This is a genomic window from Streptomyces sp. NPDC026673 (assembly GCF_040638135.1).
Classification (GTDB): domain Bacteria; phylum Actinomycetota; class Actinomycetes; order Streptomycetales; family Streptomycetaceae; genus Actinacidiphila.
Map to the genome: position 1 here is coordinate 1 of NZ_JBEZXR010000060.1, position 55865 is coordinate 55865.

At 73.2% G+C, this 55865-nt stretch carries 50 protein-coding genes, 1 tRNA gene and 2 pseudogenes; 34 read left to right on the forward strand and 19 right to left on the reverse strand.

What is annotated here, in order from left to right; translation table 11 throughout:
* Window positions 1–18 precede the first annotated feature (18 nt).
* A tRNA-Met gene (locus AB0F62_RS31160) sits at window positions 19–92 on the reverse strand.
* Window positions 93–762: 670 nt separating this feature from the next.
* On the opposite strand from AB0F62_RS31160, the gene AB0F62_RS31165 reads away from it, so the two are divergent.
* Window positions 763–2376, forward strand: coding sequence for an ABC-F family ATP-binding cassette domain-containing protein (locus AB0F62_RS31165; RefSeq protein ID WP_361806751.1), 1614 nt, complete (start codon window positions 763–765; stop codon window positions 2374–2376).
* Between the two features lie 58 nt (window positions 2377–2434).
* Here AB0F62_RS31165 and AB0F62_RS31170 read toward each other — a convergent pair whose 3' ends face one another.
* The gene (locus AB0F62_RS31170; RefSeq protein WP_361806754.1) at window positions 2435–3061 is read right to left on the reverse strand and encodes a hypothetical protein; all 627 of its coding nucleotides are present in this window, start codon (window positions 3059–3061) and stop codon (window positions 2435–2437) included.
* Between the two features lie 207 nt (window positions 3062–3268).
* Between AB0F62_RS31170 and AB0F62_RS31175 the strand changes: the two genes are divergently transcribed.
* Window positions 3269–4717: a helix-turn-helix domain-containing protein gene (locus AB0F62_RS31175; protein ID WP_361806757.1), complete on the forward strand. Its 1449-nt coding sequence runs from the start codon at window positions 3269–3271 to the stop codon at window positions 4715–4717.
* A gap of 131 nt (window positions 4718–4848) precedes the next feature.
* Here AB0F62_RS31175 and AB0F62_RS31180 read toward each other — a convergent pair whose 3' ends face one another.
* Window positions 4849–5139, reverse strand: coding sequence for a DUF4190 domain-containing protein (locus AB0F62_RS31180; RefSeq protein ID WP_361806760.1), 291 nt, complete (start codon window positions 5137–5139; stop codon window positions 4849–4851).
* Window positions 5140–5167: 28 nt separating this feature from the next.
* On the reverse strand, window positions 5168–5323 hold the full coding sequence (locus tag AB0F62_RS31185; RefSeq protein ID WP_361806764.1) for a hypothetical protein: 156 nt from the start codon (window positions 5321–5323) through the stop codon (window positions 5168–5170).
* Window positions 5324–5466: 143 nt separating this feature from the next.
* On the opposite strand from AB0F62_RS31185, the gene AB0F62_RS31190 reads away from it, so the two are divergent.
* A complete protein-coding gene (locus tag AB0F62_RS31190; protein ID WP_361806767.1) occupies window positions 5467–6096 on the forward strand; it encodes a TetR family transcriptional regulator in 630 nt (209 codons plus the stop codon).
* Between the two features lie 50 nt (window positions 6097–6146).
* Complete coding sequence (locus AB0F62_RS31195) at window positions 6147–7058, forward strand: YceI family protein (RefSeq protein WP_361806770.1); 912 nt, start codon at window positions 6147–6149, stop codon at window positions 7056–7058.
* 15 nt (window positions 7059–7073) lie between these two features.
* On the opposite strand, the gene AB0F62_RS31200 is transcribed toward AB0F62_RS31195, so the two are convergent.
* The 4 genes from AB0F62_RS31200 to AB0F62_RS31215 form a co-directional block, all read right to left on the reverse strand.
* Entirely contained in the window at window positions 7074–7868 is a 795-nt protein-coding gene (locus AB0F62_RS31200) for a VOC family protein (protein ID WP_361806773.1), read from the reverse strand.
* An 81-nt stretch (window positions 7869–7949) separates the two neighbouring features.
* Window positions 7950–8741 carry a VOC family protein gene (locus AB0F62_RS31205; protein ID WP_361806776.1) on the reverse strand — a complete coding sequence of 264 codons (792 nt, stop codon included), beginning with the start codon at window positions 8739–8741 and terminating at the stop codon, window positions 7950–7952.
* Between the two features lie 94 nt (window positions 8742–8835).
* Window positions 8836–9606: an ABC transporter ATP-binding protein gene (locus AB0F62_RS31210; RefSeq protein ID WP_361806779.1), complete on the reverse strand. Its 771-nt coding sequence runs from the start codon at window positions 9604–9606 to the stop codon at window positions 8836–8838.
* Entirely contained in the window at window positions 9599–10516 is a 918-nt protein-coding gene (locus AB0F62_RS31215; RefSeq protein ID WP_361806782.1) for an ABC transporter permease, read from the reverse strand. The genes AB0F62_RS31210 and AB0F62_RS31215 overlap by 8 nt, the downstream gene beginning before the upstream one ends.
* A 147-nt stretch (window positions 10517–10663) precedes the next feature.
* On the opposite strand from AB0F62_RS31215, the gene AB0F62_RS31220 reads away from it, so the two are divergent.
* From AB0F62_RS31220 to AB0F62_RS31230, 3 genes are all read left to right on the forward strand, one after another.
* A complete protein-coding gene (locus AB0F62_RS31220; RefSeq protein ID WP_361806785.1) occupies window positions 10664–11275 on the forward strand; it encodes a TetR/AcrR family transcriptional regulator in 612 nt (203 codons plus the stop codon).
* A 377-nt stretch (window positions 11276–11652) separates the two neighbouring features.
* The gene (locus tag AB0F62_RS31225) at window positions 11653–12447 is read left to right on the forward strand and encodes an oxidoreductase (RefSeq protein WP_361806788.1); all 795 of its coding nucleotides are present in this window, start codon (window positions 11653–11655) and stop codon (window positions 12445–12447) included.
* A 226-nt stretch (window positions 12448–12673) separates the two neighbouring features.
* A complete protein-coding gene (locus AB0F62_RS31230; RefSeq protein WP_361806791.1) occupies window positions 12674–13696 on the forward strand; it encodes a methyltransferase in 1023 nt (340 codons plus the stop codon).
* A gap of 20 nt (window positions 13697–13716) precedes the next feature.
* Here AB0F62_RS31230 and AB0F62_RS31235 read toward each other — a convergent pair whose 3' ends face one another.
* Window positions 13717–14016: a hypothetical protein gene (locus AB0F62_RS31235; RefSeq protein ID WP_361806794.1), complete on the reverse strand. Its 300-nt coding sequence runs from the start codon at window positions 14014–14016 to the stop codon at window positions 13717–13719.
* 130 nt (window positions 14017–14146) lie between these two features.
* Window positions 14147–14334, reverse strand: a pseudogene (locus AB0F62_RS31240) (alcohol dehydrogenase); the annotation flags it as partial.
* Window positions 14335–14405: 71 nt separating this feature from the next.
* Between AB0F62_RS31240 and AB0F62_RS31245 the strand changes: the two are divergent.
* Window positions 14406–14828 carry a helix-turn-helix transcriptional regulator gene (locus tag AB0F62_RS31245; protein WP_361806797.1) on the forward strand — a complete coding sequence of 141 codons (423 nt, stop codon included), beginning with the start codon at window positions 14406–14408 and terminating at the stop codon, window positions 14826–14828.
* Here the strand turns inward: AB0F62_RS31245 and AB0F62_RS31250 are convergent.
* Window positions 14787–16001 (reverse strand): transposase, encoded by a 1215-nt coding sequence (locus AB0F62_RS31250; protein ID WP_361806800.1) that lies wholly within the window; start codon window positions 15999–16001, stop codon window positions 14787–14789. The two genes, AB0F62_RS31245 and AB0F62_RS31250, sit on opposite strands and share 42 nt — an antisense overlap.
* A 51-nt stretch (window positions 16002–16052) precedes the next feature.
* On the opposite strand from AB0F62_RS31250, the gene tnpA reads away from it, so the two are divergent.
* Together tnpA and AB0F62_RS31260 are read left to right on the forward strand one after the other, a co-directional pair.
* Window positions 16053–16481: an IS200/IS605 family transposase gene (gene tnpA / locus AB0F62_RS31255; RefSeq protein WP_361806803.1), complete on the forward strand. Its 429-nt coding sequence runs from the start codon at window positions 16053–16055 to the stop codon at window positions 16479–16481.
* 114 nt (window positions 16482–16595) lie between these two features.
* Entirely contained in the window at window positions 16596–17180 is a 585-nt protein-coding gene (locus AB0F62_RS31260) for a hypothetical protein (RefSeq protein WP_361806806.1), read from the forward strand.
* A 77-nt stretch (window positions 17181–17257) separates the two neighbouring features.
* Here the strand turns inward: AB0F62_RS31260 and AB0F62_RS31265 are convergent, their stop codons facing one another.
* The 3 genes from AB0F62_RS31265 to AB0F62_RS31275 all read right to left on the reverse strand — a co-directional run bounded on the left by AB0F62_RS31265 (window position 17258) and on the right by AB0F62_RS31275 (window position 19994).
* Window positions 17258–17785 carry a histidine phosphatase family protein gene (locus AB0F62_RS31265; protein ID WP_361806809.1) on the reverse strand — a complete coding sequence of 176 codons (528 nt, stop codon included), beginning with the start codon at window positions 17783–17785 and terminating at the stop codon, window positions 17258–17260.
* Entirely contained in the window at window positions 17782–18504 is a 723-nt protein-coding gene (locus tag AB0F62_RS31270; RefSeq protein ID WP_361806812.1) for a hypothetical protein, read from the reverse strand. Before AB0F62_RS31270 ends, AB0F62_RS31265 begins: the two co-directional genes overlap by 4 nt.
* 941 nt (window positions 18505–19445) lie before the next feature.
* The gene (locus AB0F62_RS31275; RefSeq protein ID WP_361806815.1) at window positions 19446–19994 is read right to left on the reverse strand and encodes a hypothetical protein; all 549 of its coding nucleotides are present in this window, start codon (window positions 19992–19994) and stop codon (window positions 19446–19448) included.
* A 147-nt stretch (window positions 19995–20141) separates the two neighbouring features.
* On the opposite strand from AB0F62_RS31275, the gene AB0F62_RS31280 reads away from it, so the two are divergent.
* Genes AB0F62_RS31280 through AB0F62_RS31310 form a run of 7 tightly spaced genes read left to right on the forward strand, consistent with a single transcriptional unit; the run spans window position 20142 to window position 27983 of the window.
* Window positions 20142–20684, forward strand: a complete 543-nt coding sequence (locus AB0F62_RS31280) for a (2Fe-2S)-binding protein (protein WP_361806818.1) — start codon at window positions 20142–20144, stop codon at window positions 20682–20684.
* Entirely contained in the window at window positions 20681–23074 is a 2394-nt protein-coding gene (locus AB0F62_RS31285; protein ID WP_361806821.1) for a molybdopterin cofactor-binding domain-containing protein, read from the forward strand. The genes AB0F62_RS31280 and AB0F62_RS31285 overlap by 4 nt, the downstream gene beginning before the upstream one ends.
* The gene (locus AB0F62_RS31290; protein WP_361806824.1) at window positions 23071–23928 is read left to right on the forward strand and encodes a xanthine dehydrogenase family protein subunit M; all 858 of its coding nucleotides are present in this window, start codon (window positions 23071–23073) and stop codon (window positions 23926–23928) included. The genes AB0F62_RS31285 and AB0F62_RS31290 overlap by 4 nt, the downstream gene beginning before the upstream one ends.
* Window positions 23929–23944: 16 nt before the next feature.
* Entirely contained in the window at window positions 23945–25069 is a 1125-nt protein-coding gene (locus AB0F62_RS31295) for a MoxR family ATPase (protein WP_361806827.1), read from the forward strand.
* Complete coding sequence (locus AB0F62_RS31300) at window positions 25066–26211, forward strand: VWA domain-containing protein (protein ID WP_361806830.1); 1146 nt, start codon at window positions 25066–25068, stop codon at window positions 26209–26211. The genes AB0F62_RS31295 and AB0F62_RS31300 overlap by 4 nt, the downstream gene beginning before the upstream one ends.
* A complete protein-coding gene (locus AB0F62_RS31305; protein WP_361806833.1) occupies window positions 26204–27316 on the forward strand; it encodes an XdhC family protein in 1113 nt (370 codons plus the stop codon). The genes AB0F62_RS31300 and AB0F62_RS31305 overlap by 8 nt, the downstream gene beginning before the upstream one ends.
* Window positions 27317–27326: 10 nt before the next feature.
* Window positions 27327–27983 carry an SRPBCC family protein gene (locus AB0F62_RS31310; RefSeq protein ID WP_361806836.1) on the forward strand — a complete coding sequence of 219 codons (657 nt, stop codon included), beginning with the start codon at window positions 27327–27329 and terminating at the stop codon, window positions 27981–27983.
* Window positions 27984–28746: 763 nt separating this feature from the next.
* On the opposite strand, the gene lpdA is transcribed toward AB0F62_RS31310, so the two are convergent.
* Window positions 28747–30147 carry a dihydrolipoyl dehydrogenase gene (gene lpdA / locus AB0F62_RS31315; protein ID WP_361806839.1) on the reverse strand — a complete coding sequence of 467 codons (1401 nt, stop codon included), beginning with the start codon at window positions 30145–30147 and terminating at the stop codon, window positions 28747–28749.
* Between the two features lie 287 nt (window positions 30148–30434).
* Between lpdA and AB0F62_RS31320 the strand changes: the two genes are divergently transcribed.
* The 3 genes from AB0F62_RS31320 (at window position 30435) to AB0F62_RS31330 (ending at window position 34894) form a co-directional block, all read left to right on the forward strand.
* Window positions 30435–31427 (forward strand): polysaccharide deacetylase family protein, encoded by a 993-nt coding sequence (locus AB0F62_RS31320; RefSeq protein WP_361806842.1) that lies wholly within the window; start codon window positions 30435–30437, stop codon window positions 31425–31427.
* Window positions 31428–31503: 76 nt separating this feature from the next.
* Window positions 31504–32310: a tyrosine-protein phosphatase gene (locus AB0F62_RS31325; protein WP_361806845.1), complete on the forward strand. Its 807-nt coding sequence runs from the start codon at window positions 31504–31506 to the stop codon at window positions 32308–32310.
* Between the two features lie 91 nt (window positions 32311–32401).
* Complete coding sequence (locus AB0F62_RS31330; RefSeq protein WP_361806848.1) at window positions 32402–34894, forward strand: SpoIIE family protein phosphatase; 2493 nt, start codon at window positions 32402–32404, stop codon at window positions 34892–34894.
* A gap of 95 nt (window positions 34895–34989) precedes the next feature.
* On the opposite strand, the gene AB0F62_RS31335 is transcribed toward AB0F62_RS31330, so the two are convergent.
* Window positions 34990–36888: an NAD-binding protein gene (locus AB0F62_RS31335; RefSeq protein ID WP_361806851.1), complete on the reverse strand. Its 1899-nt coding sequence runs from the start codon at window positions 36886–36888 to the stop codon at window positions 34990–34992.
* 457 nt (window positions 36889–37345) lie between these two features.
* On the opposite strand from AB0F62_RS31335, the gene AB0F62_RS31340 reads away from it, so the two are divergent.
* From AB0F62_RS31340 to AB0F62_RS31400, 13 genes are all read left to right on the forward strand, one after another.
* Complete coding sequence (locus AB0F62_RS31340; RefSeq protein WP_361806854.1) at window positions 37346–38158, forward strand: SDR family NAD(P)-dependent oxidoreductase; 813 nt, start codon at window positions 37346–37348, stop codon at window positions 38156–38158.
* 921 nt (window positions 38159–39079) lie between these two features.
* Window positions 39080–39616: a hypothetical protein gene (locus AB0F62_RS31345; protein ID WP_361806857.1), complete on the forward strand. Its 537-nt coding sequence runs from the start codon at window positions 39080–39082 to the stop codon at window positions 39614–39616.
* Window positions 39617–39875: 259 nt separating this feature from the next.
* Complete coding sequence (locus tag AB0F62_RS31350; protein WP_361806860.1) at window positions 39876–40697, forward strand: ABC transporter ATP-binding protein; 822 nt, start codon at window positions 39876–39878, stop codon at window positions 40695–40697.
* Window positions 40690–41406, forward strand: a complete 717-nt coding sequence (locus AB0F62_RS31355) for an ABC transporter ATP-binding protein (protein ID WP_361806863.1) — start codon at window positions 40690–40692, stop codon at window positions 41404–41406. Before AB0F62_RS31350 ends, AB0F62_RS31355 begins: the two co-directional genes overlap by 8 nt.
* Complete coding sequence (locus tag AB0F62_RS31360; RefSeq protein ID WP_361806866.1) at window positions 41407–42282, forward strand: branched-chain amino acid ABC transporter permease; 876 nt, start codon at window positions 41407–41409, stop codon at window positions 42280–42282. It begins immediately after the preceding gene.
* A 10-nt stretch (window positions 42283–42292) separates the two neighbouring features.
* Entirely contained in the window at window positions 42293–43375 is a 1083-nt protein-coding gene (locus tag AB0F62_RS31365) for a branched-chain amino acid ABC transporter permease (protein ID WP_361806870.1), read from the forward strand.
* 89 nt (window positions 43376–43464) lie between these two features.
* Window positions 43465–44778: an ABC transporter substrate-binding protein gene (locus AB0F62_RS31370; RefSeq protein ID WP_361806873.1), complete on the forward strand. Its 1314-nt coding sequence runs from the start codon at window positions 43465–43467 to the stop codon at window positions 44776–44778.
* Window positions 44779–44857: 79 nt separating this feature from the next.
* Entirely contained in the window at window positions 44858–45565 is a 708-nt protein-coding gene (locus AB0F62_RS31375) for a TetR/AcrR family transcriptional regulator (protein ID WP_361806876.1), read from the forward strand.
* Between the two features lie 779 nt (window positions 45566–46344).
* On the forward strand, window positions 46345–46572 hold the full coding sequence (locus tag AB0F62_RS31380) for a type A2 lantipeptide (protein WP_361806880.1): 228 nt from the start codon (window positions 46345–46347) through the stop codon (window positions 46570–46572).
* 104 nt (window positions 46573–46676) lie between these two features.
* Window positions 46677–47483 (forward strand): HlyD family efflux transporter periplasmic adaptor subunit, encoded by an 807-nt coding sequence (locus AB0F62_RS31385; RefSeq protein WP_361806883.1) that lies wholly within the window; start codon window positions 46677–46679, stop codon window positions 47481–47483.
* On the forward strand, window positions 47480–49735 hold the full coding sequence (locus AB0F62_RS31390; RefSeq protein ID WP_361806886.1) for an NHLP family bacteriocin export ABC transporter peptidase/permease/ATPase subunit: 2256 nt from the start codon (window positions 47480–47482) through the stop codon (window positions 49733–49735). The genes AB0F62_RS31385 and AB0F62_RS31390 overlap by 4 nt, the downstream gene beginning before the upstream one ends.
* A gap of 2 nt (window positions 49736–49737) precedes the next feature.
* Window positions 49738–52593 carry an NHLP bacteriocin export ABC transporter permease/ATPase subunit gene (locus tag AB0F62_RS31395; RefSeq protein ID WP_361806889.1) on the forward strand — a complete coding sequence of 952 codons (2856 nt, stop codon included), beginning with the start codon at window positions 49738–49740 and terminating at the stop codon, window positions 52591–52593.
* 87 nt (window positions 52594–52680) lie between these two features.
* On the forward strand, window positions 52681–52896 hold the full coding sequence (locus AB0F62_RS31400) for a hypothetical protein (RefSeq protein ID WP_361806902.1): 216 nt from the start codon (window positions 52681–52683) through the stop codon (window positions 52894–52896).
* Window positions 52897–52910: 14 nt separating this feature from the next.
* Here AB0F62_RS31400 and AB0F62_RS31405 read toward each other — a convergent pair.
* Window positions 52911–53255 (reverse strand): annotated as a pseudogene (locus AB0F62_RS31405) (TetR family transcriptional regulator); the annotation flags it as partial.
* On the opposite strand from AB0F62_RS31405, the gene AB0F62_RS31410 reads away from it, so the two are divergent.
* A complete protein-coding gene (locus AB0F62_RS31410; protein ID WP_361806892.1) occupies window positions 53234–53638 on the forward strand; it encodes a hypothetical protein in 405 nt (134 codons plus the stop codon). The pseudogene AB0F62_RS31405 and the gene AB0F62_RS31410 overlap by 22 nt on opposite strands.
* A gap of 21 nt (window positions 53639–53659) precedes the next feature.
* Here AB0F62_RS31410 and AB0F62_RS31415 read toward each other — a convergent pair whose 3' ends face one another.
* Complete coding sequence (locus AB0F62_RS31415; protein ID WP_361806895.1) at window positions 53660–53989, reverse strand: hypothetical protein; 330 nt, start codon at window positions 53987–53989, stop codon at window positions 53660–53662.
* 306 nt (window positions 53990–54295) lie between these two features.
* Complete coding sequence (locus AB0F62_RS31420) at window positions 54296–55378, reverse strand: mechanosensitive ion channel family protein (protein WP_361806899.1); 1083 nt, start codon at window positions 55376–55378, stop codon at window positions 54296–54298.
* Between the last annotated feature and the right edge of the window lie 487 nt (window positions 55379–55865).

Consider the following 55865-nt stretch of genomic DNA (forward strand, 5'->3'; position numbering starts at 1 on the left):
CGGGCCACTCGGTTTCAGTAGCGGGGACAGGATTTGAACCTGCGACCTCTGGGTTATGAGCCCAGCGAGCTACCGAGCTGCTCCACCCCGCGTCGGTGAACACCACCCTACGGGGTCTCGGCGCCAGGACCAAATCCATTTGCGGACGGCCACCGGCGGCGGGGGATCCCGGTCACGACGGCGGCGGCCGCGAGGACGGTGACCGGGGCGGCACCGGGGGCCGGTCAGGCGGCCCAGGCCGACACGGCGGGAGCCCCGAGCCGCGGCGGCACCGGCGCGCCGGTCGCCGGACCGGGACGGCGACGCTCGCCTGCGCCTTGTCGCCGGGGTGGGGAGCCGTCGGCAGGCCGATGGGGATCACCGCGAAGACCACGGCGAGCAGCCGGGAGGGCCCGGCCTGCGCCCGCGGGTCGCGACCCGGGGCCACGCGTCCGGTGGTGGAGTGGAGGGCGGACGCGGCGCGGCCGTCGGGGCGGCGACCTTAGTTCCCACGGCCGCGGCGATCCCCTGCGCGAGGCGCCGGGTAAATGCGTTGCCGGGGGCTCGCCCCCGGCGTAGCTTCTGCCCCGGCCCTGTCACCGTCCGAATGGAGAAGGCCGTTGCTCTTCTGAGGTCAGGGACACCGTGCCCGCGGCGCCGAACCGGCGTCCGCGCGGGCCCGTGTGCGACCTCGGCCGTGAGCAGCCGCCTCCGTGCAGCGCCCGCCTTCCGGTGTCCCCGTGTGCCGACCCGTCGTCATTCACGAGCGCCCCGGAGGACCACATGGGACATCCCACCCTCTCCATCACCTGCACCGACCTCTCCTTCGCCTGGCCGGACGGCACCCCCGTCCTGGACGGCTTCCAGCTCGCCGTCGGCCCCGGCCGCACCGGCCTGATCGGGCTCAACGGAGCGGGCAAGTCGACCCTGCTGAAGCTGATCGGCGGTGAACTGACCCCCGGCGGCGGCACGGTGCGGGTCGCCGGCGAGATCGGCTACCTGCCGCAGAACGCCGTCCTCGACACCGCGCTGCGGGTGGACGAGGTCCTCGGCATCGCGGAGGCACGGGCCGCGCTGCACGCCATCGAGGCCGGGGACACGGGCGAGGAGCACTTCGCGGCGGTCGGCGACGACTGGGATCTGGAGGAGCGGGCCAGGGCCGGGCTCGACGGCCTCGGGCTGGGCCACGTCGGCCTCGACCAGGTCGTCGGCGAACTGTCCGGCGGCGAGTGCGTACTGCTGCGGCTGGCCGCCCTGCTGCTGCGCCGCCCCGATGTGCTGCTGCTCGACGAGCCGACCAACAACCTGGACCTCCAGGCCAGACGGCGGCTCCAGGCGGCGGTCGCGGCCTGGAACGGCGTCCTGGTGGTCGTCTCCCACGACCGCGAACTGCTGCGACACGTCGACAAGATCGCCGAGCTGCGCGACGGCGGGGTCCGCTGGTACGGCGGCGACATCGCCGCGTACGAGGAGGCCCTGGCGGTCGAGCAGGAGGCGGCCGAACGCACGCTGCGCGCCGCGGAGTCCGATGTGCGGCGGCAGAAGCGTGAGTTGGCGGACGCCCACGTCAAACTGGCGCGGAGGGTGCGGTACGGGCAGAAGATGTACGACTCCAAGCGCGAGCCGCGCGCCGTGATGAAGCAGCGCAAACGCCAGGCCCAGGAGTCGGCGGGAAAGCACCGCATCCTGCACACCGAGCGGCTGGCGGAGGCGAGGGAGCGGCTGGACGAGGCCGTCGAGGCCGTGCGGGACGACGACGAGATCCGCGTCGACCTGCCGCACACCGTCGTCCCCGCCGGCCGGACGGTGCTGACGCTGTGCTCCCTGCGCACGGCGTACGGGGCCCCGGCCGGGAATCTGGAGGTACGAGGCCCGGAGCGGATCGCGCTGGTCGGCCGCAACGGCGCCGGGAAGACGACGCTGCTGCGGACGATCAGCGGGGAACTGCCCGCGGCGGCGGGCGAGGTAGAGGCACATGTGCCGCTGCGCTTCCTGCCGCAGCGGCTGGACATCCTCGACGACGAGCTGTCGGTCGCGGCCAATGTGGCGCGGTTCGCACCACAGGCGACGGCCAACCGCATCCGGGCGTCGCTGGCCCGCTTCCTGTTCCGCGGCGGGCGGGCCGACCGACAGGCCGGGGCGTTGTCGGGCGGCGAGCGCTTCCGGGCGTCGCTCGCGGCGCTGATGCTCGCGCAGCCCGCGCCGCAGCTCCTCCTGCTGGACGAGCCGACGAACAGCCTGGACCTGGCGAGCGTGCGGCAGTTGACGACGGCGCTGGCGTCCTACGAGGGTGCCCTGATCGTGGCGAGCCATGATCTGCCGTTCCTGCGCGGCATCGGGATCACCCGCTGGCTGCGGCTCGACGCCGGCGGACTGGCCGGCGTCGAGCCGATGTGACCGGTCGCGGCGTCACGCCCGCGGCGGGGCTCCCCCCGGTGCCCCGCCGCGCGGCGCGTCAGCGGTACAGCTTGTTCACCGCCGTCCGCGTGGTCTTCTTGAAGGCCTTCAGCGGGATCCGGTCGAGGGTCCCCATCTGGCCCCACTCGACGACCGTGACGGTGCGGCCGTCGCGGCCGATGCCGTAGAGCCGGACATTGTGCTCGGACTCGGGGGGCGCGACGTGCACGCCGTAGACGTGCGCGCCCTCCTCGACCTTGATGGTGCCGAAGTCCTTCCAGTCGGCCTCGGACCCCGGGTACTGGTCGAGGAAGCGGGCGACGCAGCCCCGCACGGACTTGCGGAGCTTGGCGGCGAGGTCGCGCGCCGCCTTGCTGTTCTTGGTCGTGAAGGTGACCTGCTGGGCGTTGGTGTCCAGTTCGGTCCAGAACGACCGGTGGGAGACGCCCTTGCGGGGCAGGCCGCGCAGGGCGCAGGCGGTGCCGCCCTCGGGCAGGCCGCTCCTGACCTTGTCGGCGTACCAGGGCGAGTGGGGGTACGGCGGCAGCTCCTTCGGCGCGAGGAACCTCGGCGCCTTCGTGGGCGCGGCGGCCCCGGCCTCGGCGGAGCCGGCGGCGAGCAGCGCGGTGGCGGCGACCGCGGACAGCGCGGTCAGGGCGGAGCGGCGGGCGAGTGTGCGGTTCAAGGTGTTTCCCCCGTGGTTCGGATCGTCGACGAGGACCGTCGCCGAAGGGCGGTGGTCATGCCCTTCAGCGTGCGCGGCGCCGTCACGGCCCGGCAACAGCCGCGCCGGCTTCCGGGACACCGGAACGGTTGCGCGTACCCTGGCCTGGGGAGACGTGAGCGCCCTGGAACGGGCGGCCGGGACACGGGAAGACGTCGGGGGCGCGGGATGGGTGGGACGGCAGCGGGCAGCGAGCACTTCGCCGCGTACTTAAGGGAGCTGAAGGACCGTTCGGGACTGAGTTACGGGCAGCTGGCGACCCGGCTCCACGTGGGCACGTCCACGCTCCACCGCTATTGCAACGGCGACGCCGTCCCCACGGACTACGCGGTCGTGGAACGCCTGGCACGGCTGTGCGGCGCGGGGCCGGAGGAACTGGTCGAACTGCACCGCCGGTGGGTGCTCGCGGACGCGGCGCGGCGCGCGGGCAACCGCGGCAGCGGCGCGGGGGCGGCGCGGAAGGACAGCGCGGACGAGGAGCGGGCCCGGGCCGGCGACGGAATCAAGAACGGTGACGGGAACGGAGAAGGGAACGGAGACCGCGGCGATGCCGGTGCCCCGGCCGGGAACGCGGGGTCGGGGCCGCCGGCTCCGGCGGCCGGGCCCGAGTCCGTGGACGATGCCGCGGCCGCACCGGACGGGGTGGCGGAACTCGAGCCGATCGGCCCCTTCCCGGGCGCGCCGCGTCCGTCGCGTCCCTGGCGGCGCCGGATGTCCCGGCCCGCGGTCGCCGGATCGGTCGCCGCGCTCGTGCTCACCGGCGCCGCGCTCGCCATGACCAACGGCACCGGAGCCGGGCGCCCGCCGGCTCATGCGGCGGCATCGCCCTCCGCCCGGCCCGGCTCCGCCGGAGGCACATCGCCCTCGCCGGAGGGTACGGGCCCGGGCTCGCCGACGCCTTCCGCGTCCGGCTCGGCCTCGCCGGCGACGCCGTCGGCGACGGGAACGAAGGGGACACCGCGCTCCCCCGGCGCGGGTGCCACGGCCTCCCGCTCTCCGGTGCCCTCCCCGCCCCTGGCACTGAGCGTGCGCTCACACGTCTGGCAGAGCGGCTGCAGTCACCGCTACCTGGTCAACCGGCCCCCCGAGGACGTGCCTCCGCCCCCGGTCTCCCAGGACGCACAGAGGTGGGCCACCGCCCTGGGCGCCGTGCACGGCGGGACCACGATCGTCGAGGCCACCATCAGGGGACGCGGATCCACCCCGGTGGTGCTTCAGGAGCTGCACGTCCGCGTCGCGGATCACCGCACGCCGCTGCGCTGGTCGTCGTACTCCATGGACAACGGCTGCGGCGGCGCGCTCACCCCGGCCGAGTACACGGTGGACCTCGACGTCAAGCGGCCCGTACCGCATCCGCGGGACGGCTTCGACAGCGTGAACACGCTCCCCGTGCCCCGTCTCCCCTACCAGGTCACCGAACGGGAGCCGCTGGTGCTCAGAGTGCACGCCCGTACGGTGCGGTGCGACTGCGACTGGTACCTGGAACTGGAGTGGTCCGCCGGCGGCCGGACGGAACTGATGCGCATCGACGACGGCGGCCGCCCCTTCCGCACGAGCAGCGTCAAGGGCCGTCCCGAGTACGGCTACTGGTCCTCCGACGGCTGGACCCGCAACTAGGAGCGCGTCGCCGGCGTGCCGCCGGCCCCCGCTGTCCGGGCCTCCGGCGCCGGACGTACGGGACGGTCCCCACCCCCCCGTGCGGGTGGGGACCGTCTCCCCCCGTTTCCCTTCGGCCTCGTTCCTCGCGGTCAGAGGCCGAGTGGCCAGATGAAGCCCTTGTTCATCGTGACGAGCACGACCAGCACCATCAGGTCGGCCGCGCCCAGCACCAGCCCGAGGATCGCCCGGACCGGGCGCCGGGTGCCCCGGACCAGCGACACGCCGCCGAGGATCAGGGCGAACGGGCCGAGCACGATGTTGAAGGCCAGCAGACCGACCAGGCCGAGCGCGAACGCGGCGACGGCCATGCCGTCGGAACCTTCCGAGCCGGAACGGTACGTGGAGCGCAGGTCGCGCTCACGAGCGGGGACGTAGGACATGGGTCGTTTCCCCCCTGGGAGACGTGGGTCAGCGGTTGCGGTGGTGGCCGAGGCGCTCGCGGAGGCAGAAGGCGAGGAGCCAGGCACCGACCACGGCCGCGGCGACGAGGAAGACGGGAAATGGGGTGTAGGAGACGGCGCCCAGCAGGATGCCCATGGCGACCAGGACGAGGAGGAGGGTCACGGTTCTCTGCCTTTCCCGGTTGCCGGACGACCCCGGCGGGTTGAGGAAGCACGAACTGAGTGAACAGTTGGAAAAACAACTGTTCACCGACTCGGGAAGTCTACTGTTCGCACGACTCGGCGAACGGTTGTTTACTGGATGACATGAGTCACACCCTGGGGGTCCGCGAGGCCCAGAAGCGGCAGACCCGGCAGGCCCTGCTCGACGCGGGGCTGCGCCTGCTGGAGAACCAGAGCCTGAGCAGCCTGGGTCTGCGCGAGGTGACGCGCGAGGTCGGCGTCGCTCCCGCCGGCTTCTACCGGCACTTCCGGGACATGGGCGACCTCGGGGTCGCGCTGGTCGCCGAGTCCCTGGGCAGCCTGCACGGGATGATCCGGGCGACCCTGGCCCAGCAGGACGACGCGGAGGAGGTCATCGCCCGCTCCGTCGGGGTCATCACCGCCCATGTGCGCGAGCACCGGCCGCACATCCGCTTCATCGCCCGGGAGCGCCACGGCGGGGTCCAGGCCGTCCGCGAGGCCATCGCATCCGAACTGTCCCAGTTCGCCGACGAATTGGCGACCGCCCTGGGTGCGCAGCGCGTTTCGCGGGGCTGGCCGCCGGAAGACCTGCGGATGCTGGCCGAACTCTACGTCGACCGGCTGCTGAGGACGGCGATCGCCTTCATGGAGGCGCCGGACGGTGACGCCGAGGCCGAGGAGCGCATCGAACTCACCGCCCGCAAGGAGCTCTACCTCATCCACCTGGGACGACGGCACTGGCTCGACGCCTGAACCAGGGGGGTGCCGGGCACCGGCGGAGCGTGACCATCTAAGGTGATCACATGGCTTTCGCACTCTTTCGGCGTAATCGGGCGGTCAACGGGACGGGGGATCCGGGACTGTTGCCCCCGATCGCCGAGGGCGCGGGGTTGATCAGCTGTCAGGTGCTCGACCCCATGGGCCGGCCGATGGGCGGCGCCGAGATCACCGTGTCCGACGCCCTGACGCACCACACCCAGGTGAAGGCCACCAGCGACCCCTACGGAACGTTCCTCGCGACCCTGCCCCCGGGGCAGTACACGGTGATGATCGCGGCGGACGGACTGCAGCCCTACCGAGGGACCGTGGAGATCGCGGAGGGACTCCAGTCCCCCATCGGCAAGGTGCGGTTGGCACGCTCACCCGAGCCGGCGCTGCCGCCCCCCGGGACCTGGCTCTTCGACCCGCCGCACACGGCCATCCGCTTCATCGCCAAGCACGTCGGGATGGCACATGTGCACGGCCGCTTCGACCGCTTCGAGGGCGGCATACACATCGCGGAGCGCATGGCCGACTCCCGCGTCGAGATCGCGATCGACGCCACGAGCATCAACACCGGCAACAGGACCCGGGACAACCACCTGCGCTCGGGGGACTTCCTGGACGTGGCCGCCTACCCCTGGATCCACTTCGCGAGCGACCGCTTCGTGCACGAGGGCGGCACCCGGTGGAGCGTCCAGGGCCACCTCACCATGCACGGCACCAGCCGCTCGGTGAGCCTGGACACCGACTACCTGGGCCTGGCGACCGGCGGTTACGGCGACGAGCTGCGCTGCGCCGCCCTCGCCACCGCCGAACTGCACCGCGACGACTACACCCTCAACTGGCAGAGCATGCTGGCGCGGGGCATCGCGGTGGTCGGCCCGACCATCAAGCTGGAGCTCGACATCCAGGCCATGTTCTCCAGCCACGACACCCCGACACCGCCGGAGTAGCCGCCGGGAACGCCCTCAGACCGCGGGGGACGGAGGCGTGATGACGGCGAAGACCCCGCCCTGCGGGTCGACGACCTGACCGAAGCGGCCGACCTCCGGGACGTCCGTCGCCGGGACGCGCACGATGCCGCCGGCCTGTTCGGCCCGGGCCAGCGCGGCGTCGCAGTCGGTCACCGTGAAGTACGGCAGCCAGTGCGCGCCGGCGCCCGCGGCGAGCATCTCCTCGTCCAGTTGCATGACGCCGCCGTGGGCGTCGCTCTCACCGCCGCCCGCCGGGGAGACGAGGGTGTAGACCTCGCCGGGCATCTGGGAGTCCTCGGTCCGCCAGTCGAAGACCGAGCGGTAGAAGGCCAGCGCGGCGGGGGCGTCGGCGGTGTAGAGCTCGGTCCAGTAGAGGGAACCGGGCTCGTTGACGACGTCCAGGCCCTTGTTGGCTCCGGGCTGCCACACGCAGAAGTCCGCCCCGGTCGGGTCGGCGTAGACCGCCATCCGGCCGAGGTCGAAGACGTCCATGGGGGCGAACCTCACCCGGCCGCCGGCCTGCTCGACGGCCTTGGTCGTGGCGTCGGCGTCGGCCGTCTGGAAGAACGGCTCCCAGGCCGCGGCGGTGACGCCCGGCTCGTTCTGCGGGCCGACACCGGCGACGGTGCGGTCGCCGACCCGGAACATGCCGTAGCCGCCCGCCTCCGGTCCGGCCGACTGGAAGTCCCAGCCGAAGACCTCGCGGTAGTAGGCCACCGAGGCCTCGACGTCGGGAGTGCCCAGGTCGAGCCAGTTGGGGGCGCCGGGAACGTAGTGGGTGCTGAGCATGGGTGTGCTCCTTCGACGGGGTGCGTGCCCTGGTCGTGGCCAGTCTTGCACCGGCCACTGACAATGCCCCGTGGCGCCGCGTCAGCTCCCCTGCGGCTGGCTGGTGATGACCGCGAACAGGGCGCCGAAGGGATCCGCCAGATGCGCGAAGCGGCCGACGCCCTCGGCGTGCTGGGGCGCCATGACGACGCTCCCGCCGAGCTGCCCGGCCTTGGCCACCACCGCGTCGGCGTCCTCGACCTCGAAGTAGGGCAGCCATCGCGGGACGACGCCCGCGTCCCTCATCCCGGCGGTGATCTCCACGATCCCGCCCAGCGACGCCTCGTGTCCGCCGTCCGAGGTGGACAGCACGATGTAGCTGGTGGTGCCCAGGGGCACGTCCTGCGCCTGCCACTCGAAGACCGAGCCGTAGAAGACACGGGCCGCGGCGGCGTCGGGCGCGTACAGCTCCGCCCACCCCAGGCTGCCCGGCTCGGTGACCACGTCGAGGCCCCTGGTGTCGCGCGGCTGCCACACGGCGAAGTCCGCTCCCCCGGGGTCCGTGAAGCCGGCCATGCGGCCGTTGGTGAAGACGTCGAACGGCGCGAAGCGGACCGTGCCGCCGGCCTGCTCCACCGCCTTGGCGGTGGCGTCGGCGTCGGCCGTCTGGAAGTACAGCGTCCAGGACGACCGCGCGCCCTCCTCGGTGAGCGGCCCGAAGGCGGCCACGGTCTTCCCGCCGAGGCGGAAGAAGCCGTAGCCGCCGGCCTCGGGCCCCAGCGACCTGGCGTCCCAGCCGAAGAGCCCGCTGTAGAAGGAGACCGCCGCCCCGGGGTCGGCGCTGCCGAGGTCGATCCAGTTCGGGGCGCCATTGACGTACTGGGTGGTGAGCATGGCGGCCTCCTTCGCCTGGCTGCTGCCCGGTGCCGCCGTGGTCCCGGCGTCCGTCCTCAGTGTGGCACCGGTGCCGGGCTCCCGCCGGGCGGTGTCACTTCCCCCGGGTGAACGCGTCGTACGCCTTGAGCACCTCGTCCGTCGGGCCGTCCATGCGCAGCGTGCCGTGCTCGAGCCAGATGGCGCGGTCGCAGGTGTCGCGGATGGACTTGTTGTTGTGGCTGACCAGGAAGACGGTGCCGGCCTCCTGGCGCAGCTCGCGGATACGTGCCTCGGAGCGCTTCTGGAACGAGCGGTCACCGGTGGCGAGCGCCTCGTCGATCATCAGCACGTCGTGGCTCTTGGCCGCGGCGATCGAGAAGCGCAGCCGGGCCGCCATGCCGGAGGAGTAGGTGCGCATCGGAAGGGAGATGAAATCGCCCTTCTCGTTGATCCCGGAGAAGTCCACGATGGACTCGTAGCGCTCCCTGACCTGGTCCTGCGACATGCCCATCGCGAGGCCGCCGAGCATCACGTTGCGCTCGCCGGTCAGGTCGTTCATCAGGGCGGCGTTCACGCCGAGCAGCGAGGGCTGGCCCTTGGTGTACACCTTGCCGCTCTCCGCCGGCAGCAGTCCGGCGACGGCCTTGAGCAGGGTCGACTTGCCCGAGCCGTTGGAGCCGATCAGACCGATGGACTCGCCCCGGTGGGCGGTGAAGCTGACGCCGCGCACGGCGTGCACCGTGCGGACGTTGGGGTTGCCGCCCTTGCGGCGCACCAGCCGGGACAGGGCGTTGACCGCGGTGCCGCGGCCCGAGCCCGCGCCGTGCACCCGGTACACGATGTGCAGGTCGTCGACGATCACGGTGGGAATGCGCTCAGCCACGGCCGTACCTCTCCTCAGCCTTCCAGAAGTACACGAAGCCCCCGACGCCCATGACCAGGGCCCAGCCCAGGGCGACCGCCCACACGTGCGGCGGCAGCTGCGCGGAGGTGAAACTGTCGATCAGCGCGAAGCGCATCAGGTCGATGTAGACCGCCGCCGGGTTCAGACCGAGCAGGATCTTCACGGCGTGCGGCGCGTGCGCCGCGAAGTGGCTGATGCTGTACATGACACCCGAGGCGTACATCCAGGTCCGCAGGATGAACGGCATCAGCTGCGCCAGGTCCGTCATCTTGCTGCCCAGCCGCGCCATCACCAGCGCCAGCCCCGCGTTGAACACCGACTGCAGCACCAGCGCCGGCACCGCCAGCAGCCACGACGGACCCGGAACCTCCCCGGTCATCAGCACGATCGACAGCAGCACCAGCATCGACATCAGCAACTGCTGGAGCTGCACCAGCGTGAACGCTATCGGCAGACTCGCCCGCGGGAAGTGCAGCGCCCGCACCAGCCCGAGGTTGCCCGAGATGGCGCGCACGCCCGCCATCACCGAGGACTGGGTGAAGGTGTAGACGAAGATGCCGGTGACCAGGAACGCGATGTAGTTGTCCACACCGCGGTCGGTGCCCAGCAGCAGACCGAAGATCAGGTAGTAGACGGCCGCGTTGAGCAGCGGCGTCAGCACCTGCCACAGCTGGCCCAGCCGCGCCTGGGTGTACTGTGCCGACGCGCGGGCGGTCGCGTACGAGGTGATGAAGTGCCGGCGTCCCCACAGCTGCCGCACGTAGGCGCCCAGGCTGGGCCGGGCTCCGCTGACCGAGAGGCCATACACGGCCGCCAGCTCTGCGGAAGTCGGCGCCGGCGCGCCGGGCGGCGCGGGCGCCGCTGAGGAGGACTCGATGTCAAGGCTCACGAGGGGGGCGCTTCCGTTCGGGGGGTGAGGCGCGAGGGGGTGGTTGTGCGCCGACGGAACGAGACCGTATCGTCGTTACCAGGACGTTAGACCACACGAGCGCTGGAACGCAACCGTTCCGTCCCGTCGTCGCGTAGGCTGCCGGACATGGCACCGGACACCGCACCCCCACGACGAGCCCCCGCCGGGGCCGCAGTGCTCCGAGACGATGTCACGGAGGCGATCCGAGCGGCCGTCTTCGAGGAACTCGCGGCGGTCGGCTACGGCCGCATGTCCATCGAGGGCATCGCGCGGCGGGCGGGTGTCGGCAAGGCCGCGGTCTACCGACGCTGGCGCTCCAAGCTGCCGCTCGTCCTCGACGTGGTCTCCGCCGTCGCGGCCCTCGGCGTGCCCGCGCCCGCCACGGGCAGCCTCCGGGGAGACATCCGGATGCTGCTGGAACTGACGGCACGGGCCCTGCGGCACCCCGTCGCCTCGCAGATCATCCCCGACCTCCTGGCGGAGGCGTCCCGCAACCCGGAGATCGCCGAGGCCCTGCAGACCGCGCTGCGCGACACCCAGCGCGGCATCGCCAGCACCATCGTCGACTCCGCGGTGGAACGCGGTGAGCTGCCCGCCGACACGGACCGCGAGCTCGCCCTCGACCTCATCGCCGGCCCCCTCTACTGGCGCCTGGCGGTCCTCCGCGCCCCACTCCCGCCCCGCTACCTCGACCGCCTCGCCGCCGCCACGGCGGCGGCCCTGGCCGCGTCGGCCTAGTCCGACCGGCCGCGGGGACCACCCGAGCACGGGACCGTTTACTTTATCGGTCAATCCACAATCGTGTTACGCTTCCGGCGTGGTTCGGCTCGAAGAGGCGACCTCACCTTCACGCCCTCGAGCGCGCGACCGAGATCCGGTTCGCGGCACGACGGGCCCCCGCCGCCACGACCGCGGCGGACCCGCCGGGCCCGGCAAGGCCCCGGCCGGGACCTTCGCATCATCGACCGGGCCCGCCCCGGGCGAGCCTCCGCGAGGACGCCCCCGTGGAGGCGACGCGCGCCCCGGACCGACCCCGGACAGGCTCCGGCTCACCTCGCGCGAGCCGGGTTTCCGTCTGCCGCGATTCTGTATTGATTAATCCAGAAAGGGTATTCATGGAACTGCACCTCAAGGACAAGGTCGCCGTCGTCACCGGAGCCAGCAAGGGCATCGGCCTGGCGGTAGTGGAGGCGATGGCCCGCGAAGGCGTCCGCGTCGTCGCCGGCAGCCGCAACTCCACGCCCGAACTCGACGCGCTGGCCGACGCCTACGACGTCACGGTCGTACCCGTCGACCTGGCGACCCTGGAGGGGGCCGAGACCCTGGCCCGCCGCGCCGTGGAGCGCCACGACCGGATCGACATCCTCGTCAACAACGTCGGCGCCGCCGAGCCCCGCACCGGGTTCCTGGAGGTCGGCGACGCCGACTGGCAGCGCATCTTCGACCTCACCTTCTTCAGCGCCGTCCGTGTCAGCCGCGCCGTACTTCCCCACCTGGTCGACGCCGGAGGCGCGGCGATCGTCAACATCGGTTCCATCAACGCCCGGACGCCCTTCCCGATGGTGGTGGACTACTCGGCGGCCAAGGCCGCGATGACCAACCTGAGCAAGTCGCTGTCCGAGGAGTTCGCCCCGAAGGGCGTCCGCGTCAACGCGATCTCCCCCGGCCCGGTCCGCACCCCGTTCTGGACGGCCCCGGGCGCCTTCGCGGACGCCACCGCCGCAGCCGCCGGCACCACGGCCCAGGAGGCGCTGGACGTCGTGGTGCCGCAGAGCATGGGCATCACCTCGGGCCGGATCACCGAGCCGCAGGAGGTCGCCGACCTCGTCCTCTTCCTGGCCTCGCCGGTGGCGGGCAACATCAACGGAGCCGAGGTGCTCATCGACGGCGGTCAGATCAAGACCCTCTGAACGCCCCGGCCGGCCCGGCCCCGGGACAGCGGCCGAGTCCACCCTCCGGATCGGCGTCGCGGGGCCCACCGCGACCCCCGAGCCGACCCCCGAGCCGACCCGGTCGACGACACCGCCGACCGCCCCCGCGCGCACGCGCGCGGGCGGCGCACGCGGCGCGCCGCGATACGGGACCGCGGCACATGACCAACCCCGAGAATCCGTTGTGAAGCGAGTGGAGACACGCATGACCGCCGACGAACCGATCACCCCTGAGCCGATCCTCCAGCTGGGCCTGGGGTTCATGGCCTCGAAGACCCTGCTGAGCGCGGTGGAGTTGGGGATATTCACCGTGTTGGCGCGCGGCGGCCGGGATCGCGCGTCCCTTGCGGGCGAAGTGGGCCTCCATCCGAGGTCGTCCGCGGATTTCCTGGACGGCCTCGTGTCACTGGGCCTGCTGAACCGTGACGACGACGGCGTCTACCACAACGGCCCCGCGGCAGACGTCTTCCTGGACCGGGCCAAGCCCTCCTACGTCGGCGGAATCCTGGACATGGCCAACGCCCGCCTCTTCGGCTTCTGGGACAACCTCACCGATGCCCTGCGCACCGGCGTCCAGCAGAACGAGGTCACGCACAGCGGGGCCCCCTTCTTCGCGACGCTGAGCCAAGACCCCGTCGCGTGGCGGAACTTCCTCAACGGCATGAACGGCGTCAGCACGCCCCTCGCCGGCGCGCTCGCCGCCGACTTCGACTGGACCGGCCGCCGGCACGTGGCCGATCTCGGCGGCGCGCTGGGCGCCGTACCCGCCGCGGTGCTGCGATCCCACCCCGAGATGACCGGCACCGTCTTCGAACTGCCGCCGGTGCGACCCGTGTTCGAGGAGTTCGCCGCCGCCCACGGCCTGGCGGACCGCCTGTCCTTCCACGGCGGCGACTTCTTCTCCGACCCCCTTCCGCCGGCCGACGTCTACGTCATGGGGCAGATCCTCCACGACTGGAATCTCGAGCAGCGCCGGTTCCTGCTCCGCAAGGCCCATGACGCCCTCCCCGAGGGCGGAACGCTGATCGTGTACGACGCCATGATCGACGACGACCGGCGCCACAACACCTACGGCTTCATGGTCTCGCTGAACATGCTCATCGACACCGAGGGCGGTTCCGAGTACACCGTCGCGGACGCGACCCGGTGGCTGAGGGAGGCCGGCTTCTCCGAGACGAACGCCCGTCCCCTCATCGGCGGCTACACGGCCGTCTACGCCACCAAGTGATCCGGCTGCGAAACCGCCGTTCAGCGCGCTCTCGGCGGTGAGGGCGGCCGGGTGCCGGGCTCCAGGTAGACCTGGCCCAGGGGACTGCGGCGCAGTCGCCGGACGTCGAGGTCCGTGATCGGCGGGGCCGGGTCCGCGGCGGCCCGATCGCGGGCCGCGGCGCGCCTGATCGCCGCGGCCGCGGCGTCGGCTGCTTCCGCGGTGTCGTCGATGACGAAGTAGTGCCATGTCTCGCCGGTCCGGGTCGCCCGGAAGCGCAGGCCCACGAGCCACTGGTCCGCGGGGACCGGCGTGGACAGCCGGTCGGTGGTGACGCGCATGCGTGCTCCTGTCGTCACATCGGCCACTCGGCCACTCGGCCGCCGAGGCCGGGTGGCACCCGGCCGGGACCGCCCGCCGGCTCTGTGCGGCCGGCGGGCGGCGGGCGGCGGGCGGCGGGCGGCGACCCGGTCAGATCGTGGACGCGTCGATCACGAAGCGGTAGCGCACGTCCCCGGTGAGGATCCTCCGGAAGGCCTCGTTGATCTCGTCGGCCCGGATCAGCTCGATCTCCGCGCCGAAGCCGTGCCCGCGATGCCGCCGATCAGCGAACCGGCGATGGTCCTGCGGCCGGTGATCACGGAGAAGAGGTCCAGGGAATCCGCTGCGTAGGACCGGGCGACCCCCTTTCCCGCGTCGGCCGCGCGACCGCGCGAGCGAGAATGGACGCATGGCCCGCAACGTCGACCTCAGCGAGTTCCTGCGCCGGTCCCGCGCCCGGATCACCCCCGAGTCGGCCCGACTGCCCGAACGGGGCGCCTACCGGCGGGTGCCGGGGCTGCGCCGGGAGGAGGTCACCCAACTGGCCGGAGTGAGCACCGACTACTACACGCGGCTGGAGCAGGGGCGGCAGATCAGTCCCTCGGCCGGGGTGCTGGAAGCGGTGGCGGCCGCGCTGCGGCTCGACACCGCGGAACGTGCCCATCTGTTCGACCTCGCCGGGCCCAGGCCCGGCACCGCCCGCCGCCGCTCGGCGCCCACCGTTCAGCGCGTCCGGCCCGGGATGCGGCGGTTCGTGACTCCTCCACTCCGTAAACGGGGTGGCTTCTCGTTACGCCGGGTTGGCGTAGCGACGGACCAGCCCGGCCCGTAGGACGTTGGTGGCTGCCACCGTGTCGGCGTGTGCGTGGTGGCCGCACGAGACGCAGTGGAACTTTTCCTGTGTGGGCCGGTTCTCCTTGGCGGTGTGCCCGCATTCGGGGCACCGTCGGGAGGTGTTGCGGGGGTCCACGGCGATGACTTCCCGTCCGGCGCTTTCAGCCTTGGCGTGCAGGATCGTCAGGAACACCCCCCATCCGGCATCAGCGATCGAGCGGTTGAGTCCGGCTTTGGCGGCGGCCCCGTTGGACAGGAAGGTGCCCGGCTGGTCGGGGTCGGGCTTCGGGGCGGGGGCCTTGCTCATGTTGCGGATCTTGAGGTCTTCGTGCGCGATGACGTCATGTGCACGGACCAGGGCGAGAGCGGTCTTGTGGGCGTGGTCGATCCGCCGGCGGCGTACCTTGCCGTGCAGTTTGGCAACCTTCTCCACGGCCCGCTGGTGGTTGGCGGTACGGTCCTTGGCCTTGCGGCGCGGGAATCGGGACAGAGCTTGTTGCGCGGCTTCGAGTTTCGCGGATGCCTGTCGCCCGTGACGCGGGCTGGGAACGAAGTCGCCGTTGGAGTCGGCGAGGAAGTTGGCTACGCCCAGGTCGATACCGACCACGCTGCCGGTAGGCGGCAGCGGGTCGGGCTGGTCCTGTTCGGCGGTGAGCACGACGAACCACTTGCGGCCCTCGCGCTTGACGCTGATCGTCTTGACCTTGCCGAGCACGGGCCGGTGCTGGTGCACCTTGACGCATCCCACACCCTGAAACCGGACGCGGGTGACCGGGTCGTGCGGGGTGGCGTCCCAGCGGCAGCCGTCCCCGTCCTTGGGGAAGTCCACCGTGTCGAACCAGTTCACGCCCCGATACCGCGGGTATCCGGGCGTCTCGCCGGACTTGACGCGGCGGAAGAACGCGGCAAACGCCTTGTCGAGCCGTCGCAGCGTCGCCTGCTGGCTGGAGAAGGACCAGCGGCCCTGACGCTCCGGGTCGAATGCCCGGATGTCCTTGAGCTGCGCGGACTGCACCCCGTACGTGATGTTCGTCTTCGACACGTGCCGGTAGGCGTCACGGCGTTCCTGCAAGGCTCCGTTGTAGAGGGAGCAGTGATCTCGCAGCATCTCACCAAGTGCGGCGGCCTGGCCCACGGTGGGCCGCATGAGGAACTTGTACGCACGGATCATCCGGCCCACCCCCTTCCCGGTCAGCTCACATCGGCACACTACGCTTGGTTCATGTCACCACGCTGGGAACCAAACTCCGATGTGCGGCGCGGCCGGCACGTAGTTTACGACCTACACGTACACTTGGTGTTCGTTACCAAATATCGGCGTAACGTCTTCGACGACGCGATGCTGACGCGCTGCGAAGAGATCATGCGCAACATCTGCACCGACTTCGACGCGGACCTGATCGAGTTCAACGGCGGAGAGGATCACGTGCACCTGCTGGTGCACTACCCGCCGAAGGTCGCCCTGTCCAGCCTCGTGAACAGCCTCAAGGGCGTCAGCTCGCGCTACCTGCGCGCCGAGTTCACCGACCGCGTGAACCGGGCCACCATGCACGGACGCTTCTGGTCCGGCTCCTACTTCGCCGGGTCATGCGGCGGTGCACCGCTCCAAGTGGTCAAGGACTACATCGAGAACCAGAAGCGGCCGAACTGAACGCGGCTATCGTCGTAGAGCGTTCCGGAGCGATTCTCCGGCGCTCCGCGCCGCAGGACTCAGGATCGGATTCCCTCCCCGCCTGAAGGCGGGGATTCCCTCCGAAGAAAAGGGATGGACTCCTTCGTCGACCAGGCCGCCTTCATCCTCGGGCGCCGCACCGACGTCCTGGCCACCAACCACCTGGCCCGGGCCCTGCTGGCCGATTTCGACGCCATGCCCGCACGCGAGCGGAACCTCACCCGCTGGATCCTGCTGGACGAGGCCGCCCACGCGCTGTACCCGGACTGGGAGCAGGTCGCGGAGGAGATGACCGCCACCTTGCGGCTCGATGCCGGCCGTCACCCCGAGGACACCCGCACCGCCGAACTGGTCGGCGAACTCGCGATGAAGAGCGACCACTTCCGCCGCTGGTGGGCCGACCACAAGGTGTTCGACCGCACCCACGGGACCAAGCGTCACCACCACCCCGTCGTCGGCGATCTGAGCGTCGACTACCAGGCGTTCACGATGCCGGGCGAGCCCGACCAGACCCTTTTCGTGTACCTGCCGGCACAGGACCAGGTCTCGCGGGACGCCTGGAAGCTGCTCGCCAGCTGGAGTGCCGGGGAGCCGGCGGGACGACGGGACACGGGCGGCCGCGACGGCGCTCCCGCGCCTGCCGGGAACACCCCCGGGTTCGACCGGCGTTCGGCCTGAGACCGGGGCCGGTTCGCGTCGACGGCTTCACCGGCACCCGCATCCGCGTCCGCGTCCGGCGGCCGTGCGGGGCGGGATCAGCCGCGGGGGACGGCGAAGTCGTCGAGGCGGGCGCGTTCCGGGGCCAGCGAGGACCAGGGGCCGGGCCAGTCGAGGACGGCGACGGCGGAGGTCGGGAACTTGTCCGCCGCGCGGCGCAGGGCATCGGCACGGGCCTCGCCCGTCAGCCGGAGGACGAGGTCCTGGACGCCCGGGTTGTGGGCGACGACCAGGAGAACCCCGGCGTCGTCCGGGGCTTCGCGTACGACGTCGAGCAGGGCGCGGGCGGTCGCCGCGTAGACCCGCTCGTCGAGGCGCACCGGCGGCGGTTGTCCGCCCAGCCCGCCGACGGCGAGTTCCCACGTCTCCCGGGCGCGCCGGGCGGTCGAGCAGATCACCAGGTCGGGCCGGTGCCCGCCCTCGCGCAGCCAGCGGCCGACGGCGGGGGCGTCGCGCCGTCCCCGCGGGCCGAGCGGGCGGTCGTGGTCGGGGACGTCCGGCGGCCACGCCGACTTGGCGTGCCTGAGCACGATCAGCCGTCGGCGCGCCTCCGCGCGGCGCCTCACGGCCTCACCCCGCCGACCTCGCGCGTCAGTTCCAGCGCGAGCACGCGGTCCGCGTGGGCGAACGTCTCGAAGCGGGATCCGTCCGGCAGGGCGGTCTCCGCCGCCAGCCGGTCGAGGGCGGCCAGGTATGCCGCGGTGTCCAGATCCGCGGCCAGCGCCGCCTGGAGGCGTTCGACGTATTCCGCGCACATCGGCTTGGACGGCGACTCGGCCCAGCGGGCCACGGCCCGGCGCCACTGCCCGAGCCGCGCGTCCGCCGCCTCCAGGGCCCTGGGGCTCAGTTCCGCCGGGGCCCGGCGGTCCAGGCCGAGCAGCGCGAGCCGTACGGCGGGCCCGGCGGGCGCCTCGTCCGGGTGGGCCGTCCCGACGTCGAGGCGGGGGCCGCCGGTCTCGGTGCCCGTCGCCGCGACATGGACCCGGGCCCGGCCGGCCAGCGCCTCCTCGGCCTCGCCTGCGCTGTCGCCGCGCGCCGCCGCGGGCCCGATGCCCAGCGCGGAGGCGGCCGCGTCCAGCGCGGGGTCTGCCGGGCCCACCACCGCGACCAGCACCTGCCCGCCGTAGCTCTCGGCCGTGCGGGCCAGCACGTCCGCCACCAGGAGCACCCGCAGCGCCGTCGTCCCGCCCACGGCACCGGTGTGGGCCAGCACCCGCAGCGGAGCGCGCCGCCCCGGGTCCAGTTCCACGGGTTCGCCGCTCCTGCCGTCCACGATGCGCAACACGCCTCCGAATCTAACCCGTACGGCTCACCGGCGCAGGTGCCCGCACCGGGTGACGGGGTCTCGCGCGGCACTCGGGCGCAAGGGGTACGACGCGCCGCCCGGTGGGCCCGGCAGGACCGCCGGCCGCCCGACGGGGGCACCCCCGCGCGCCCGAGTACCTCCGTCGCGGCGGAGGATGGGCCGCCGGGCAGGCCCGGACGGCGTCGGAGGCCGTGCCGTCCCGGAACCAGCCGGTGCGGGTCGTTTGCGCCGGGGGGACCCCCACCAACGCTCGCGGTTTACGTCAACGTCGTTCGGCGCCAGGTCCGCCGCTCGTCTCCCCCAGCCTTCGGCCAGGGGGAGCACCCCGCCACACCCCCTCCCTCCCCCAGCTACCGCTGGGAGGTGCCCCCATGGGGCGCATGACGGTCCGGTGGGGGGTGAGTGAGGCACTTGGGGCGGCCCCGGACCGCTTTCTGACCCCCGCCGGCCGTTGGTCGCCGCACGATACGGAGGGGCGGGGGAGTTGGGGGCACCCCCGGCCGAAGGCTGGGGGAGGGTGGGCGTTCCGGACGCTGACGTGTATGTGTTGTGCGGCATCCGGGGTCCGACTTGGCCCCCCGACATGCACATGAATATGCGGTCCAGGATGCCCAGCCCCGGAGGCCCCGCCCCCGGCCCACCACACACGCGCGCAGGCCCGCACCAACCGCGCCGGGCAATAGGGAGGGCGGGCGGGGGACAGCCCGCCGCAGGCGCGGAGGCTGGGGGAGTGCGCCGGCGCGCCACCGACCCCACACGTACGCGGCGAGGCGGTCACTGACCGCGCCGGATGGGGGTCCCCCCGGCCGAAGGCCGGGGGGAGGGCGGGCGGCGGGGAAACCGCCCGCCGCGGGCGCGAACAACCCGCACACGACAACGAACCGCACGCGGCGACACGGGCAGCCCGGCGCAGCCGCCGGTCAGTCGTCCTCGGCGGACGCCGAGGTGTCGCGGTCGGGGCCCTGCGCGCGGACGCGCTGGACGTGTTCCAGCGATTCCCGCAGGTCGCCGAGCCAGGCATCGGTGTTGCGCTGGACGAGGCGGACGCACCAGGCGAGGGCGTCGCTGCGGCTGCGGGCGACGCCGCCCGCGACGAGGGTGTCGAGCACCTGTCGCTCGGGCTGGCGGAGCCGGGTCATGACGGGGGCGGAGACGGTGGTGTACATGGCCCGGCGGCCGCCGCACTCCACGCCCCAGGAGACCTTGCGGCCGAAGCGGCCCTCGGCCTCGCGGGCCACGGCGACGCGGTCCTCGCGGGTGCGTTCCCGGAACTCGGCGATCCGCCCGTCCAGCGCGGCCTCGCGTTCGACCCGGGACGCGTCCGCGCCGACGGCGGGCTCCGGGATGCGGCCGACAACGGTGATCTCCTCCCGGTCGACGACCACGTCCACGAGCGCCTCGAACAACCCTTCGGGGAGCCGCCCGGCCAGCCAGCCGCGCAGCGCCTCCTTCTGCTCGCCTGTAATCATGTAATCAACATTACGCCTCGAATTTCCGAGGGCAAAGGGCCCGTGAAACCCGCGTCCGAGCCGTCGCGCTGTCCCCTGCCGCGTCCTACAGTTGCGCGTATCAGAGCAGAACGGGGGATTCGCCACACGGCGCCTCTGGGAGGGCATATGACCCGCATCTCGGTGAAGGTGGACGGCACGGCCTACGAGGACGAGGTGGAGCCCCGCCTCCTGCTCGTCCATTACCTGCGGGACCGGCTCGGTCTGACCGGTACCCCCGTCGGGTGCGACACCACGAACTGCGGTGCCTGCACGGTGGACCTCGACGGGAAGAGCGTGAAGAGCTGCTCCGTGCTCGCCGTGCAGGCCGACGGCGGCGAGGTGACGACGATCCAGGGCCTCGCCTCCGCCGACGGCACGTGGCACCCGCTGCAGAAGGCGTTCCACGAGCAGCACGCCCTGCAGTGCGGGTTCTGCACCCCGGGCATGATCATGGCCGCCCGCGACCTGCTGCGGGAGAACCCCGACCCCACGCCGGAGGAGGTTCGCGAGGGCCTGGAGGGCAACCTGTGCCGCTGCACGGGCTATATGAACATCGTGCGCGCCGTGCTCGCGGCCGCCGCCGAGGAACGCAGGCACCACGCCCCCGAACCCGGCGCCCTGGCCGAGCACGCCGAGCCGAGCACGGCCGGAAGCGGGGCACCGGTATGACCGACCAGCTCACCGGACGCGAGCCCGAGGTCGGCCGCGCCCGGGTCCGCAAGGAGGACGCCCGGCTGGTGACCGGCCGGACCAACTGGACCGACAACATCACCGTCCCGGGCCTGCTGCACCTCGCGATCCTGCGCAGCCCCATGGCGCACGCCCGCATCGAGCGGATCGACGTCACGCCCGCCCTGGAGCGGCCCGGGGTCGTCGCCGCCTACACCGGCCGCGACCTGGCCGAGGGGCTCGGCTCACTGCCCTGCGCCTGGCCCGTCACCGAGGACATCGTGCTCCCCGAGCACCCGCCGGTCGCCGTGGACGAGGTCCGCCACACCGGCGACCCGGTCGCCGTCGTCGTCGCCCGCGACCGCTACGCGGCCGCCGACGCTCTGGAGGCGATCGACGTCGACTACGAGCCGCTGCCCCCGGTCCTCGACATGGAGGCGGCGCTCGCCGAGGGCGCCCCGCTGGTCCACGCCGACAAGGGCACCAACCGCTGCTACACCTGGCCGCTGGCCACCGGCGAGGACTACGCGACCGTGCGCGAGCGTGCCGACGTGGTGCTGCGCCGGCGCTTCGTGCAGCAGCGGCTCATCCCCAACGCCATGGAACCGCGGGCCGTCGTGGCGGTCCCGCCGGACACCTCGGACCAGTACACCCTGTACTCCGCCACGCAGATCCCGCACATCGTGCGTGTGATGATGGCCGTCGTCACCGGCATCCCCGAGCACCGGCTCCGGGTCGTCGCGCCGGACGTGGGCGGCGGCTTCGGCTCCAAGCTCCAGGTGTACGGCGAGGAGGCGATCGGCCTGGCCGTCGCCCGCAAGCTCGGCCGCCCCGTGAAGTGGACGGAGTCCCGGTCCGAGGGGTACCTGGCCACCCACCACGGCCGCGACCAGATCCAGGACCTCGAACTCGCCGCGACGCGCGAGGGGAAGCTGCTCGGCCTGAAGGTGGACCTGCTCGCCGACATGGGCGCGTATCTGATGATCGTGACGCCGGGCGTCCCGCTGCTCGGGGCGTTCATGTTCCCCGGCATCTACAAGATGGACGCCTACGACTTCACCTGCACGGGCGTGTTCACCACCAAGACCCCCACCGACGCCTACCGCGGGGCGGGCCGCCCAGAGGCCACCTTCGCGATCGAGCGCATGATGGACGAGCTCGCCGCCGAACTGGACATGGACCCGGTGGAGCTGCGCCGCCGCAACTGGATCGGCCACGACGAGTTCCCGTACACCACCATCGGCGGACTGACCTACGACAGTGGGAACTACGAGTCGGCGACGGACAAGGCGCTCGCCCTCTTCGGCTACGACGACCTCCGCTCCGAGCAGCGCAAGCGCGAGGAGCGCGGCGACCAGGTGCGGCTCGGCATCGGCGTGTCGACGTACACGGAGATGTGCGGGCTCGCGCCCAGCCGGATCCTGCGCGACCTGCGGTACGGGGCCGGCGGCTGGGAAGCGGCGTCCATCCGCATGCTCCCCACCGGCAAGGTCGAGGTGCTGACCGGCACCAGCCCGCACGGGCAGGGCCATGTGACGAGTTGGAGCCAGATCGCGTCCGACGTGCTGGGCGTGCCCTTCGAGGACGTCGAGGTGCTGCACGGCGACACGCGCACGGTGCCGCAGGGCATGGACACCTACGGCTCCCGCTCGCTGGTGGTCGGCGGGGTGGCCGTGCACCGGGCCGCGCGGAAGGTGGTGGACAAGGCCCGCAAGGTCGCCGCGCACCTGCTGGAGGCGAGCGAGGACGACCTGGACTTCGCGAACGGCGTCTTCTCCGTGAAGGGCTCGCCGGAGGCGCGCAAGACCATCCAGGAGGTGGCGTTCGCGACGTTCACCTCGCACGACCTGCCCGACGGACTGGAACCGACGATCAACGCCGAGCATGTGGAGGACCCGGAGGCCTTCTCCTATCCGCACGGCACGCATCTGTGCGCGGTGGAGGTGGACACCGAGACCGGCCGGGTGCGGATCCGCAGCTACGTGTGCGTGGACGACGTCGGAAAGGTCGTCAACCCGATGATCGTGGAGGGCCAGGTGCACGGCGGACTCGCGCAGGGCATCGCCCAGGCGCTGTTCGAGGAGGCGGTGTACGACGAGGAGGGCAACCTGGTCTCCGGCACCATGGCCGACTACCTGGTGCCCAGCGCGGCCGACCTGCCCGACTTCCTCACCGACCGCACCGAGACGCCGGCGACCACCAACCCGCTGGGCGTCAAGGGCGTCGGCGAGGCCGGGACGATCGCCTCGACCCCCGCGGTGGTCAACGCCGTGGTCGACGCCCTGCGGCCGCTGGGCGTCGCGGACGTGCCGATGCCGTGCACGCCGGAACGGATCTGGCGGGCCCTGCGCGAGGCGCGGTCCGCCCGGCCGGAGGAGGGCAGCTCATGATTCCCGCGTCGTTCGACTACGCCAGGCCCCGCAGCGTGGAGGAGGCCGTGGGGCAGCTCGCGCTCGCCGGGGACGAGGCGAAGGTGCTCGCCGGCGGCCAGAGCCTGCTGCCGATCCTGCGGCTGCGGCTCGCCTTCCCCGAACTCGTCGTGGACGTCGGCCGGATCCCCGCTCTGCGCGGGGTCCGGGTCGACGGGGACGCCCTCGTCATCGGCGCCCTGACCTCGCACCACGACGTCGTGCACGACCCGCTGGTGCGGCGGCACGCCGGGCTGCTGGCCGCCGCCACGGCCACGGTGGCGGATCCGGCGGTGCGTCACCGCGGCACGATCGGCGGCGCCCTCGCCCACGCGGACCCTGCCGGGGACGTGCCCGCGGCGGTCCTCGCCTTGGACGCCGAACTGGTCGCCCAGGGCCCGGACGGGCGGCGCGTGATCCCGGCCCGGGAGTTCTTCACCGACTATCTGGAAACCGCGCTGCGGCCCGACGAACTGCTGGTGGAAGTGCGCGTGCCCAAGAGCGATGCCTGGGGCTTCCACTACGAGAAGTTCCAGCTCAGCGCCCAGGCCTGGGCGGTGGTGGGAGTGGCCGCGCTGGTGCGGCGCGACGACGGCCGCATTGTCGAGTCACGCATCGGCCTGTCGAACATGGGGCCCACCCCGGTGCGGGCCACCGCCTGCGAGGCGGCCCTCGCGGGGGCCGACGCCGTAACGGAGGCGGTTGCCGCGGCCGCGGACGGCGCGGCGGAGGGCACCCGTCCCGCCTCCGACCTGTCGGCCTCCGCCGAGTACCGGGAGCACCTGGCGAGGGTGCTCACCCGCAGGGCGGTCCTGGCCGCGGCGGATCTGTCATGAGGAGCGGACGCAGCACATGACCGGGTCGGCGCGCGGGATCCCGCCGGGGTGGTCCGCCCCGGCGGGCCCCGCCTGCGGGCCGCTTCCCGTGACGACGGCACGCGCCGGGGCGGTGGGACCCCACGGCCCCGGCGCCCCGGCGCCCGGCGCCCCGCCCCGCGATGCCGCCCTGCCCGGCATTGCCGCCCCGGCCCGCGATGCCGCCCCGGCCACCGCCGCCGGGCTCCCGGGACAGACCGAGGGGCCGCTCCCGGGGATCGCGGGCCCGGAGCAGCTGCGGACGCGTCTGGAGGAGACCGGATACCTGGTCGACGACGGCCTCGCCGTCGCCTGCTACCTGGCGCTGACGCTGCACCGCCCGATCTTCTGCGAGGGCGACGCGGGCGTCGGCAAGACCGCGCTGGCGCACGCCCTCGCGGAGGCGCTCGGCGCCCCGCTGATCCGGCTCCAGTGCTACGAGGGCATCGACGCGTCGCAGGCGCTGTACGACTGGGACTTCCCACGGCAGTTGCTGCACCTGCGGGCGGCCGAGGCGGCGGGCGTCAGCGACCCGGAGGCCCTGGAGGGCGAGCTGTACAGCCGGCGGTTCCTGCTGGCGCGGCCGCTGCTGCGGGCCCTGGAGACCAGTCCCTCGGTACTGCTCGTCGACGAGATCGACCGCGCGGACGACGAGTTCGAGGCCTTCCTGCTGGAGCTGCTGTCGGAGTACTCGGTCACCGTCCCCGAACTGGGCACCCTGCGGGCGCAGTCGCCGCCCGTGGTGGTGCTGACGTCCAACCGGACCCGCGAGGTGCACGACGCGCTGAAGCGGCGCTGCCTCTACCACTGGTTCGAGCACCCCGCCTTCGAGCGGGAACTGGCGATCGTACGGCGCAGGCAGCCGCAGGTGGCGGCCCGGCTCGCGGCGCAGGTGACGGCGGTGGTGCAACTGCTGCGGGAACAGGACCTGGTGCGGCCGCCCGGGGTGGCGGAGACCATCGACTGGGCGGAGGCGCTGGCCGCGCTGGGGGCCACGGAGCTCGACGCGGACCTCGCGATGACCACCCTCGGCTCGGTGCTGAAGTACCGCGAGGACGCGGAGCGGGCGCGCTCGCTGGATCTGTCGGAGATCCTCGCCGCGCGGGCGGGCGGATCCCGGTGAGCACGGTGGACACGGTCACGGCGGACGGTACGGCGGGGGTGGTGGGCTTCGCCCGCGCCCTGCGGGCCGCCGGGGTGCCGGCCGGTCCCGACCGGGTGGCGGCGTTCCTGGCAGCGCTCGGCCGGCTCGATCCGGCGCTGCGCCGCGATGTGTACTGGGCGGGGCGGCTGACGCTGTGCGGCGGCCCCGACGACCTGGAGCGCTACGACCGGGTCTTCGCCGCCTTCTTCGGCGGTGACCGGCCGCCGCCCCGCCGGGTGCGGCCGGCCGTCCGCCCGCTGCGCCCGCCCGCGGTGCCGCGGGCCGTGCCGGGAGAGCGTGCGGCCGACGGGGAGGAGGGCGCCGGGCCCACCGCGACCGCGCTCGCCAGTGCGACGGAGGTGCTGCGGCACCGCGACATGGCCGCCCTGACCCCGGCCGAGCGCGCCCAACTCCACCGGTTGCTGGCGGTGTTCGCCCTGGATGGCGAGCCGCGCCGCACTTCCCGGCGGCGTCCGGCGCGCCACGGCGACGTGGATCCGCGGCGCACCGTACGGGAGTTGTTGCGCCGTGGCGGAGAACCGGCCGTACTGCTGCGGCGGGCTCCGGCCCGCAAGCCGCGCCGGGTGGTGCTGCTGCTGGACGTCAGCGGGTCGATGGCCCCGTACGCGGAAGCGCTGCTGCGGTTCGCGCACGCCGCCGCGCACGGTTCGCGCGGCCGCACCCCCACCGAGGTGTTCACCCTGGGCACCCGGCTGACCCGGGTCACCCGGGAGATGGCGCGCCGGGACCCCGACGCGGCGATGGCCGCGGTCGGGGCGGCGGTGCCCGACTGGAGCGGCGGAACCCGGCTCGGCGAGACGCTGCGGGCGTTCCTGGACCGCTGGGGGGCGCGGGGGACGGCACGCGGCGCGGTGGTCGTCCTGCTGTCGGACGGCTGGGAGCGCGGCGACCCCGCCCTGCTCGCCGCGCAGATGCGGCGGCTGTCCCGGCTGGCGCACCGCGTGGTGTGGGCCAATCCGCGCAAGGCCAGGCCGGGTTACGCCCCGCTGGCGGCGGGGATGGCGGCCGCGCTGCCGAGCGTGGACGCCTTCGTGGAGGGGCACAGTCTGGGCGCGCTGGAACGTCTGGCCGCCGTGGTGAGAGGAGCCGACGGTGCGTGAGATCCTTCCGGCGCTGAGCCGCTGGTACGCCTCGGGAACCCCCTTCGGACTGGCCACGGTCGTGGCGGTCAGCCGCAGCGCACCGCGCGGGCCGGGCGCGGCGATGGCGGTGGGGCCGGACGACGAAGTCGTCGGCAGTGTCTCCGGGGGCTGCGTGGAGGGCGCGGTCTTCGAACTGGCCAAGGAGGTCGTCGAGTCGGGCGAGTCCCGGCTGCACACCTTCGGCTACAGCGACGCCGACGCCTTCGAGGTCGGCCTGACCTGCGGCGGGGAGATCACCCTGTTGGTCCGGCCGGTGTCGCCCGCCACCGACGCGGGCTTCGGCGAGGTCGCGGCCTCCGTGGCGGAGCACCGTCCGGTGGTCTCCGCGACCGTGCTGGACGGACCGGCGCCGCGCGGCGCCGCGCTCGCGGTCTGGCCGGACCGGGTCGCGGGCACGCTCGGCTCCGAGGGCCTGGACGCGGCGGTCACCGACGACGCGCGCGGTGAACTCGCCCAGGGCGCGACCGGGCAGCGCCACTACGGCGCGCACGGCGAGCGGCGCGAGGACGACGTGACCGTGTTCCTGCAGTCCTTCGCCCCACCGCCGCGGATGCTGGTGTTCGGCGCGATCGACTTCGCGGCGGCGGTGGCGCGGATCGGGCTCTTCCTCGGCTACCGGGTGACCGTCTGCGACGCGCGTCCGGTGTTCGCGACCCCGAAGCGCTTCCCCGAGGGCGTGGAGGTCGTCGTCGACTGGCCGCACCGCTATCTGAGCGGCACGGAGACCGACGACCGCACGGTGGTGTGCGTCCTCACCCACGACCCCAAGTTCGACGTTCCGCTGCTGGAGGTCGCGCTGCGCCGCCCCGCCGCGTACATCGGCGTCATGGGCAGCCGGCGGACCCACGACGACCGGTTGAAGCGGCTGCGCGACACGACGCTGGGTCCGGCCGAACTGACCCGGCTGCGCTCGCCGATCGGGCTGGACCTGGGCGCGCGCACCCCCGAGGAGGTCGCGGTGTCGATCGCCGCCGAGATCATCGCGCTGCGCTGGGGCGGCAGCGGCACCCCGCTGTCGGGCACGGCCGGCGCGATCCACCCTCCGGTCCTCAGGCCGGTGTGAGGAGGAGATCATGGAGCTGCACCACGAGTTCGGCGTCCCCGTCCCGGTGGAGGACGCCTGGCGGGCGCTGCTGGACATCGAGCGCGTCGCACCGTGCATGCCGGGTGCGACCGTGGAGGAGTACGACGGTGAGACCGTGACCGGCGCGGTGAAGGTGAAGGTCGGCCCGGTGACCGTGACGTACCACGGCACGGCGGTCTTCGAGGAGCGGGACGGTACCGCGCACCGCGTCGTACTGGCGGCCCGCGGCAAGGAGCTCCGGGGGCAGGGCACGGCGCGGGCCACGGTGACCGGCACCCTGACGGAGAAGGACGGCGCCACGGTGGTGTCGGTGACGACCGACCTCTCGGTGACCGGACGGCCCGCCCAGTTCGGGCGGGGTGTGATGGCGGAGGTCGGCGACCGCATCATCGGGCAGTTCGCCGAGTGCCTGGCCGGGCGGCTGGCCGCGCCGCAGCGCCCTGCCGGGAGCGAGGAAGCCGCCGAGGACGCCTCCGAGCACGCAGCCGAGGACGCGCCTCCCGTGCCGCCGGGTCATGCGGACGAGCCGATCGACCTGCTCAGGGTCGCCGGCGCCCCGGTCGCGAAACGCGCCGCGGTGGCGGGGCTGCTGGCCGCCGCCGTCGGCGCGGCGGTCGTCGTCATCCTGCAGCGCCGCCGCCGCTGACGGACGGGCAGGGGGCCGCGGGGCCGCGCGATTCGGTCGAGCGTGTGGGGTGGTGTGGGTGGTGCTGCCGGTGCCGCCGGTGTTCGGCTGTCCCGGCGTCTCGCTCCCTTCGGTCGCACAGCGGCTGGCTGCGGAGGGGAGGGTGGGGCGGGCCCTCGTCGGGCGTGTGCGGGCGGGTGAGTGGCCGGGGTTCAGGCGCCGGAGCGGGGTGCCTTTCCGCCGGTTGAGGTCTCGTCGCCGTCCGCGGGTATAGATGACCGCTTCCACGCCTACTGCCGGTGGTGGGCGCGCCCGCCGTAACCGGCGTCTGCGGCTGATTCGAGGTGCTGTCGAGGGGTCTGCGGGAGATCGGGCTCTGTTTCGCCGACATATTCGGCGAAACAGAGCCCGATCTCGTAAATCGACCTGCCGAACCCATGTCCTGTCGGGGAATTACCCGCAGACGCCGGTGACGGCGGGCGCGCCACCCACGGACGGTGGGCGTCGCAACCAGCCATCTATACCCGCGGACGGAAACGAGACAGCCAGCACGGGAGAGGAATCCCGCTCCGGCGCCTGAACCCCGACCACGAACCCACCCGCACACCGCCACGAGGGCCCCGCCCCCCACCCTCCCCTCCGCAGCCCGCCGCCTTGCGACCGAAGGGAGCGAGACGAACCCGCACCCACCCACCGGCGTCTAGCCCCGGGGCTGCAGAACCGTGCGACGGGCTGCGGTCCGGGGATGCATCATGCGGCGTCACCTCTGGCGCCGGGGCGGGGTTCAGAAGTTGATCATGTGCCCTGCCAGGCCGTGGATCGCCTCCTGCACCGCTTCGCTGAGCGTGGGGTGACCGTGGACGTTCCGGGCCAGTTCGGCGGCCGTCAGGTCCCACTTCTGGGCGAGCGTCAGCTCCGGCAGCAGCTCGGTGACCTCGGGGCCGATCAGGTGGCCGCCCAGGAGCTCGCCGTACTTGCCGTCGCTGATGAGCTTCACGAAGCCGCTCGCGTCGCCCAGACCGTGCGCCTTGCCGTTGGCGGTGAAGGGGAACTTGGCCACCCGCACGTCGAAGCCGCGCTCGCGCGCCTGGGCCTCCGTCCATCCGAAGCTGGCGATCTGCGGCTGGCAGAAGGTGACCCGCGGGATCATCACGTAGTCCAGCGACATCGTCTCGGCGCTCGCGATGGTCTCCGCCGCGACCACGCCCATGGCCTCGGCGGCGTGCGCGAGCATCAGCTTCGCGGTGACGTCGCCGATGGCGTAGATGTGCGGGACGCTGGTGCGGCAGTACTCGTCGATGTCGATGGCACCGCGCTCGGTGAGCCGGACCCCGGTCTGCTCCAGGCCGTAGCCGGAGATCCGCGGCTGGAAGCCGATCGCCTGGAGCACCTTGTCGGCCTGGAGGGTCTGCCGCTGGCCGCCGGTGGTCACCATGACCTTGACCGAGTCGCCGGAGTCGTTGATCGCCTCGACCCGGGTCGAGGTGAGCACGTCGATGCCCAGTTTGCGGTACTGGCGGGAGAGTTCGGCCGACACCTCCTCGTCCTCCAGCGGGACGAGCCGGTCGAGGAACTCGACGAGGGTCACCTTCACCCCGTAGTTGTGCAGGACGTAGGCGAACTCGACGCCGATCGCCCCGGCCCCCGCGATGAGCATGCTCCGCGGGAGCGTGTCCGTCATGATCTGCTCCTCGTACGTCACAACCCGCTCGCTGAGCGAGGTGCCGGGGAGGAGCCTGGTGGTGGCGCCGGTGGCGATGATGCAGTGGTCGAAGGTGACGGTCTCGCTGCCGCCCGAACCGTGGGCGACGTGCAGGGTGCGGTCGTCGGTGAAGGTGCCGTGGCCCTCGAACTTCGTGATGTCGTTCTTCTTCATCAGGAAGTGGACGCCCTTGACCCGGCCGTCGGCGACCTTGCGGCTGCGCGCGAACGCCTCGCGGTAGTCGAAGGCGACCTCGCCGTTCACCCGGATGCCGAAGGTCTTGGCCTCCTTGGTGAAGATGTGGGCCAGTTCGGCGTTGCGCAGCAGGGCCTTGGACGGGATGCAGCCGACGTTGAGGCAGACCCCGCCCCAGTAGCGTTCCTCGACGATCGCCGTGCGCAGGCCCAGCTGGGCGGCCCTGATGGCGGCGACATACCCCCCGGGCCCCGCGCCCAGGACGACGACGTCAAAGTGTGTGCTCATGCGGCGACCCCTGTGTGGACCACGGTGCGGAAGCTCGAGCGGGCCGGACTGTCCCGCCGCCCACGATCACGCGCCCGGGGCGGCCGCGCAACACGGAGGCGGCCCTCGCGCGGCCGCGGACCCGGCTTCCCGGCATCGTGTCGCAGCTGCCGCAAGAGGACCAAGGTCCCGTACGCGAAGGACCGGACAACGGCCGAAAGACCGAGGTCAGGCCGCAGTGCGCCGCCTACGGTGGGGGCTGATCCGCATGCCCGGCATGCGGCGGCCGGCCCCAGGAGGTATGCACCGTGGCACCGACGATCCGCCCGACCCGCGCCCTCGGAGCCCTCGCGGCGGTGACCCTCGCCGGAGCCACGCTGGCCGCCTGTGGCACGCAGCACGTGATGCAGAGCACCGGTGCCGCGGCCTCGGGGCCGTCCGCCCGGGCCACCGTGTCCCCCGGACCCGTGCCCGCGCCCGCCGCGACGCCCTCGAGGACGGCCGCCGCGCCGTCGGCCGCCCCGTCGTCCGGCACCCCGGGCGCGACCGCAGCCTCCCCGCCCGCGGCGCACCACGGCGGTGGCGTGACGCATCCCGCACACACGCCGGCCCCCTCCCACACCGCGCGGCCGCCCCACGGCACGGCGGCCCACGGTTCGCCGGCCCGCGTCCCGGTCCGCGGGGCGGCCGTGACGGCCCGCTCGATCCAACATGGCGTCGAGGCTCCGGGCCGGGCCGTGGCCCTGACCTTCGACGACGGCCCGGACCCGGTGTGGACCCCGAAGATCCTCGAGGTCCTCGCCCGCCACCACGCCAAGGCCACGTTCTGCGAGATAGGCCCGAACGCCCGGGCCCATCCCGGCCTGGTGCGCGAGATCGCCGCGGCCGGCCACCGTCTGTGCGACCACTCCGTCCACCACGACGAGGCGCAGAGCCACAAGTCCGAGGAGTACAACCGCCACGAGATACTCGACGCCCGGAACGAGATCTCCCGCGCCGCGGGCACCGGCGACACGCCGCTGTGGTACTACCGTGCGCCCGGCGGCGACTTCTCCCCCGCGATCCGCGCCATCGCCGCCGACCACGGCCTGCGCCCGCTCGGCTGGACCGTCGACTCCGAGGACTGGCGGCGCCCCGGCGCCGACGCCATCGTCTCGACCGTGAACTCCGAGCTCAGGCCCGGCGCCATCGTGCTCATGCACGACGGGGGCGGCGACCGGGCCCAGACCGTACAGGCGTTGGAGACGCTGCTCGACCGGCTCGACGCGGCCGGCTACACCTACACCTTCCCCGCGCGCTGAGGCCACGCCCCGGCGGCGCCGCGGCCCCGCGGCGGGCCGGATCGCGCCGCTCGCGCGCCCGTCGCACCATGAGCACATGGCAACCGGCACCGCCATCGCCGCCGGGACCGTGGTGAACCTGCGGGACCTGGGCGGCATCCCGCTGGCCCGCGCCGGTCCGGGGCGCGCCGTCCGGGCAGGGGCGGTGCTGCGATCCGGCCGGCTCGACCGGTACGACCCCGCGACCGATCCCGGCGTGGCGGACCTGGGCATCCGGACCGTGGTCGACCTGCGCACCGCCGAGGAGCGTGCCGCGGCTCCCGACGTGCTGCCCGCGGGCGCCCGGCTCTTCGTCGCCGACGTCTTCGGCGACACCCCGCGGATGGCACCGGCCCGGCTGAAGGAGCTGCTCGCCGACCCCGCGGGGGCCCACCGGGAGCTGGACTCGGGGCGGGCCGAGGACGTGATGGCCGAGGCGTACCGCCGCATGGTGCGCTCCCCGCACGCGTGTTCGGCGTACTGCGCGCTGCTGGAGACCGCGGCCGACCCCGTGGCCCGGCCGGTGCTCTTCCACTGCACGGCGGGCAAGGACCGTACGGGCTGGGCGAGCGCCCTGCTGCTGATGCTGCTGGGGGCCGGCCCGGCCGAGGTCCGCGAGGAGTTCCTGTCGGTGAACGCGGCGGTGCAGGCCGCCTACAGCCCCCACCTGCGGCGCTTCGTGGAGTCCGGGGGCGATCCGGAGGTCGCCGCCGCGATCCTCGAGGTACGGCCGCGCTACCTCGAGGCGGCGCTCGCAGCGGTCGCGGAAGGCTGGGGCGACGTCGACGGGTACGTCCGGCACGGGCTGCGGCTGCCCGATTCCGCGGTGGCCCGGCTGCGCGAGGGCCTGGTCGAGGAGGTCTGAGCGGAGCGCGTGACACGCCTTCTTCTCACACCGCGTGACGATTCCCTGCACACGGGCTGCGCCGGGGCCCCGGAGGCGGTGTAATGACCACGTGGTCAGCGACGGCGCGAAAGGACGCAGAGTTCGGGCGCTGTCCGCCGAGCTCGCGCTCAAAACGCTCCGATCCGACCTCGGCCACTCCGCGCGCCTGCGGTCGGTCATCGAACAGGCGCTGGTCTTCACCGGTGCGACCCACGTCGCCGTGTACGCGCCCGCGGAGACCGGTGGGCGGTTGTGCCTGGTCGCCTCGGCCGGGGTGCCGCGCGCCCTGCACGGGCTGCGCCAGAGCTATCCGACGGACGGCGACTCCCCCATGGCCGTCGCCGTCCGCCAGGACCGGCCGGTCCGCGCGGGGCTCGCGGAGGTCGCCCAGCCTGCCGGGAACGGCGGCTCGGCGCCGCTGGAGGGCTCGCTCGTCGCCCTGCCGCTGCGGGCGGACCACGTGTGCGTCGGCTGCCTGGTGGCGGTCACGGACGACCCCGACGGCTTTGAGCCCGAGGAGCGGCAGACCCTGGAGCTGTTCGCCGCGGCGATCGGCCACCCCGGTCCCGCTCCCGGCGACGAGTGCGGCGAGACCGATCCGGTGGCCGGGGCGGAGTCCCGGGGCAGCGGGTTCACCCTCGACATGGACACCGGCTGGATCAGCGTGGGCGACGACGTGCTCGAGCTGTTCGGCATGGAGCCGGCGCGGTTCGACGGCCGGGTGGAGACCCTGCTCGCGCTCACCGTTCCCGAGGACCTGCCCGCGCTGATGTCGGTGGTCGAGGCGGGGCACATGGCGACCGGCGACCGGGAGCTGGAGTTCCGCATCCGAAGACCGTCCGGTGAGCTCCGCTGGCTGCGGCTGCGCGGCCGGGTGCTGTTCGCCCCGGACGGCCGCCCGGTACGGCTGCTGGGCACGGTCGGGGACGCCTCGCGGATGCGGGCCGGGGTCAACGACGTGGGACGGGTGCAGCAGCTGGCCGCCGACCTGGCCAACGCCTCGACCGTACGGGAGGTCAGCACGGTCGTGGTGGGGGCGCTGCGCGGACCGCTGAACGCCGATCGGATCGCGCTCGCCGAACTGGAGAACGACCGGCTCGTGGTCACCGTCCTCGACCCTGCGGCGCCCTCCGCGTGGCCCGAGGTGTGGCGCACCGAATGGCGTTCGGAATGGCCGGACGCGCCGATCCGCGCCATGCCCACCCTGGCGGCCGCGCTGCGCGAGGGCCGGATCGGTTTCTGGCCGGCCGGGGCGCCGCTGGAGTCCACGCTGGCCGGTGTGGGTCCCGGAGGGCTCGCGGTGCTGCCGCTGCCCGCGGCCGGACGGGTCGTCGGATGCTGTCTGATCGGCTGGGACCGGCCGCACGAGTTCGGCGCGGACGAGCGGGCGGTGCTGACCGCCGCGGCCGGCCTGATAGGCCAGGCGCTGGTCCGCGTACGGGCCTTCGACGCCGAGCACGAGCTGGTCGGCACCCTCCAGCGCACCCTGCTGCCGCGCCGGCTCCCGGTGCTCCCGGGCGGGGTCGCGGTCGCCCGGTATCTGCCGACGACCGGCGGCCTCGAGGTCGGCGGCGACTGGTACGACGTCATACCCCTGCACGACCACCACGTGGCGCTGGTCATCGGCGACGTCCAGGGGCACAACGCCGGGGCCGCCACGCTCATGGGCCAGATGCGCACCGCGATCCGCGCCTACGCCGTCGAGGGCCACTCCCCCGATGTCGTCGTCTCCCACGCCAACCGCCTGCTCATGGGCATGGAGACGGATCTCTTCGCGACCTGCTGCTACGTCAGCATCGACATGGAGGAGGGCAGTGCCTGGTGCGTCCGCGCCGGGCATCTGCCCCCGGTGCTGCGGCTGCCCGACGGCACCACGCGGACGGTGGAGGGGGACGGCGGACCGCCGCTGGGGGTGATCGACGACGCGGACTTCCCGTTGATCCCGCTGCGGCTGCAGAACGGGACGGTCCTGGCGTTGACCACGGACGGCCTGGTGGAGTCCGCCGAACTCCCCCTGGACGAGGGCATCGGGCGGTTGTCGCGCGACCTAGCCGACGCCGACCCCTCCCACCTGGGGCGGATGGCCGACGCCCTGCTCGGCGCGGCGACCCGCAACGACGACGTGGCGCTGCTGCTCATGCGCTACGACGGCATGGCGATCAAGCCCGTGCGCGAGAGCTGGACGGTGTGGCGGCTGCCGGACGCCGCCTCGCACGCCCGCCGCTTCACCTCCCGGACGTTGCGGTCGTGGGGGCTGAGCGCGGACGCCGACACCGTGCTGCTGGTCGTCTCGGAGCTGGTCACCAACGCCCTGGTGCACACCGACGGCCAGGTGCGGATGGACCTCACGCTCACCGGGGACCGGTTGCGGATCGCCGTCGGCGACGCCTCGCCGCGGACGCCGGTCAAGCCGGCCATCGTCAACTGGCACGACACGGGCGGCCGCGGCATCCTCCTCGTCGAGGCGATGTCGGCGGCCTGGGGGACGATGCCGCTGAGCGGCGGCAAGCAGGTGTGGTGCGAGGTCCCGGTCCACCCGCCGCACGTCCCGCCGTCCTCGTGACGGCGGTGTGACGGCGGTGAACCGGCGGTGGGCGCCCACCACGACGCGGTGACGGAGCCGTTCTCGTCCCGGACGGGAGCGCCGCGGCCGCGGCGTCAGCGGTCCGTGCGCTCGCCCCGGCGTTCCGCCGGGTGCGGCTGCACGCCGGTCATCAGGATGTCCATGCCGCGCCTTGTCGTGGCCAGGACGACACGGTCGCCCGCGCGCAGGACCCGGCCGGGGGCGGGACGCCAGTCGAGACCGGGCGGCCGGTCCAGCCGGATGCCGGCCAGGGTGTCCGCGGAGGAGGACACCCGAGCCGCGCCGGCCGACCCGACGGCCAGCAGCCGCCACTCGTTCGCCCGGAACGCCTCGTACACCGAACGCCCCTCCAGTTCCGGGTGCCCGGCGACGTCGACGACGGTGAACAGCAGCGAGCCCCGCTCGACCGGCATGATGCCCAGTACGTGACGGCCCATCATCGCGGCGGCGAAGGACGGGGCGGCAAGCGCCGAGACGCTGCGGCTGCGCGTGAGAGCGTCAGGGTAGGACGCCCGCAGGGTGCGCTGGACGGTGGCGGCGAAGTCGTCGTTGTACAGGCGCATGACCACGCGGACATCGGGATTGGCCTCGCGGGCCGCCATCGCGATGTCGAGGTTCTCTCCGTCGTCCCGGGTGAGCACGAGCAGCGATCTGCTCTGTCCGATGCGCGCCCGGTCGAGGACTCCCGGTACTCCGGCGTCCTCCAGCAGCAGCGGGACTCCGAGCTCGCGGGCGAGAGCCACACCCCGCGCGTGGGGATTCCGTTCCACCGCGACGACCTCGTGGTCGGTCGTGTGCAGCTGGGCCAGCACCCGGGTGCCGATCTTGCCGAGACCGACCAGGACGATGTGGCCGGCCAGTTCGTCGTGGGGTGGGTGGCCGACGGAGGCCCTGCGGAAGGCCTCGGTGGCATTGAGAGTGGCGGCGACGACGAGGGGCAGCACGGCCAGGCCCACGAATCCGGCGATGAGCTGGAGGACGCGGCGGGCCACCGAATCGCCCGTGGCGGGGTCGCCCATGGTGAAGATGTCCAGCAGGGGCAGATACACGTTCTTCCACCACGGGTGTTCGTCCGCGAACAGCGCCGTGGCGGCCGAGAGGCCGAGCACCACCGCGGCCAGGACCCGGAAGACGGCGCTCACCTCACGGGAGAGGAAGACCCTCCACGGCAGGTGTGCCAGGTGGGACCCCAGCCAGCTCCCGACGCGGCTGCGGCGCTCGCGTGCGGCCGGTTCCGGCGCGTGGTGGTGCGTCACCTCCTCGAGCATCAGCCGGCCGTGGGTGAACTGCCGGTGGTAGGCCGTGTAGGTGTCCGGCAGCAGTTGCGTGCCGCCCTCGCCCGGGGTCTCCGGGCTGTCCTCGCTGCCCGGGTCGTCCTGGTCCGCGCCGGACAGCACGGCGAGTGTGGCCAGGTCCCTCGTATGGCCCGGTGTGCCCGCGGACCGGACGACGCCGCGGAAGACCTTCCCCTCGACCTGCAGGGTGTGTCCATGGCCGACGGCGGCGGCCGCCACCAGTTCCGGTACGGCGGTGTCGGCGTCCGAGAGCACCGTGGTGGACGCGGCCAGGTCCGGATCGTCGCCGCCGTCCCGGCCGGCCAGAACGGCGGCCGCCCGGTCCAGCAGGTGCTCCAGGTGGCGTCCCCGCTCCCGGTTGAACATGCGGATGACCAGGCGTATCGAGGGGTTGAGGCTGCGTGCCAGCAGCGCGGCGGTCACGTTGACCTGGTCGTCGCCGTAGGCGAGGGCGAGGGCCGCGGCACGATCGACGCCCGCCGCCAGGAGGGTCTGCTCGTCCGGGCGCGCCGCCACGAGCAGTTCGATCGGCGACCGCGGATCGCGGTGCAACGAGGCGATCTCCGCGCCGTACTCGTCGCGCTGGGACGGCAGGACGACGGTCACCGCCTCACCGCACACCCCGTCCAGTTCCACGGCGAGCCGATGGGTGAGACTGTCGTCGCCGCAGATCACCATATGCTGGGGTCGCTGCCCAACTTGCCTTGAATCAGAGCTGGTTGACCTCACACCACTGAAGCATGGCGATTCGGGGAGGGCTGGTTCCCCGTCGTTGCGGGATGAGGCGACAAAATCCCGTCAATGTCCGGCCCGGCGCCTCGGAGCGTGTCAGAGATGCGTCAGGGTACGCGCGGCGACCTTGCCCCCGTCCCTGGAGACGGCTTCCATGGGGTCCGTGAACAGCGCCTGGCTCCTCCTCGACCGGCCGCCCCATCCCGATGGGCTGCCGTGTCGTTCGCCGCGCTGTCCGGAACCGCTCGCGTCCGCCTGTCGCTGACGCCGGCGCGTCACCCCTTGCCGTCAGGGCGCCGGGAACCCGTTCCCGGCGCCTGTCGGCTTGTCACCTCTTCTCCTCCCCCGCATGCCGCGCGCCCCTTGATCGTGGGCGCGGCGTGCCCCGAACCCGGATGGGACCATGCCTGACTCCGCCCCCTCCTCCCGTACGGTCCTCGTGACCGGAGCCATCTCCGGTATCGGCTACGAGACGGCCCGCCAACTCGCTGAAGGGGGTGCCACCGTGCTGATGCACGGCCGCACCACCGAAGAGGCCCTGGCGGCGGCCGACCGCCTCATCGCCACGGTCGGCGTCGATGCCCGCCGCCTCCACCCCTACGGTGCCGACTTCACCCACCTCGACGAGGTCGAGGCCCTGGCCCGTGAAGTGGGCGAGCGGCATCCGCACCTGGACGTCCTCGTCAACAACGCCGGAATCGCCGCACCGGAACGGCACACCATCACCGACGACGGGAACGAGATCGCATTCCAGGTCAACTTCCTCGCCCACTATCTGCTGACCTGCCTGCTGGAGCCGGCGCTCACCAGCGAACCGGGGGGCCGGGTCGTGAACGTGTCCTCGTCCCTGCACCGCACGGCTTCGATCCAGTGGGGGGATCCCCACCGCGCTCGCCGCTACTCCAGGGTCGCCGCCTACGCCCAGTCCCAGCTCGCCCTCACCGTCTTCGCCGCCGACCCGCGCGTCACCGCGGTCTCCGTTCACCCCGGGGTATGTGACACGGCCCTGCTGCCGTTGTACGCCCACGAGGGAGTCACCGCCGCCGAGGGCGCCACCTACGTGGCCCGCCTGTGCGACCCGACGGTCGAGATCGTCAACGGCGCCTATTACGACCGTGCCGAACGCGTCGACCCCGCGCCCGCGGCCACGGAGGACCGTACCGTCCGGCGACTCAACAAGCTGGCGGATCTGCTGGTCGGCAACCGCGCCGCTTGAACGCTGTGCCATCAGGGGCGCCGGTGCCGCCTTCGGCGCAGGCACTCCCGGTCCTGTCCGTGCCGCCCGGATCGCGGCGGCACGGACAGGACGGTGGCACGGACGGGTGGCACGGCGGGCGTTTCCGTGCCCATGCCCTGCCTTGACGGCGGCACCGTGCGGGCCCGCCGCCGGGCCGCCGCGGAGCCGACGTCCCCGGCACGATCGTGAAGCCGCATGCCCACGGTGTCATCCGCCCTGCGGACGCGCGCTCGCGCGTCACGGGCGGAGCCCGAGGGCCACGGGCGACCCCACCCGAACACGTCCCGCCCAATGCGATGACCGGCCAGCGCCGCACGCCACCGGACGCGCACCGTCTCCGACCCCGCGGTCCCCCACGCGAAGAGCGGCACCGCTCTCCCGTCACGCCCCTGCCCGGGGCGGATGACCGTGTCCTGCCGGCGGCCCCCACCCCCACGGTCGCGCGGCGCCTCGTCCCGCGCGAGCGGTGCCGGCTGGGACATCGTCCCGGTCCGATCGGCGCCATCCGAGAGCTTCTCCGGTGGCGATCCGGAAGCTCCGCGCCTGCTGTCCGACGAGGGATCCGGGCCGGTGCTCCAACCGTGACCTGCAGCACCTCTTCCCGACATGCCGACCAGTCGGTATCGTGCGGCCACCCCGGGGCACGCGACGCCCCGGCGTACACCGGTCGAACCTGCCCGTCCCTCCACCGCGCCCGCACACCCCCCGCCACGCAATCCGCTTGGAGCCGCGCGATGACGTACCACGGCGACACCTGGCACCACCGGCAGCCGCCGCCAGCGGCACCACCACCGCGACCACCCGCGCGGCCCACCGGGCCGCCCCACGCACCGCGCGGCGCTCGGTGGACCCGGCGGCACTGCGCGTGCGGCAGCGGGCGGCCCTGGACGGAGCGGCCCGGTGAACCAGTTGGCGGCCGACTGCGGCTCGGGGGCGCACGACCTGTTCGGGCCCGCGACGCGCGGCGGACGGGCCGCACCGCGGACGGAGTTGGCGGTGGCCCGGTGGGCGGCGGCGGGAGTCGGCGCGGAAGCGGCGACGTCGGCCGCCCCGGTGCGGGACCGGAACGTGGCGGTCATGACCACGACGGCGCCGGCGATCGGGGCCTCCGCGGTCGCGCCCGCCCTCACGTACGCGCTGTTCCGGCGGGGCTTCGGCCGCACCGGACTGCTCGCCACTCTGTACGGCGGAACGGCCTGCGCCCCGCTGCCGACGGTGTTCTCCACGGCGGGGTCGGGCGGTCCCACCGCGCTCTTCCCGGGCCGCGACTTCCACTGGTTCCCCTTGCGGACCGCCGGGTTGGCGTCCATCCCCTTCGGCTTCCTCGCCGGCCGGCCGGGCAGCCGCTACGACCGGAGGCGCCGGGACGGGACGGCCGCCGAGAGCAGGCGCCGCCACGAGGCGGGCGAGGCGCGGCTGCCCGCGGGCGCCGGCTGACCCAACTCCCCGCCACCGGGGGCTTGTCAGGGCTTCGGGCAGGGGTCACCCTCAGTCGGAACCGAATCCGATTCGGATTCGGTCCGGCTGCGGAAGACCTCTCCGACCGGCAGGCCACCGCGCGCGAGCGGCCCGGCGGCGTCCCGACCCGACCACCTCGCCGGCGTGTCACCTCGACGCCTCGCCGCCGCCCCGCGCATCCGACCCCCGCCCCCTCGTCCCGTACCACCCCGCCGAACTCCCCAAGGAAGGGTGACTGGTGGAAAGCCTCCTGCGCATCGACGGACTCGGGGTCTCCTTCGGAGGCCTGTCCGCACTCGATGCCGTGTCCCTGTCGGTCCGGCCGGGCGAAGTGCTCGGCGTCATCGGGCCCAACGGGGCCGGAAAGACGACCCTGTTCAACGCGGTGTGCGGCTTCGTCCGCCCGGCCGCCGGGACACTGCACTGGCAGGACCGGGCCCTGCCCTGGCCCCGCCCGCACCAACTGGCCCGGCTGGGCATCGCCAGGACCCTCCAGGGCCTGGGCCTGTTCCCCCGGCTGACCGTGCTGGAGAACGTCATGGTCGGGGCGACCCGGCACGCGCGGGCCGGTTTCACCTCCGCGCTGCTCGGCCTGCCCCGCTCGGACCGGGACGAGCGGCTGCTGCGGCACCGGTCGCTGGCCGTGCTCCGCGACCTCGGGGTGGAGGACGCCGCCGGCCGGCTCCCGGGCGAGCTCCCCTACGGGGTGCAGAAGCAGGTCGCGCTCGCCCGGGCGCTGGTCGGCGAGCCGCGGCTGCTGCTGCTCGACGAACCGGCCTCGGGACTGTCCGAGGACGGCATGGGCGAACTGGGCGAGGTCATCGCCGGGCTGCGCGAACGGATGGCGGTGATCCTCGTGGAACACCACATGGATCTCGTCATGCGGGTCTGCGACCGGGTCCTCGTCCTCGACTTCGGCAGGGCCATCGCCTACGGCACACCGGACGAGGTGCGCGACGACCCGCTGGTGACGGAGGCGTACCTCGGCGACGAGGTCACCGGCGGGACCGAGGCGGACGCGGCGGCGTCCGGGCCCCGAGAGGAGTCCTCCCATGCTTGAGGTCCGTGAACTCGTCGTCTCCTACGGCATGGTGAAGGCCCTGGACGAGGTCTCCCTCACCGTCGGCCAGGGCAGCATCACCGCCGTGCTCGGTGCCAACGGCGCCGGCAAGACCACGCTCCTGCGCACCGTCAACGGACTCGTCCGGCCCTGCTCCGGGAGCGTCCTGCTCGACGGCACCGACATCACGCGGCTGCCCGTGGAGGAGGTCGTGCGGCTGGGTCTGGCCCATGTGCCCGAGGGGCGCGGGGTCATCACCGAACTGACCGTCCAGGACAATCTCCGGCTGGGCGGGCTGTGGCGGGACCGCCGGGAGCGTCGGCAGCGCCTGTCCGCGGGACTGGAGGAGGTGTACGCCCTCTTCCCCGCCCTGGCCGAGCGGCGGAGCAGGCTCGCGGAGACGCTCTCCGGCGGCGAGCGGCAGATGCTCGCCATCGGCCGGGCCCTGATGACCGGGCCGCGGCTGCTGCTGCTCGACGAGCCCTCGCTCGGGCTCGCTCCCCGGGTCACGGCCCAGATCCTGGCCGTCCTGCGGGAGTTGCGGGAGCGGCAGGGGCTCACCGTGCTCCTGGTGGAGCAGAACGCGCGCAGCGCCCTGTCCGTCGCGGACCACGGCGTCGTGCTGAACCTGGGGCGGGTGGTCGCGGCCGACGCGGCCGCGCGCCTCGCCACCGCGGACGACCTCCGCCACGCCTATCTGGGGTTCTGAATGTATTTCATCAATCTGACACTGGGCGGGGTGAGCAGCGGCATCGTCTACGCGGCGGTCGCGCTGGCCCTGGTGCTCATCTGGCGGGCGACCCGGATCGTCAACTTCGCCCAGGGCGGCATGCTGATGATCACCACCTTCGTCGCCCTCGGCGTGATCCACGCGACCGGCTCGTACTGGCTCGGCCTGCTGGCCGCGCTCGCCTCCGGTTTCGTCCTGGGGGCGGTGGTGGAGCGGCTGCTGGTCCGCCCGGTGGAGAACGGGCCGCCGATGAACGCGGTCATCGTCACCCTCGGGCTGCTGCTGTTCCTGCAGGCCGTGGCGGGCATGGTCTGGGGCGGCTCGCCGCGCTCCTTCCCGCCGCTGCTGGGCATCGAGGGCTTCACGGTGGGCGGCGCCAGGCTGCTGCTGTCGCCCGCGGACCTGTTCGTCATCGGCGCCGTGCTGGTGGTGATGGCCCTGCTGGTGGTGCTCTTCCGGGTCACCCCGGTCGGGCTGCGCATGCGTGCCGCGGCGTTCTCCCCCGAGGTGGCCCGCATGTTCGGGGTGCGCGTCGGGCGGGTGCTCACGCTGGGCTGGGCGCTGGCCGGGGCGGTGGGGGCGCTGGCCGGGGTCCTCGTGGCGCCGGCGACCTTCGTCGGGCCCAACCAGTTCGACGCGGTGCTGGTGTTCGGCTTCGCCGCCGCGGTCGTCGGCGGGCTGGACAGCCCGCCGGGGGCGGTGGTCGGCGGGCTCGTGGTCGGGCTGACGCTCAGCTACGTCTCCGGCTACCTGGGGTCCGAGGTCGCGCTGCTGGGCGCGCTGGCGGTGCTGATGACGGTGCTCATGATCAGGCCCAACGGCCTGTTCTCGCGTACCTCCGTGCGACGGGTGTGAGGGGTTGTTGATGACCGACACGACCGACACGACGACCCCGCTCACCGGGTCCGCCCCGGCCCGCCTCGGGGCGCGACTGCGCGGGCCGATGGACCGCACCGCGGTGCGGCACCTGGTGCCCGCGCTGGCCGGGCTGCTGGTGGTCTGCGCCGTCAGCGCCCTGCTCTCGCCGTACCAGAACCTGGAGGTCGCCACCGTCGCCACCTATGTGTGCGCGGTCGCCGGGCTGACCGTCCTGACCGGGACCAACGGCCAGATCTCGCTGGGCCACGGCGCCTTGATGGCGGTCGGCGCCTACGGGACCGGGCTCTTCCTCACCGAGCTGGGCTGGTCGCTGACCGTCTCGCTGCTGGCGGGCACGGCGGTCACGGCCGCCGTCGGCGCGCTGGTGGGCGCCGCGGCGGCGCGCCTGCAGGGCCCGTATCTCGCGGGGGCGACCCTGACCCTGGCCGTCGGGCTGCCGGCGCTGGCGAACTACCGGCACCTGACCGATCTGCTGGGCGGCGAGAACGGGCTCGTGGTGGCCTCGCCCCCGCCGCCCGAGGCGCTGGGCCCGTACTTCCCGCTGGAGCGCTGGCAGGCGTGGGTCTGCGTGCTGTGCGCCGTGGTGGTGCTGGTGTTCCTCGCCGATCTGGGGCGCAGCCGCGTCGGCCGGTCGTGGCGGGCGATCCGGGACGACGAGGTCTCCGCGGCGCTGGCCGGGATCCATGTGGCGCGGCTGCGCGTGCTCGCGTTCGTGGTCAGCGCGGCCTGCGCGGGGCTGGGCGGCGGACTGCTCGCGGTGGTCAGCTCGCTGGCCGCGCCGGGGGCGTTCCCGCTGGCGCTGTCGCTGTCCCTGCTCACCGCCGCCGTGCTCGGCGGACTGGGCAGCCTGGCCGGCGCCGTGTACGGCTCGGTGCTCCTCGTCCTGCTGCCCAACTGGACCGGGGACGTGGCGGACGCCCTGCACCTGTCCCGGGGCTTCTACGCCAACCTGCCGCTCGCCCTGTACGGCCTCGCCCTCGTCCTGTCGATGCTCCTGTTCCCGCAGGGGATCCACGGGGCCCTCACCCGTCTGGTCCGGCGGTTCCGCACCCGGGGCCCCCGTACCTGACCGCCCGTATCCCGTTCCGTGCTCCACCGACACCGCACCCGACATCCGTCCACACACCCACCGAATCCCGTTCGGTTCCAGGAGGGGTCATGAGAAGAAGTCACCGATACGGCCTGCGTCTGCGCGGAGGTGCCGCGCTGGCGGTGCTGACACTGGTGCTCAGCGCCTGTTCGGGTGGTTCCGGCAGCGGTTCGGCCGCGCCGGGCGTCACCAAGGACAGCATCGTCATCGGCAGCCACCAGCCGCTCACCGGGCCCGCGGCACCCGGCTACAGCAATGTCTCCGCGGGCGCGAAGGCGTACTTCGACCACGTCAACGCGAACGGCGGGGTCAACGGCCGGAAGATCGACTTCCGCTACAAGGACGACGGGTACAACCCGACCCAGACGGTGAAGGTCACCAAGGAACTCGTCCTCGAGGACAAGATCTTCGCCATGCTGGGCGGCCTCGGCACGCCGACCCACACCAAGGTGGTCGACTTCCTCAACAGCCGCCGCGTGCCGGACCTGTTCGTGTCCTCCGGCTGCCGCTGCTGGGACCAGCCCGACAAGCACCCGCAGACCTTCGGCTGGCAGCCCGACTACGTCGTCGAGGGCAAGATCCTCGGCCAGTACATCAAGGAGAACTTCGCGGGCAAGAAGGTGGCCTACTTCTACCAGGGCGACGACTTCGGCAAGGACGGCGTCGAGGGCCTGGACCAGTACATCCCCAAGGAGTCGGTGGTCAGCCGGCAGAGCTACCAGCCCGGCGGCACCGACATCGCCCCGCAGGTCTCGGCCATAGCCCAGTCCAAGGCGGACGTGGTGGTGCTCTTCACCATCCCGACGTACACCGCGCTGTTCAAGCTCACCTCGCTCAAGCTCCGGTACAACCCGCAGATGGTGGTGACCAACGTCGGTTCCGACCCGACCACCCTGGCGGGCCTGCTGGAGTCGTTCGCGAAGCAGGCGGGCGGCAAGGCCGACCCGGCGGCGCTCATGAACGGCATCATCACCGACACCTACATGCCGCCCACCACCGACGCCTCCAACAGCTGGATCAAGCTCTACCGCGAGATCCACGACAAGTACATCCCGAAGCTGCCCTTCGACGGCAACGTCGAGTTCGGGATGTCCATGGCCTACACCTTCGTCCAGGCACTGAAGGGCGCGGGCGAGAACCCCACGCGCGAGTCGCTGGTCAAGGCCGTGGAGAAGGGCGGCTTCACCGGGCCGGGTCTGGTGCCGTTCCGGTACAGCGCGGACTCGCACGCCGGGTACACCGGTGTCCAGATCGGCATCCTGAAGGGCACCGAGGTCGCGCTGCAGGGCACCCCGCTGGTCACGGACAACGAGAAGGGCGCCATCACCCCGTACACCACGGCGCAGCCGCAGGCCCCGGCCGACGGCATCCCGGCGTCGTAGGACACGAGGGGTAGTGTGCTGCCCCTCCAGGCAGTGGGTTCACGGCCCGACGCGACCGTGACGGACGGAAGGTCCCGGGATGGGCGACACACGCGGTGACGAGCTGCTCATCGGCGATCCCGTGGACCTCCCCACCGCCGGGAGGGCGTCCGGGCCGGCCCCGGCCCGGACGCCCTCGCGGGCGGCGACCACCCGGCAGGCGCTGCTCACGGCGGCCCGGGAGGTCTTCGGGGAGTCGGGGTACGCGGCGGCCGGCATCGCCGAGGTGGTGCGCCGCGCGGACGCCAGTGTCGGCGGCCTCTACCACCACTTCGACGGCAAGGTGGATCTCTTCCTGGCCCTGTGGGAGGAGTTCCGCACCGCGCAGGTCCACACGACGGCCCGTGCGGTGGCGCGGCTCCGCGAGAGCGGGGAGGACCGCCCCCGCGCGCTCTTCCTCACCGGCACCCGCGCCTACCTGGAGCACACCTGGGCCCGCCGGGAGATGGCCAGGCTCTTCTACACCGGCGACACCCCTCCGGGCTTCGATCTGCTGGGCCGGCAGAACCTGCGGACCTGGATCAGCCACAACGCGACGCTGCTCGGCATCACCCAGGAACGGCCGGGCGACCGCGCCCTGCTCATCGCCCTCACGACGACGATCGCCGAGATCGGGCGGGAGCTCGTCGCCTGCGGCGACGGGCGCGAGGCCGCGGACCTCACGGACACGGCGCTGGAACTGATCGGCAGGCTCTGCGACTTCGGCCTGTCGGCGGACGGGGCCGACGGCGCCGCCGACGCCGGCTGAGACCCGTGCAGCGCGCCCCGCGCCGCATCCGGTCCCGCGGGGCGGTCGCCGCGGGCTTCCCGGAGCGGGAGACCCTGCGCGTGGCGACCGGCCACGGGGCACCGCCCGCATGGCCGGCCCCGCTGTTCGCCGCGGCGGGCGCGGGCCAGGGCGTGCCCGGTTCCCCCGGCCGCCTCGTCGCCGCACGGCCGACCGCGAGCGGCCGGCCCCACGCCGCCCCTCTGCGGGCGGGCCTCGGTCGCCGGCCCGCGTGGGCGACCGGCCGACGGCGCCGGTGGCGGCCCGCCTCCTCGGGGCCGCTCCGGACGGGGAGTTCGGGGTGACCCCGGGCGCCGCCATCCCGGCGCCCCCCGTGACGGCGGTACCGGCCGTACGGCGTGGAACGGGCGCGGCGCACCGCCTCTCCCGGCTGCCCGCGGGCGGGCGACCCCCCGTCTCGGCGTTGGGCTGAACATTACCTCCGGTAAATCTGCACACCGCACACGTGGGCGACATACGTCCGCACGTCCGCACGGAGCACCCTCCCCCGCGGCGCGGGGTTTGATCCGGAGTGCCCGGTTCCGCCGCGCCCCGGGAACTCCCGGATGTGAAGGATTCGCCTCCGGGGCGTGCGAATTCCGGCACACCGGTGAAGCCTTGAATCCGAACCCAATTCGAACGCACCGGTCGGGAATTGGCCGTCCCGCCTGCTCCCATGCTTGTATCCCGTGCCGTGGCGAAGAGGTTGCCCCCCTGATGATTCGCCACACGAAATGTGTTCACACGAAGGGAAACCCCCCATGGACTTCACCTCCCAGGTTGAGACCCGCGAGATCTCCGACGCCGACCTGGACAACGTCTCCGGCGGTCTCGTGGGCGGCCTCGTGGCCAACGCCACCGGCACCGTCGAGTCGATCGCCCCGGTCGCCGGCACCGTGTCCGGTGTCGTCGGCACCGTCGAGGGCCTCTCGGGCGTCAACACCGGCGCCGTGACCGGCCTGGCCACCGGCCTGATCGCGGGTCTCTGAGACACGTGGCCCCGCGGGTCCCGGTTGCCTCCCTTCCGGGGCCCGCGGCGGCCATTGCGACATCCCGTCCCCATGGCGAGGGACACGGCTGAGGGAAGAGTTCCGTGCAGTTCCGCCAAAAGGCCCTTGCCAAGCTCCAATCACCGGAAGAACTCGATCTCCCGGTGCGTTTCGCGCGCCCGCAGGGCCGCCTCGTACTGTCCGTCGCCATTCTCGTGATGGCCGCCGCGAGTTTCTGGGCGGTCACCGGTTCCGTGGCATCGAAATTGAGCGCGCCCGGAATTATCGGCTACGGGCAGGGAAGTTACGTCCTGCAGAGCCCGGTCGCCGGACAGGTCACCCGGGTCCTCGCGGACGAAGGGGACCGACTGCCCGCCGGCGCCCCCCTGCTGAACGTCCGCACGGAGCGCGGCGACACCGTCGTCCGCACGGTGGCCGCGGGCCGGGTCGGCACGCTGGTGGCCGCCATCGGCACCGTCGTCACCGTCGGAGCGGACGTGGCGACCGTCGAACGCGTCGCCCACACCGGCGACCCTCTGACCGCGACCCTCTACATCCCGGCGTCCGGCGCGCCCTCGGTGGCGGTGGGCGCCGCGGTGGATCTCGCGGTCGAGTCCGCGCCCCAGGCACGGTACGGCGTGCTGCGCGGCCATGTGCGGGCCGTCGGCCGCACCTCCCGCACCGCCCGGCAGATCGCCGCCGACCTCGGCGACCCGGAGCTCGCCGGGCAACTCACCCGCGCGGGCCGGCCCGTGGCCGTCGTCGTGACGCTCGACACCTCGTCCCGCACCCCGAGCGGCTACCGCTGGTCCAAAGGCGAGGGACCCTCGTACGAACTGGACTCCATGACCCTGGCCACCGGCGCCGTCCACCTGGCCGCACAGCGCCCGATCGATTGGCTGCTCCCTTGACCGCGCCCGCCCGGCCCGAGCAGCGGCCGCTGCCGCCCGCCGGCCGCCGCAGACACCGCCCCGAGGCCGCCCGCCCCCGCCGGCAGCGACCGGGCCGCAGGCCGCGCGCCGTCCGCACCCCCACCGTGCTGCAGATGGAGGCGGTCGAATGCGGCGCGGCCTCGCTGGCCATGGTGCTCGGCCACCACGGCAGGCACGTCCCGCTGGAGGAGCTGCGCATCGCCTGCGGCGTGTCCCGCGACGGCTCCCGCGCCAGCAACCTGCTGAAGGCGGCCCGCGGCTACGGCCTGCGGGCCAAGGGCATGCAGATGGAGACGGCGGCCCTCGCCGAGGTGCGCGCCCCGGCCATCCTCTTCTGGGAGTTCAACCACTACGTCGTCTACGACGGTATGGGCCGCCGCCTCGGCCGCCGCGGCGTGCACGTCAACGACCCCGACAAGGGCCGCCGTTTCGTGCCCCTGGAGGACTTCGACACCAGTTTCACCGGTGTCGTGCTGACCTTCGAGCCCGGTCCGGACTTCCATCGCGGCGGCCGCAGGCCCGGCGTCCTCGGGGCGCTGCCGGCCCGGCTGCGCGGGACCAGCGGCACCATGATCGCCGCGCTGGCCGCCAGCCTCCTGCTCGTCGCGGTCGGGGCGGCGCTGCCCGCGCTCAGCCGGACGTACATCGACCTGTTCCTGATCGGCGACCAGACCTCGATGCTGGGCGTGCTGTTCGCGTCCATGGCCGTCCTGGTGGCGCTCACCGCGGCGCTCACCGCCGTCCAGCAGTCCAACCTGCTGCGCGGCCGCATCATCTCCTCCACCCTCGGCAGCGCCCGCTTCCTGCGCCACCTGCTGCGGCTGCCGGTCACCTTCTTCACCCAGCGCAACCCCGCCGACCTCGTGCAGCGCCTGCAGTCCAACGACGCGGTCGCCGAGACCCTCGCCCGCGACCTGGCCGCCGCGGCCGTGGACGGCGTCGTCGTCGTGCTCTACGCGCTGCTGATGTGGACGTACGACCCCCAGCTCACCGTCCTCGGCGTCGGGATCGCCCTGCTCAACGCCGTCGCCATGCGTGTGGTGACACGGCTGCGATCCACCCGGACGCAGAAGCTGCGCGCCGACAGCGCGCGGCTCACCAACACCTCGTACACCGGCCTGCAGCTGATCGAGACGATGAAGGCCACCGGCGGCGAGAACGGCTACTTCCGCCGCTGGGCCGGGCAGCACGCCACCACCCTGGAGGAGCAGCAGCGGCTGGGTGTACCCAGCGCCTGGCTGTCGGTCGTCGCCCCGACGCTCGCGACGCTCAACAGCGCGCTGATCCTGTGGATCGGCGGGCTGCGGGCGGTGGAGGGGCACATCTCGATCGGCCTGCTCGTCGCCTTCCAGGCCCTGGTCACCCGGTTCACCGCGCCCATCACCCGGCTCAACGGGGTCGCCGGGCGCATCCAGGACTTCGCCGCCGACGTGGTCCGGCTCAAGGACGTCGAGAACTTCCCCGTCGACTCGCTCTACGCCCGGCCCGAACCCGCGGCGAGCACCCGCCGTCTGAAGGGCCACGTCACGCTGGAGGACGTCACCTTCGGCTACAGCCCGCTCGACAAGCCGCTGCTGTCCGGCTTCTCGCTCTCCGTCGCGCCCGGCCGCCAGGTGGCGCTCGTCGGCGGCTCGGGCAGCGGGAAGTCCACCGTCTCCCGGCTCATCGCGGGTCTCTACAGCCCCTGGGAGGGCACCATCCGCATCGACGGGCAGCGCCTGGAGGACATCCCGCGCAGCGCCCTGGCCGCATCGGTCTCCTTCGTCGACCAGGACGTCTTCCTCTTCGAGGGCACCGTGCGCGACAACGTGGCGCTCTGGGACCCCTCCATCCCCGACGCGGACGTCGAGACCGCGCTGCGCGACGCCTGCCTGTACGAGGTCGTCGCCCGCCGCCCCGGCGGCGTCCACAGCCGCGTCGAACAGGACGGCCGCAACTTCTCCGGCGGGCAGCGGCAGCGACTGGAGATCGCCCGGGCCCTGGTCCGGCGGCCCAGCGTGCTGGTGCTCGACGAGGTGACCAGCGCCCTGGACGCGGAGACCGAACAGGTCATCATCGACAACCTGCGGCGCCGCGGCTGCGCCTGCGTGGTGATCGCGCACCGGCTCAGCACGGTCCGCGACAGCGACGAGATCGTGGTCCTCGACCACGGCACGGTCGTCGAGCGCGGACGGCACGAGCAGCTGATCGCGGCGGGCGGCGCCTACGCCGCACTGGTCAAGGAGCACTGAGGGTGATCCCCGTACAGCCCGGCACGTCCACCGACGATCCGGTCCTGACCGCGCTCGGCGGACTCGGCACCCCCGTGGACTGCACCGGCCTGCGCAGCCTGCCGCTGGAGGGGCCGCACGTGCTGTGGCTCGTGGTGGCCGGCGCCCTCGACCTGTTCGCGGTCGACGCGGCCCAGCAGGGCCACTGGCACTACCTCGGCCGCCTGGAACCCGGCACCCTCCTGCTCGGCCCGGTCGAGGGACCGCGGCACACCCTCGTCGGCCGTCCGCTCCAGGGCTGCTTCCTGCGCCGCGTCCCGCTGCGCGAGCTGTACCGGCCGCCGCAGGACCCCTCCGCCGACCCGTGGACGCACCAGGCCCGGTACGGCGCCGGGTACGACACCCAGGAGCTCGCCCTCAGCCTCCTCGAGCACGCCTTCGCGCTCGGCGTCGGGCGCAGCCAGCGCGTGCTGTACGAGGCCCCCCTGGACGGCCGCACGACGGAGGGGGAGCACGTCGCCGACGACGACATCCTGTGGCTGCCGGTCTCCCCGGGCAGCGTGCAGTACGGCGCCGCGTACTCCGCCGAGGCGGCCGGCGATCTGCTCGTCGACGGCACGATGTGGCAGAGCATGGTCAACCAGCAGTACCGGCTGCTGTCCACCCTGGACCGCTGGATCGAGGGCCTGGAGCGCGCCCACGAGGACCGTACGGCCGCGGGCATCAAGGCCGGCGAGGCCGTCCGCGAGCAGGCCGACCGCGATCTGCTGGACTCCATCGCCGCGTCCCGCAAGCCCGCCTCGCGTTCCGCCGCGGCCTCCGACGACACCACGTACGCCGTCTGCCGGCGGGTCGCGCAGGCCGCCGGGATCACCCTGACCCCGCCGTCCCGCGGCGGCGCCGTCAGCGACCGGACGGACCCGGTCGAGCGCGTCGCCGTCACCTCGGGCATCCGCACCCGGACGGTGCGGCTCGACGGCGCCTGGTGGCGGGAGGACATCGGGCCCCTGGTCGGCCGGCGGGCCGCCTCCGGCACCCCGGTCGCCCTGCTGTGGCGGCGCGGCGGCTACGAGGCCATCGGGGCCGGCGGCAGCAGCCGCGGCCGCGTCAGCGAGTACAACGCGGAGGACTTCGAGCGACGGGCCGTCATGCTCTACCGGCCGCTCCCCGAACGGCACGGCGGGCTGCTGCGGCTGCTCCGCTTCAGCCTCCGGGGTTCCGGGGGCGACCTGCGCAACCTGTTGCTCGCCGGCCTCGTCACCGTCGGGCTCGGCGCCCTGGTGCCCATCGCCACCGGCCAGGTGCTCGGCACCTACGTCCCCGACGCGGAGACCGGGCTCATCGTGCAGGCCGCCCTGGCCGTCGTCGTCACCGGCGTCGTGTGCGCCGTCTTCATGCTGATGCAGAACCTCACCGTGCTGCGCGTCGAGGGCCGTATCGAGGCCACGCTGCAACCCGCCGTGTGGGACCGGCTTCTTCGCCTGCCGACCGCCTTCTTCGCCGGGCGGTCCACCGGCGAACTCGCCAGTGCCGCCATGGGCATCAGCGCCATCCGCCGGGTGCTCGCCGGGGTCGGCCCTGCCGTCGTCCAGGCGACGACGGTCGGCGGCATGAGCCTGGTGCTGCTGCTCCTCCACAGCGTGCCGCTCGCGCTGGCCGCCCTGGGCATGCTCGTCGTCATCGGCGCCGTGCTCCTGGGCCTCGGCCTGTGGGAACTGCGCTGGCAGCGACGGCTGGTGGAACTCGGCAACAAGCTCAACAACGAGGCCTTCCAGACGCTGCGCGGGCTGCCCAAGCTGCGGGTGGCCGCCGCCGAGAGCTTCGCGTACGCCGCCTGGGCCCGCCGCTTCGCCCGCAGCCGCGAGCTCCAGCGGCGCGCGGGCCGCATCAAGAACATCACCACCGTCCTGAACGCGGTCTACCTGCCGCTCTGCTCTCTCATCATGTTCATGCTCCTGGCGGGCCCGGCCCGGGGCTCGCTGTCCGCCGCCGGGTTCCTCACCTTCAGCACCGCCATGACCATGCTGCTGACCTCGGTCACCCAGCTCACCGGCGCGCTGCTGTCGGCCGCGGCCGTGCTGCCGATGTACGAGCAGGTCAAGCCGGTCCTCGAGGAGGCCCCCGAGGTGCGCGGCGGCAGCACCCAACCCGGCACGCTCTCCGGCGCCATCGAGGCCCGCGACCTCTCGTTCCGCTACTCCGACGACGGCCCCCTCGTCCTCGACGACGTCTCCCTGCGGGTCGGCGCCGGCGAGTTCGTGGCGATCGTCGGCCCCAGCGGCTGCGGCAAGTCGACCCTGCTCCGCCTCCTCATCGGCTTCGACCGGCCCGCCTCGGGCAGCGTCCTCTACGACGGCCAGGACCTGGCCGCCCTCGACCAGAGTGCCGTCCGCCGCCAGTGCGGTGTCGTCCTGCAGAACGCCCAGCCCTTCACCGGGTCGATCCTCGACTGCATCTGCGGCGCCGAGGCGTACACACAGGAGGAGGCGATGGAGGCCGCGGCCATGGCCGGGCTCGCCGAGGACATCAAGCGCATGCCCATGGGCCTGCACACCATGATCGCCGGCGGCAGCACCGTCTCCGGCGGCCAGCGCCAGCGGCTTATGATCGCCCAGGCCCTCATCCGCCGACCCCGCATCCTCTTCCTCGACGAGGCCACCAGCGCCCTCGACAACGACACCCAGCGCATCGTCATCGACAGCACCCGGCGGCTGCGGGCCAGCCGGATCGTCATCGCCCACCGCCTCTCCACCGTCATGGACGCCGACCGGGTCGTCGTCATGGAGGACGGCCGCGTCGTCGAGGAGGGCCGCCCCGCCGACCTGCTGGCGCATCCCGGCGGGCGGCTGTTCGAACTGGTGCGCCGTCAGATGAGCTAGCCCGGCGGCCCGTCCGGCTCCCGGCCGGGCGGCTGCCGGCGGCCGATCCGTGGCCGGTGCCGCGGGTCCGTACTCGTTCCGTGCCCGATGAACGGACGCCCTCAGGCGGTTCCGCCGTGCGGCATCCGGATCGGCGCGATACTCACCGCTCCGCTGCCGCTGCTGGCCGGCGGCCCGGCGTACGACCGCTGCCTGCGGCGCCGCTGCCGTGAGGAGGGGCCGGGCCCACCGTCCGAGGAGGACGGCTGGACGCGTCCGGGGTACCGGTCGGCGCCCAACTCCCCCATCCGGGGGCTGATATAGCCATGCCCGGTGCTGAACCCGGATTCGGCGGCGATGTCCTGGATGGCGGTGCGGTGGAAGCCCGCCCGGGCGAAGCAGCGGGCGGCCGCGTCGAGGACCTGCGCACGCCGTGCCTGCGGACCCGGCGGGGCGGGATGTTCAGGCGCCGCTGATCGACGCGGCTCCGGCGCCCGGCAGTCCCCCGCTCGGGCTCGACGGGCTCCGCGGCCATGTCGCCCGCCACTTCGGGGTGTTGAGCGCCGCGGCCGCCGGGGTGCGCGTGGACCGCGGTCCGCCGCGTCCCGGGGACGCACTGCGCCGCGTGGAACCCCGGCCCCGGCCGCGGCGTCCAACCGCCATGACCTCCCGGAACTTCGCACGCGCCATCGTCCCCGTCGTCCCCGTCCTCCTCGTCGCCGCGGCGCTCGCGGGCTGTGACGCCGCGCCGCGCAGCGCCCCCGCGGCGGCCGTGACCAGCGCGGTCGCCACGGCCGCGACCACCGCGGCCCCGACCGCGATCCCCTTCGACCTCTACACCCACTGCGGCATCGACGAGGCCCTGGTGGGCTCGACGTACTTCGAGGCCGAGACCCCGCTCTCCGGCGGCGCCTTCAACCCGCCGCCGGGCTGGGACAACCCCGTCCAGCGCGGCACGATGACGCTGATCTCCCCGACGGAGGCCGTCTTCACCGACGCCGCGGGCCACGAGGTGCGCTTCCGGGCCCGCGTGGGGGCCCACGAGTTCAAGCGGGTGTGCATGTAGCGGCGGTGCACCTGCGCCCGGTCAGCAGTACGCGTACCAGCCGTCCCGGTAACCGTCGCGGTAGCCGCGCCGGTACTCGTTGTTCCAGCTCCCGGGGCGGTAGGAGTCCCACTGGTTCCGGCAGCGGGGACGCGAGCGGGCGTCGTAGCGGCCGTCGTCCCTGCCGTCCCGGTAGCCGCGCCAGTACCGATCGCTCGCCTGTGGCGCCAGGGTGCCCGCTGCCTGCGCCCCGACCGCGCCCGCCGTCACATGCGTGGCGGTCGCGGCCTGTGCGGGCGCCGCCGGCAGAAGCGCCAGGGCTCCCACGGCGACCGGGCCCGCGAGCAGTGCGAGAAATCGCTGTGCGCGCATGGCTGTTTCCCCTCTCGGAAACGTGCGGCTTGGCGCCTCGCCCCTGGTCGGACCCAATTCCACGGGATGTGCGCGCGATTGGGGAGCCGCGGGGCACCGGCTCGAAGGGCGGATTCCGCCCTCAAACGACCGTATCGAGCAGGGTTCGCGATGTCCAGTTATCGTCCGTTATTTGCCATATTGAACACCGTCTGTGCCCCCTCGGCCACCCTGGGACGGCCATGCGGTCGGCGCGCCGGCACGGCGACTCCCCCGACCCGATACGCCGCCGGGGACGCCCCGAGGGCGTGCCCGGCGGCGCGGCCGTCAGTTGCCGGAGGTCGCGGCCGTACGCTGATGGGGCAGCGAGATCCCGTCGCCGTGCTCCTGACGCAGCACCACGTTCCGGGTCGGGAAGGCGATCTCGATGCCCTCCTCGCGGTAGCGGCGGTGCAGGCGCTTGATGAACTCGTGCTTGATCCGGTACTGCTCGCCGTACTCCGAGGTCCGCAGGATCACGGAGAAGTCGATCCGCGACTCGCCGAAGGTGTGGAAGCGGACCACCGTCTCGTGCGTGGGGATGCCGCCCTCCACATGGGCCATGACCTCGCCCGCGACCTCGATGGTCACCCGCTCCACGTGCTCCAGGTCGTTGCCGTAGCCCACGCCCGCCTGGACGATGAGGGACATCTGCTGCTCGGGCTGGTGGAAGTTGGTGGCGATCGCGCTCGCGAGCTTGGCGTTGGGGATGATCACCAGGTTGTCCGACAGCTGGCGCACCACGGTGTTGCGCCAGTTGATGTCGACGACGTAGCCCTCCTCGCCGCTGCTCAGGCGGATGTAGTCGCCGGGCTGCACGGTCTTGGACGCCAGGATGTGGACGCCCGCGAAGAGGTTGGCGAGCGTGTCCTGGAGCGCCAGCGCGACGGCGAGACCGCCGACGCCGAGGGCGGTGATCAGGGGCGTGACGGAGATGCCCAGGGTCTGCAGCAGGACCAGGAAGCCCATCGCCATCACGGCGACGCGGGTGATGTTGACGAAGATCGTCGCGGAGGCGGCCACCCCGGACCGGGCCAGCGCCAGCGACCGCACCATCTCGGCGACCATGCGGCCCGCGGCTATGGTGGCCGCCAGGATCAGCACCGCGACGAGCACCTGGTTGACCGTCCGGTCCACGACGCGGGTCAGCGGCAGGGCCGCGGCCCCCACCCAGGCACCCGCCGCCAGCGCCGCCCACGGCACGACGGTGCGCAGGGCCGCGACGACGATGTCGTCGCCGCCCCACCTGGTGCTCCTGGCCCGCTCGCCCAGCCACTTCAGGGCCAGCCGCAGCAGCAGCCCCGCCAGGGCGCCGGCGGCGATCGCGGCACCGGCGACGATCAGATCGTGCAGCGTGAGGGCGCGGGTCACCGGTCGCCTCCCCACGTGCGTATGGATTCACCCATGGGGCGCGGGGGGTGCTGTGTCGTCACTTGTCGCCTTATCGTTCAGAAGACGTTCGGGGGAACGGCGCCGAACACACGGTGTCCCGGCGCGATCTGACACATCCTGCCGCAGGGCACGTGCCCGCCGCATACGGGCCCCCGGCGCGGCGACGGGTTCCCGCCATGGGTCGCGCGCCGGCGCCCGCGGCACGCCCTCGTGCCGAACGCGTCGCCGGGGAAACGGACTTCAGGGAACGGCCGGCCCACGCGCCGCACCCGCACCCGCGGGAGGCGAAGACACCACCGCGACCCGCGCGAGTACCACCGCCCCGGCCGTCCCGGCGACGCTCACGCCGTACGGGTGCGTCGGCCCCGCGCACGCGCCCGGGTGCGCCGCCCGGCTCGGCCACGCGGCAGGCGACCGCCCGATGCGGGCCGCAGGCGGCCGGTCCCGCCCCCACGATCCGTGGGGG

Coding starts and splice junctions, on each gene's coding strand:
- AB0F62_RS31165 (WP_361806751.1), top strand. CDS start 763: ATGGGACATCCCACCCTCTCCATCACCTGCACCGACCTCTCCTTCGCC.
- AB0F62_RS31175 (WP_361806757.1), top strand. CDS start 3,269: ATGGGTGGGACGGCAGCGGGCAGCGAGCACTTCGCCGCGTACTTAAGG.
- AB0F62_RS31180 (WP_361806760.1), bottom strand. CDS start 5,139: ATGTCCTACGTCCCCGCTCGTGAGCGCGACCTGCGCTCCACGTACCGT.
- AB0F62_RS31190 (WP_361806767.1), top strand. CDS start 5,467: ATGAGTCACACCCTGGGGGTCCGCGAGGCCCAGAAGCGGCAGACCCGG.
- AB0F62_RS31195 (WP_361806770.1), top strand. CDS start 6,147: ATGGCTTTCGCACTCTTTCGGCGTAATCGGGCGGTCAACGGGACGGGG.
- AB0F62_RS31200 (WP_361806773.1), bottom strand. CDS start 7,868: ATGCTCAGCACCCACTACGTTCCCGGCGCCCCCAACTGGCTCGACCTG.
- AB0F62_RS31205 (WP_361806776.1), bottom strand. CDS start 8,741: ATGCTCACCACCCAGTACGTCAATGGCGCCCCGAACTGGATCGACCTC.
- AB0F62_RS31220 (WP_361806785.1), top strand. CDS start 10,664: ATGGCACCGGACACCGCACCCCCACGACGAGCCCCCGCCGGGGCCGCA.
- AB0F62_RS31225 (WP_361806788.1), top strand. CDS start 11,653: ATGGAACTGCACCTCAAGGACAAGGTCGCCGTCGTCACCGGAGCCAGC.
- AB0F62_RS31230 (WP_361806791.1), top strand. CDS start 12,674: ATGACCGCCGACGAACCGATCACCCCTGAGCCGATCCTCCAGCTGGGC.
- AB0F62_RS31235 (WP_361806794.1), bottom strand. CDS start 14,016: ATGCGCGTCACCACCGACCGGCTGTCCACGCCGGTCCCCGCGGACCAG.
- AB0F62_RS31245 (WP_361806797.1), top strand. CDS start 14,406: ATGGCCCGCAACGTCGACCTCAGCGAGTTCCTGCGCCGGTCCCGCGCC.
- AB0F62_RS31250 (WP_361806800.1), bottom strand. CDS start 16,001: ATGATCCGTGCGTACAAGTTCCTCATGCGGCCCACCGTGGGCCAGGCC.
- tnpA (WP_361806803.1), top strand. CDS start 16,053: ATGTCACCACGCTGGGAACCAAACTCCGATGTGCGGCGCGGCCGGCAC.
- AB0F62_RS31260 (WP_361806806.1), top strand. CDS start 16,596: ATGGACTCCTTCGTCGACCAGGCCGCCTTCATCCTCGGGCGCCGCACC.
- AB0F62_RS31275 (WP_361806815.1), bottom strand. CDS start 19,994: ATGATTACAGGCGAGCAGAAGGAGGCGCTGCGCGGCTGGCTGGCCGGG.
- AB0F62_RS31280 (WP_361806818.1), top strand. CDS start 20,142: ATGACCCGCATCTCGGTGAAGGTGGACGGCACGGCCTACGAGGACGAG.
- AB0F62_RS31285 (WP_361806821.1), top strand. CDS start 20,681: ATGACCGACCAGCTCACCGGACGCGAGCCCGAGGTCGGCCGCGCCCGG.
- AB0F62_RS31290 (WP_361806824.1), top strand. CDS start 23,071: ATGATTCCCGCGTCGTTCGACTACGCCAGGCCCCGCAGCGTGGAGGAG.
- AB0F62_RS31295 (WP_361806827.1), top strand. CDS start 23,945: ATGACCGGGTCGGCGCGCGGGATCCCGCCGGGGTGGTCCGCCCCGGCG.
- AB0F62_RS31310 (WP_361806836.1), top strand. CDS start 27,327: ATGGAGCTGCACCACGAGTTCGGCGTCCCCGTCCCGGTGGAGGACGCC.
- lpdA (WP_361806839.1), bottom strand. CDS start 30,147: ATGAGCACACACTTTGACGTCGTCGTCCTGGGCGCGGGGCCCGGGGGG.
- AB0F62_RS31325 (WP_361806845.1), top strand. CDS start 31,504: ATGGCAACCGGCACCGCCATCGCCGCCGGGACCGTGGTGAACCTGCGG.
- AB0F62_RS31335 (WP_361806851.1), bottom strand. CDS start 36,888: ATGGTGATCTGCGGCGACGACAGTCTCACCCATCGGCTCGCCGTGGAA.
- AB0F62_RS31340 (WP_361806854.1), top strand. CDS start 37,346: ATGCCTGACTCCGCCCCCTCCTCCCGTACGGTCCTCGTGACCGGAGCC.
- AB0F62_RS31355 (WP_361806863.1), top strand. CDS start 40,690: ATGCTTGAGGTCCGTGAACTCGTCGTCTCCTACGGCATGGTGAAGGCC.
- AB0F62_RS31360 (WP_361806866.1), top strand. CDS start 41,407: ATGTATTTCATCAATCTGACACTGGGCGGGGTGAGCAGCGGCATCGTC.
- AB0F62_RS31365 (WP_361806870.1), top strand. CDS start 42,293: ATGACCGACACGACCGACACGACGACCCCGCTCACCGGGTCCGCCCCG.
- AB0F62_RS31370 (WP_361806873.1), top strand. CDS start 43,465: ATGAGAAGAAGTCACCGATACGGCCTGCGTCTGCGCGGAGGTGCCGCG.
- AB0F62_RS31375 (WP_361806876.1), top strand. CDS start 44,858: ATGGGCGACACACGCGGTGACGAGCTGCTCATCGGCGATCCCGTGGAC.
- AB0F62_RS31380 (WP_361806880.1), top strand. CDS start 46,345: ATGGACTTCACCTCCCAGGTTGAGACCCGCGAGATCTCCGACGCCGAC.
- AB0F62_RS31400 (WP_361806902.1), top strand. CDS start 52,681: ATGAACGGACGCCCTCAGGCGGTTCCGCCGTGCGGCATCCGGATCGGC.
- AB0F62_RS31410 (WP_361806892.1), top strand. CDS start 53,234: ATGACCTCCCGGAACTTCGCACGCGCCATCGTCCCCGTCGTCCCCGTC.
- AB0F62_RS31415 (WP_361806895.1), bottom strand. CDS start 53,989: ATGCGCGCACAGCGATTTCTCGCACTGCTCGCGGGCCCGGTCGCCGTG.